This window comes from Citreicoccus inhibens, from assembly GCF_019039035.1.
GTDB classification, from domain to species: Bacteria; Myxococcota; Myxococcia; order Myxococcales; family Myxococcaceae; genus Citreicoccus; species Citreicoccus inhibens.
In genome coordinates, this window is record NZ_JAHNZT010000017.1 from 113038 (window position 1) to 166385 (window position 53348).

General features: G+C 68.8%; 54 protein-coding genes and 1 pseudogene (1 of these 55 running past the window's edge). 30 read left to right on the plus strand and 25 right to left on the minus strand.

Annotated elements, in window-relative coordinates:
- The 4 genes and pseudogenes from traA to KRR26_RS20585 form a co-directional block, all read right to left on the minus strand.
- Positions 1–425 (minus strand): annotated as a pseudogene (traA, locus tag KRR26_RS37675) (outer membrane exchange protein TraA family protein); its annotated part reaches 346 nt to the left of the window's first position; the annotation flags it as partial.
- 160 nt (positions 426–585) lie between these two features.
- The gene (locus KRR26_RS20575; protein ID WP_199723958.1) at positions 586–1665 is read right to left on the minus strand and encodes a hypothetical protein; all 1080 of its coding nucleotides are present in this window, start codon (positions 1663–1665) and stop codon (positions 586–588) included.
- Between the two features lie 72 nt (positions 1666–1737).
- Positions 1738–2139 (minus strand): helix-turn-helix transcriptional regulator, encoded by a 402-nt coding sequence (locus KRR26_RS20580; RefSeq protein ID WP_120210523.1) that lies wholly within the window; start codon positions 2137–2139, stop codon positions 1738–1740.
- Positions 2140–2260: 121 nt separating this feature from the next.
- A complete protein-coding gene (locus KRR26_RS20585; protein WP_120210522.1) occupies positions 2261–4015 on the minus strand; it encodes a GTPase in 1755 nt (584 codons plus the stop codon).
- A gap of 103 nt (positions 4016–4118) precedes the next feature.
- Here KRR26_RS20585 and KRR26_RS20590 point away from each other — a divergent pair, with 103 nt between their 5' ends.
- Positions 4119–5492, plus strand: a complete 1374-nt coding sequence (locus KRR26_RS20590) for a thioredoxin family protein (RefSeq protein ID WP_217080615.1) — start codon at positions 4119–4121, stop codon at positions 5490–5492.
- Here KRR26_RS20590 and KRR26_RS20595 read toward each other — a convergent pair.
- Entirely contained in the window at positions 5481–6647 is a 1167-nt protein-coding gene (locus tag KRR26_RS20595; RefSeq protein ID WP_120210520.1) for a metallophosphoesterase, read from the minus strand. The two genes, KRR26_RS20590 and KRR26_RS20595, sit on opposite strands and share 12 nt — an antisense overlap.
- A gap of 30 nt (positions 6648–6677) precedes the next feature.
- Positions 6678–7790: a helix-turn-helix transcriptional regulator gene (locus KRR26_RS20600; protein WP_233577506.1), complete on the minus strand. Its 1113-nt coding sequence runs from the start codon at positions 7788–7790 to the stop codon at positions 6678–6680.
- A gap of 353 nt (positions 7791–8143) precedes the next feature.
- On the opposite strand from KRR26_RS20600, the gene KRR26_RS20605 reads away from it, so the two are divergent.
- Together KRR26_RS20605 and KRR26_RS20610 are read left to right on the plus strand one after the other, a co-directional pair.
- The gene (locus tag KRR26_RS20605) at positions 8144–9316 is read left to right on the plus strand and encodes an amino acid deaminase/aldolase (protein WP_120210518.1); all 1173 of its coding nucleotides are present in this window, start codon (positions 8144–8146) and stop codon (positions 9314–9316) included.
- 4 nt (positions 9317–9320) lie between these two features.
- Positions 9321–10643, plus strand: coding sequence for a D-arabinono-1,4-lactone oxidase (locus tag KRR26_RS20610; RefSeq protein ID WP_120210517.1), 1323 nt, complete (start codon positions 9321–9323; stop codon positions 10641–10643).
- Positions 10644–10809: 166 nt separating this feature from the next.
- Here the strand turns inward: KRR26_RS20610 and KRR26_RS20615 are convergent, their stop codons facing one another.
- Positions 10810–11349: a hypothetical protein gene (locus tag KRR26_RS20615; RefSeq protein WP_217080616.1), complete on the minus strand. Its 540-nt coding sequence runs from the start codon at positions 11347–11349 to the stop codon at positions 10810–10812.
- A 258-nt stretch (positions 11350–11607) separates the two neighbouring features.
- Between KRR26_RS20615 and KRR26_RS20620 the strand changes: the two genes are divergently transcribed.
- Complete coding sequence (locus tag KRR26_RS20620; protein WP_120210515.1) at positions 11608–12090, plus strand: transthyretin-like family protein; 483 nt, start codon at positions 11608–11610, stop codon at positions 12088–12090.
- A gap of 73 nt (positions 12091–12163) precedes the next feature.
- Here the strand turns inward: KRR26_RS20620 and KRR26_RS20625 are convergent, their stop codons facing one another.
- Positions 12164–12523 (minus strand): PilZ domain-containing protein, encoded by a 360-nt coding sequence (locus KRR26_RS20625; RefSeq protein WP_158611591.1) that lies wholly within the window; start codon positions 12521–12523, stop codon positions 12164–12166.
- 124 nt (positions 12524–12647) lie between these two features.
- Here KRR26_RS20625 and KRR26_RS20630 point away from each other — a divergent pair, with 124 nt between their 5' ends.
- On the plus strand, positions 12648–13175 hold the full coding sequence (locus KRR26_RS20630) for a GreA/GreB family elongation factor (RefSeq protein WP_120210513.1): 528 nt from the start codon (positions 12648–12650) through the stop codon (positions 13173–13175).
- 19 nt (positions 13176–13194) lie between these two features.
- On the opposite strand, the gene KRR26_RS20635 is transcribed toward KRR26_RS20630, so the two are convergent.
- Positions 13195–13812: a DUF3943 domain-containing protein gene (locus tag KRR26_RS20635; protein WP_233577505.1), complete on the minus strand. Its 618-nt coding sequence runs from the start codon at positions 13810–13812 to the stop codon at positions 13195–13197.
- Positions 13813–13936: 124 nt separating this feature from the next.
- Here KRR26_RS20635 and KRR26_RS20640 point away from each other — a divergent pair, with 124 nt between their 5' ends.
- On the plus strand, positions 13937–14833 hold the full coding sequence (locus KRR26_RS20640; RefSeq protein ID WP_233577504.1) for an MBL fold metallo-hydrolase: 897 nt from the start codon (positions 13937–13939) through the stop codon (positions 14831–14833).
- 12 nt (positions 14834–14845) lie between these two features.
- On the opposite strand, the gene KRR26_RS20645 is transcribed toward KRR26_RS20640, so the two are convergent.
- Positions 14846–15562 (minus strand): class I SAM-dependent methyltransferase, encoded by a 717-nt coding sequence (locus tag KRR26_RS20645; RefSeq protein ID WP_120210511.1) that lies wholly within the window; start codon positions 15560–15562, stop codon positions 14846–14848.
- Between the two features lie 109 nt (positions 15563–15671).
- Between KRR26_RS20645 and KRR26_RS20650 the strand changes: the two genes are divergently transcribed.
- The 7 genes from KRR26_RS20650 to KRR26_RS20680 all read left to right on the plus strand — a co-directional run bounded on the left by KRR26_RS20650 (position 15672) and on the right by KRR26_RS20680 (position 21687).
- Positions 15672–16172, plus strand: coding sequence for a hypothetical protein (locus KRR26_RS20650; protein ID WP_199723957.1), 501 nt, complete (start codon positions 15672–15674; stop codon positions 16170–16172).
- Between the two features lie 42 nt (positions 16173–16214).
- Complete coding sequence (locus KRR26_RS20655) at positions 16215–16940, plus strand: SDR family oxidoreductase (RefSeq protein ID WP_217080617.1); 726 nt, start codon at positions 16215–16217, stop codon at positions 16938–16940.
- Positions 16937–17770 carry a dihydroneopterin aldolase gene (locus tag KRR26_RS20660; RefSeq protein WP_120210509.1) on the plus strand — a complete coding sequence of 278 codons (834 nt, stop codon included), beginning with the start codon at positions 16937–16939 and terminating at the stop codon, positions 17768–17770. The genes KRR26_RS20655 and KRR26_RS20660 overlap by 4 nt, the downstream gene beginning before the upstream one ends.
- Positions 17767–18549 (plus strand): SDR family NAD(P)-dependent oxidoreductase, encoded by a 783-nt coding sequence (locus KRR26_RS20665; protein ID WP_217080618.1) that lies wholly within the window; start codon positions 17767–17769, stop codon positions 18547–18549. Before KRR26_RS20660 ends, KRR26_RS20665 begins: the two co-directional genes overlap by 4 nt.
- A 43-nt stretch (positions 18550–18592) precedes the next feature.
- The gene (locus KRR26_RS20670; RefSeq protein WP_217080619.1) at positions 18593–19327 is read left to right on the plus strand and encodes a queuosine precursor transporter; all 735 of its coding nucleotides are present in this window, start codon (positions 18593–18595) and stop codon (positions 19325–19327) included.
- Between the two features lie 212 nt (positions 19328–19539).
- Complete coding sequence (locus KRR26_RS20675; RefSeq protein ID WP_158611590.1) at positions 19540–20382, plus strand: glycoside hydrolase family 18 protein; 843 nt, start codon at positions 19540–19542, stop codon at positions 20380–20382.
- Positions 20383–20493: 111 nt separating this feature from the next.
- Complete coding sequence (locus KRR26_RS20680; protein ID WP_120210505.1) at positions 20494–21687, plus strand: heparan-alpha-glucosaminide N-acetyltransferase domain-containing protein; 1194 nt, start codon at positions 20494–20496, stop codon at positions 21685–21687.
- Between the two features lie 31 nt (positions 21688–21718).
- On the opposite strand, the gene queD is transcribed toward KRR26_RS20680, so the two are convergent.
- Complete coding sequence (queD, locus tag KRR26_RS20685) at positions 21719–22078, minus strand: 6-carboxytetrahydropterin synthase QueD (RefSeq protein ID WP_120210504.1); 360 nt, start codon at positions 22076–22078, stop codon at positions 21719–21721.
- Positions 22079–22265: 187 nt separating this feature from the next.
- Between queD and KRR26_RS20690 the strand changes: the two genes are divergently transcribed.
- Entirely contained in the window at positions 22266–24245 is a 1980-nt protein-coding gene (locus tag KRR26_RS20690) for a PAS domain S-box protein (protein WP_120210503.1), read from the plus strand.
- A 10-nt stretch (positions 24246–24255) separates the two neighbouring features.
- Entirely contained in the window at positions 24256–26154 is a 1899-nt protein-coding gene (locus KRR26_RS20695) for an ATP-binding protein (RefSeq protein WP_120210502.1), read from the plus strand.
- 15 nt (positions 26155–26169) lie between these two features.
- Here the strand turns inward: KRR26_RS20695 and KRR26_RS20700 are convergent, their stop codons facing one another.
- A complete protein-coding gene (locus KRR26_RS20700) occupies positions 26170–27036 on the minus strand; it encodes a GspE/PulE/PilB domain-containing protein (protein WP_217080620.1) in 867 nt (288 codons plus the stop codon).
- Between the two features lie 311 nt (positions 27037–27347).
- On the opposite strand from KRR26_RS20700, the gene KRR26_RS20705 reads away from it, so the two are divergent.
- The 4 genes from KRR26_RS20705 to KRR26_RS20720 all read left to right on the plus strand — a co-directional run bounded on the left by KRR26_RS20705 (position 27348) and on the right by KRR26_RS20720 (position 30050).
- On the plus strand, positions 27348–28082 hold the full coding sequence (locus tag KRR26_RS20705; RefSeq protein ID WP_120210501.1) for a MotA/TolQ/ExbB proton channel family protein: 735 nt from the start codon (positions 27348–27350) through the stop codon (positions 28080–28082).
- Positions 28083–28187: 105 nt separating this feature from the next.
- On the plus strand, positions 28188–28676 hold the full coding sequence (locus KRR26_RS20710; protein ID WP_120210500.1) for an ExbD/TolR family protein: 489 nt from the start codon (positions 28188–28190) through the stop codon (positions 28674–28676).
- Positions 28677–28697: 21 nt separating this feature from the next.
- Positions 28698–29282 carry an ExbD/TolR family protein gene (locus KRR26_RS20715; RefSeq protein WP_120210499.1) on the plus strand — a complete coding sequence of 195 codons (585 nt, stop codon included), beginning with the start codon at positions 28698–28700 and terminating at the stop codon, positions 29280–29282.
- Between the two features lie 108 nt (positions 29283–29390).
- Positions 29391–30050, plus strand: a complete 660-nt coding sequence (locus KRR26_RS20720) for an HAD family hydrolase (protein ID WP_217080621.1) — start codon at positions 29391–29393, stop codon at positions 30048–30050.
- 9 nt (positions 30051–30059) lie between these two features.
- Here KRR26_RS20720 and KRR26_RS20725 read toward each other — a convergent pair whose 3' ends face one another.
- The gene (locus KRR26_RS20725) at positions 30060–31124 is read right to left on the minus strand and encodes a fatty acid desaturase family protein (RefSeq protein WP_233577503.1); all 1065 of its coding nucleotides are present in this window, start codon (positions 31122–31124) and stop codon (positions 30060–30062) included.
- A 491-nt stretch (positions 31125–31615) separates the two neighbouring features.
- Between KRR26_RS20725 and KRR26_RS20730 the strand changes: the two genes are divergently transcribed.
- Together KRR26_RS20730 and KRR26_RS20735 are read left to right on the plus strand one after the other, a co-directional pair.
- Positions 31616–31819: a cold-shock protein gene (locus KRR26_RS20730; RefSeq protein WP_120210496.1), complete on the plus strand. Its 204-nt coding sequence runs from the start codon at positions 31616–31618 to the stop codon at positions 31817–31819.
- Between the two features lie 94 nt (positions 31820–31913).
- Positions 31914–32096, plus strand: coding sequence for a hypothetical protein (locus KRR26_RS20735; protein WP_120210579.1), 183 nt, complete (start codon positions 31914–31916; stop codon positions 32094–32096).
- Positions 32097–32186: 90 nt separating this feature from the next.
- Here KRR26_RS20735 and KRR26_RS20740 read toward each other — a convergent pair whose 3' ends face one another.
- Entirely contained in the window at positions 32187–32720 is a 534-nt protein-coding gene (locus KRR26_RS20740; protein ID WP_217080622.1) for a hypothetical protein, read from the minus strand.
- A 126-nt stretch (positions 32721–32846) separates the two neighbouring features.
- The gene (locus KRR26_RS20745) at positions 32847–33068 is read right to left on the minus strand and encodes a hypothetical protein (protein ID WP_120210494.1); all 222 of its coding nucleotides are present in this window, start codon (positions 33066–33068) and stop codon (positions 32847–32849) included.
- A 205-nt stretch (positions 33069–33273) separates the two neighbouring features.
- Between KRR26_RS20745 and KRR26_RS20750 the strand changes: the two genes are divergently transcribed.
- Positions 33274–35712: an MASE1 domain-containing protein gene (locus tag KRR26_RS20750; protein ID WP_120210493.1), complete on the plus strand. Its 2439-nt coding sequence runs from the start codon at positions 33274–33276 to the stop codon at positions 35710–35712.
- A gap of 16 nt (positions 35713–35728) precedes the next feature.
- Here KRR26_RS20750 and KRR26_RS20755 read toward each other — a convergent pair whose 3' ends face one another.
- From KRR26_RS20755 to KRR26_RS20780, 6 genes are all read right to left on the minus strand, one after another.
- Positions 35729–36310 carry a YqaA family protein gene (locus KRR26_RS20755; protein ID WP_120210492.1) on the minus strand — a complete coding sequence of 194 codons (582 nt, stop codon included), beginning with the start codon at positions 36308–36310 and terminating at the stop codon, positions 35729–35731.
- 145 nt (positions 36311–36455) lie between these two features.
- Positions 36456–37292 carry an alpha/beta fold hydrolase gene (locus tag KRR26_RS20760; protein ID WP_158611588.1) on the minus strand — a complete coding sequence of 279 codons (837 nt, stop codon included), beginning with the start codon at positions 37290–37292 and terminating at the stop codon, positions 36456–36458.
- A gap of 162 nt (positions 37293–37454) precedes the next feature.
- Entirely contained in the window at positions 37455–38624 is a 1170-nt protein-coding gene (locus KRR26_RS20765; protein ID WP_120210490.1) for a porin family protein, read from the minus strand.
- Positions 38625–39512, minus strand: a complete 888-nt coding sequence (locus KRR26_RS20770; RefSeq protein WP_120210489.1) for an SMP-30/gluconolactonase/LRE family protein — start codon at positions 39510–39512, stop codon at positions 38625–38627.
- A gap of 214 nt (positions 39513–39726) precedes the next feature.
- The gene (locus tag KRR26_RS20775; RefSeq protein ID WP_217080623.1) at positions 39727–40422 is read right to left on the minus strand and encodes a pirin family protein; all 696 of its coding nucleotides are present in this window, start codon (positions 40420–40422) and stop codon (positions 39727–39729) included.
- 110 nt (positions 40423–40532) lie between these two features.
- A complete protein-coding gene (locus tag KRR26_RS20780; RefSeq protein ID WP_217080624.1) occupies positions 40533–41438 on the minus strand; it encodes a LysR family transcriptional regulator in 906 nt (301 codons plus the stop codon).
- A 136-nt stretch (positions 41439–41574) separates the two neighbouring features.
- Between KRR26_RS20780 and KRR26_RS20785 the strand changes: the two genes are divergently transcribed.
- On the plus strand, positions 41575–42126 hold the full coding sequence (locus KRR26_RS20785) for a YceI family protein (protein WP_120210487.1): 552 nt from the start codon (positions 41575–41577) through the stop codon (positions 42124–42126).
- 25 nt (positions 42127–42151) lie between these two features.
- Positions 42152–42574 (plus strand): OsmC family protein, encoded by a 423-nt coding sequence (locus tag KRR26_RS20790; protein ID WP_120210486.1) that lies wholly within the window; start codon positions 42152–42154, stop codon positions 42572–42574.
- 6 nt (positions 42575–42580) lie between these two features.
- Here the strand turns inward: KRR26_RS20790 and KRR26_RS20795 are convergent, their stop codons facing one another.
- From KRR26_RS20795 to KRR26_RS20805, 3 genes are read right to left on the minus strand one after another with little or no spacing between them, the layout of a single operon-like run.
- On the minus strand, positions 42581–43324 hold the full coding sequence (locus tag KRR26_RS20795) for a LytR/AlgR family response regulator transcription factor (RefSeq protein WP_217080625.1): 744 nt from the start codon (positions 43322–43324) through the stop codon (positions 42581–42583).
- Positions 43290–44411: a sensor histidine kinase gene (locus tag KRR26_RS20800; RefSeq protein WP_217080626.1), complete on the minus strand. Its 1122-nt coding sequence runs from the start codon at positions 44409–44411 to the stop codon at positions 43290–43292. Before KRR26_RS20800 ends, KRR26_RS20795 begins: the two co-directional genes overlap by 35 nt.
- Positions 44412–44420: 9 nt before the next feature.
- On the minus strand, positions 44421–44702 hold the full coding sequence (locus tag KRR26_RS20805) for a RidA family protein (RefSeq protein WP_217080627.1): 282 nt from the start codon (positions 44700–44702) through the stop codon (positions 44421–44423).
- A gap of 113 nt (positions 44703–44815) precedes the next feature.
- Between KRR26_RS20805 and KRR26_RS20810 the strand changes: the two genes are divergently transcribed.
- The 5 genes from KRR26_RS20810 to KRR26_RS20830 all read left to right on the plus strand — a co-directional run bounded on the left by KRR26_RS20810 (position 44816) and on the right by KRR26_RS20830 (position 51521).
- Positions 44816–47281, plus strand: a complete 2466-nt coding sequence (locus KRR26_RS20810) for an AAA family ATPase (protein WP_217080628.1) — start codon at positions 44816–44818, stop codon at positions 47279–47281.
- Between the two features lie 558 nt (positions 47282–47839).
- On the plus strand, positions 47840–49282 hold the full coding sequence (locus KRR26_RS20815) for a hypothetical protein (protein ID WP_217080629.1): 1443 nt from the start codon (positions 47840–47842) through the stop codon (positions 49280–49282).
- A 28-nt stretch (positions 49283–49310) separates the two neighbouring features.
- Positions 49311–50765: a hypothetical protein gene (locus KRR26_RS20820; protein WP_236068884.1), complete on the plus strand. Its 1455-nt coding sequence runs from the start codon at positions 49311–49313 to the stop codon at positions 50763–50765.
- Positions 50756–51040, plus strand: a complete 285-nt coding sequence (locus KRR26_RS20825) for a hypothetical protein (RefSeq protein ID WP_217080635.1) — start codon at positions 50756–50758, stop codon at positions 51038–51040. Before KRR26_RS20820 ends, KRR26_RS20825 begins: the two co-directional genes overlap by 10 nt.
- A gap of 1 nt (position 51041) precedes the next feature.
- Positions 51042–51521, plus strand: a complete 480-nt coding sequence (locus tag KRR26_RS20830; RefSeq protein ID WP_217080630.1) for a hypothetical protein — start codon at positions 51042–51044, stop codon at positions 51519–51521.
- Positions 51522–51696: 175 nt separating this feature from the next.
- Here KRR26_RS20830 and KRR26_RS20835 read toward each other — a convergent pair whose 3' ends face one another.
- On the minus strand, positions 51697–52395 hold the full coding sequence (locus KRR26_RS20835; RefSeq protein WP_217080631.1) for a helix-turn-helix transcriptional regulator: 699 nt from the start codon (positions 52393–52395) through the stop codon (positions 51697–51699).
- A 43-nt stretch (positions 52396–52438) separates the two neighbouring features.
- Between KRR26_RS20835 and KRR26_RS20840 the strand changes: the two genes are divergently transcribed.
- A complete protein-coding gene (locus KRR26_RS20840) occupies positions 52439–52840 on the plus strand; it encodes a VOC family protein (RefSeq protein WP_217080632.1) in 402 nt (133 codons plus the stop codon).
- Positions 52841–53348 lie beyond the last annotated feature (508 nt).

Here is a 53348-nt window from a genome sequence, read left to right on the forward strand (position 1 = left end):
AATGGCGTATTGGAGGCATTGTAATGAAAGCCGCATCCGCCAGGAGGACAGTCAGCCACCATGCTGACAAAGTCGCCGTAGCTCAGCACTCGACCATCATTGAGATTGTTGGATAGGTCGAACGCAGTACGGAGGACGGAGGACACACGCGCTGGCTTGGTCTCCTCCATGTATGTATTGAGGTCAGAGGTGTACGTCGCCGTACTTTGTGGGAGCTGCGAAGTCGGCTTCGTCCACTTGCTCGACGCCATGCAGAGCCCAGTCCCTACCTCACTTGGCGAAGGGGCGACGGGGTCTCCCGTGACGATGACGTCCGGGAGTTTCTGGGCCATCGCGGGGAACGCGGAGAGGCACGCCAGCAGCAGGGGGAGCGCGGCATGCGCGCGGAACGGGTGGGGGCTTGGTCGCACGGCGCGTGACAGCATAACGCCCCCTCTGACGATCTCAATCTTCCTCCCACGCAGAGCGTCGCTGTCGCCGCGTCGAACCTACAGGGTTCTGTGCCGCTCGCGTGACACACCCGGAGGGCCGCTCCCGATTCAAATCAGGAGAGCACTGCAAATCCGTCCGAATGCCACGAGCGGCTCAATCCTCCAGCCGCTGCGCGCGACGACACGCCACGTCACCGTCCTGCGAGCGGATGAACGCGGCCGCCAGTTCGGAGCCGAGCGCCGCGCCCAGCACCTCGAACGTGCGCCGCCGCGCGCCACCGACGAACGCGGGCTGCCGCGCCAGCGTCTCCGGATGCCGCACGAAGACGTTGTACCCGAGGATGCACCCATCCGCGCGCAGCACGGTGATGCCGTCGGTGGCCAGCATCCCGCGCAACAGCTGCGCCGTGGCGCGCACCGCCGAGGCCGCCGCGTCATCCGGCGCCGCCTGATAGCGGTCCAGCAGCGACACCACGTCCAGCGGACGCGGCAGCAGGATGCCATCCACGAACAGCGCCGAGCCCGCGCGCTCCCGAGGCAGCACCGCCACCAGCGTCCCGTGCGAGCCCTGCATCACCTCGAAGAAGACGCGCTGGAAGAAGCCCCGCGCGGCGTCTCGGCTCGAGGGCAACACCTGCTCCGTGACGGCATGTGCCAGCTCACGCAGCACCACCGAAGGGGGGTCCACGTCAACCCGTGCGCCTGACAGGTACACGTGTCGGCAGAGGTCGCCTCCTGCGCGCAGCTCGATGATGTTGTCGGCGAGTTGCAGCACTCCGACGACATGCGACGCCGGCGTCCCCGCGCGGCGCAGGCGCTCCAGGGGCGTCTCGGTCAGGGGGAACGGGTCGGTGCGGAAGATGCCGTAGGTGAGCCCCTCTGGCACGCGCAGCAGGTAGAGCGCCCACCAGCGGCCCTGACCCAAGGGCGCGCACTGTTTGAGGGCGCGCTGGATGGTGGCGCGGCTGCGCGGCCCCGAGCCGATGGGGATGGGGTCATGCCCACCGAGCAGCTCCAGCATGTCCCCCAGGTCATCGCCCACGAAGGCCATCGGGAAGAGGGGCGCGCCCTCCTCCCGGTAGCGAGACAGCGTGACGAGCAACTCGCTCAGCGCGTCCGCCGTCTGGGCGCAGGGCATCTCCGCTGAGTCGAGGAAGCTGCCCACGGCCTCGGTCAACAGGTGGCGGAACGACAGGATGAGAGGGGAACCCGCCTCCGGGTCCGGACCATTCATGGCCCGGCCAGCATGGCGCATCCTCGCGAACCACGCACGGACGAAGGCTCCCGCTCGCTCGTGGGGCTCCGCTCAGCGGATGGGCTTCTTCATCGCCGCCAGGAGCCGCCGCAGGGCCCTCAGCTCCCCCGGGTCGCAGCCTTGCAACGTCCGGAGGAGGCGCCGGAGCTCTGGCGGGTGCTCGCCCGCCGCGGGCGCTGTCGGCTCGGTGACCAGCGCCAGCTCGATGTCGGCGAGCCCGCCCGCGTCCTCCAGGCCAAGCATCCGGTCCGACGGCTCATGCAGGGCATGGCATAGCCGGAGAAAAGTGGGAATGCTGGGAAACGAGCGACCGCGCTCGATCCGACCATAGACCTCGGTGGCCAGGTTGATGCGCTCCGCCACGTCCGCCTGGGTCAGCTTCTGGCGTTCGCGAGCCGCACGCGCGTTCCTGCCGAGCGTCTTCCTCAGTGCCTTCTCACGCTCCCCGTACATGACGCTTGACCTTCCCGTGAAGTCCTGACTGTTGATACGACTGCCTGGATGGGGAGCCCAGGACACACGGAGTGGGTTGGCCGATACGACCCGGCGGGTAGAGAAGTCCGTTCTGTGCTTTTCAAGAGGAGTGCCCTTCAGTCGCAGAGGCACTTGCGACCCTGAGACGGGAGGACACTTGCGTCCAGGCCTCGGTTTGGTCATCGAGGTGTCCCAACAGGTCGGTGAAGATGTGTTGCTCCATCTCACGGGCCAAAGTGGCTCCATGCGCATCGGCCCACTTGCGTGTCACCGTTGCTCGCACCTGTGCCCCGAGCAGATCCACGAAGCGCTCCAGCAGCGGCGTGGACAATAGCGTGCCAGCCCAGACTACCGCGTCATGTCCGATTCCTCCGGTGGCCACGGTGACGACAGCCGCCGCACCCGAGGGCACGGAGTAGACGAGGGTGGTGAAGGCCTGGAGCAGCTCCTCGCGCATCCCGCCTTGGAGTTCGGCACCCACGAGCTGGCGGCAGAAGTCATACAGCGTGATGCGATCCGCCGCGTGCGCGTGGAGTGCCTCCATTCCCAGCGGTTCATCCAGTCGCGCGAGTGTCGCCGGTCCGAAGGCCTCCGCCAGACGTGCCCGGGTCGCCTCGTCGCCGCGCCACGCGGCCACCTCGGGCGCGAACGCGTCCACCAACCGTCGAAGGCCATCCCGCAGGGTGGCGTCCACGGACTGCGTGGGGAGCGCGGCGTGTGGCTCGGGGCCGGTGAAGGACTCGCGCACCTTGCGGCTCACGAAGGTGAGCGCTGTGGCGAGTCCTCGGAAGGGCAGCCGCACCCAGCGGTGGAACGTGCTGCGCGCATCCAACTCGTCGCGGAACGCGTCGATGAGCACGTCCGCGGGGACGGCCTTGAGCGCGGCTTGCGCGCCCACGCCTTGGAGTTCATGACGCAGCCGTTGCCTCAATCGATCCGGCTCGCGCGCGGCCCGCTCGGCGGCGGTCGCGACGGCGTCCATCTCCAGGCGCGCGTCCGCGAGCGATGCCGCCAGGGCTCGGGCCTTCAGCTCGCGCGCGTGCTCGGCCTGGCCCAGTCGCGCGGCCAACGAGGTCGCTCCATCCAGTGGCTGCGTGGCCAGGGGCGCGAGGCCGGCTTCCACGTCCGGCTGATGCGGCGCGAGGTAGCGCGCCAGGGGCGGATGGCCGACATCCGCCGCGAGCTTCTCCAGATGTCCGCGCGCCACTTCCTCGCGGGTGGCCTCGTTGTAGACGAGCAAGTAGGGACGCCCATGGCCCACGGCCGCGCGCAGGAAGTCCACCAGCGCCGCGTTCTGGTACGTCTGCCGACTGACCACGAACACCAACACGTCCACGGTGACGAGCAGCGCTTCGGCGCGCTCGCGGTTGTCGCGGTACACGCTGTCGAAGTCCGGCGTGTCCATCACCAGCAGGCCGCGCGGCACCGCATCCGACAGGACCAGGTACAGGCGCCCGGCGGGACCGGGCTGGTCCACGGGCGCCACGTCTCCCGAGGCCACCGGGATGATGTCGTAGCGGCGGGTGAGGAAGTCCTTCAGCTCGCCCGTCCAGGTCTCCGGGTGCGAGGCCGCGAGGCATTGTTTGGTGAGGCCCCCCTCGGGGCGCGCCGGGGAGAGGGACGCGCCTGCCAGCGCATTGAAGAGCGTGGACTTGCCCACGTTGTTGGGGCCCGCGATGGCCACCAGGAGCAGCGGCGCGTCTCCCGCGCCGAGTCGAGGCAACAGGTCGCGGCGCAAGCGCTCCACGAGTCTGCGCGCGACGTCAGCGTCCGCGCCATCGGGGAAGCGCTCGGGAGCGGGCAGGGCATCCAGGGCGGATGCGAGGGCATGGCGCAGGGCGTTGGGGTCCTTCATCGGGCGTGCGCAGGACACCACGGGTGCGAGCGCCTGCCCAGTCGCTCGTCGGCGTCAGCGTCCGCCAGGGACAGCGGTGGTCGGGCGCGGTAGGGTGCTCCGCATGCGTACGCTCGTTGCCTGCCTGCTCCTGTCCTCGTCGGGGCTCGTCGCCTGCACTGCCTCGCACGCGAACGTGTCTTCGGACGCGTCCCATGCCGAGAGCCCTCTTCCTTTCATCGCGGATGACTACGGCCGCGCGCTCGCCGAGGCGAAGGCCAAGGGCGTGCCGCTGTTCGTCGACACGTGGGCGCCTTGGTGCCACACCTGTCGCTCGATGCGCGCCTATGTCTTCACGGACGCGGCGCTCGCCAGGCACGCGGGCCGCTTCGTCTGGGTGGAGCTGAACACCGACCTGGCGCAGAACGCGGCGTTCCAGGAGAAGTACCCGGTGGAGTTCTGGCCCACCTTCTTCATCATCGACCCGCGCGAGGAGAAGGCCCTGCTGCGCTTCGCCGGCAGCGCCACCGTGCCGCAGCTCGAGAAGCTCTTCGAGGACGGTGAGCGCGCGTACAAGGGCGGCGCCACGGGGGCCGAGGCCCTGCTGGCGCGCGGCGACGCGCTGTATGGAGAGGGCAAGCCGACCGAGGCCGCCGAGGCGCTCACGCTGGCGCTCTCCGAGGCGCCCGCCGACTGGTCTCGCCGGGGCCGCGCGCTGGAGTCGCTGACGATGGCCATGTACGGCGCCAAGCAGCATGAGGCCTGCGCGCGCAAGGCCATCGAGGAGCTGCCGCGCGTCCCGCGTTCGCTGTCGTGGGCGAACAGCGTGCTCAACGGCCTGACGTGCGCGATGTCCTTGCCCGAGGACAACGCGGCGGGTGCGGAGCTGCGGCATGCGTTGGAGGCGAAGGCGCGCGAGGCGCTCGGTCCTCCCGCCATCACCATGACGGCGGATGACCGCTCCGGCCTCTATGAGATCCTCACCGAGACGCGCGAGGCGGATGGCGACAAGGCCGGCAGCCGCGCCGTGGCGGAGCAGTGGCTGGCGTACCTGGAGGGCGAGGCAGCCAAGGCGCCGAACCCCGACGCGCGCTCCGTGTTCGACTCGCACCGCATGCTCGCCGCGATGAAGCTGGAGCAGCCCCAGCGCGTCATCCCCGCCATCGAGCAGAGTGAGCGCGACCTGCCCCAGGACTACAACCCGCCCGCGCGCCTGGCCACGCTGTATCGCGTGTCGGGGCGACTGGATGACGCGCTCGCCGCGAGCGACCGCGCGCTGACGAAGGTGCAGGGGGCTCGCCGGCTGGGTGTGCTCACGGGCCGGGCCGACATCTACCTGGCTCGCAAGGACCCCGCGTCGGCGGTGAAGACGGTGGAGGATGCGCTCGCCTACGCGAAGACGCTGCCCGCCGCGCAAGTGTCTCCGCGTCAGGTCGAAGGGCTGCAGAAGAAGCTCGCCACCGTGAAGGCGGCGACCGCGTCCACTTCAGCGCCGTAGCGCGGCGCGGCGGGTGTCCAGGTCGAGCAGCTCGAAGTCCTCGACCGGACACTCGCGCATGGCGCCGTCGGTGAAGAGGAGCACGGCCTCGCGGGGCCCCGGGTTGCTCGGGGTCCCGTGCGCGTACTCCACCCGGGTTCCGTCCGTCACCAGATGGCGGAGCACGCCGTCTCGCACGGGCCCGGGACTTTGCAGCAGCTCCCGGCTTCGCTTGTCGCGGGTGTGTCCCACCACCTGCACCAGTCCCGCTGGCAACCGGCGGGGATCGAACCTCCGGCGCGGTGTTCCTCTCACGCGCTGAGCGTCCTCGGGCAGCAGGCTGGGGCGCTGGTAGAAGATGCCGCGCCCCTCTCCCTCCGCCGCGTTCCCGGGCGCGTGCAGTCCCGGGAGGATGAGCGGCCCCGAGGTCCACGCCTCCACGGCCGCGTCCAGCGCCGCGTTGAGCGCGCTCGCCACCACGTTCGCATCCGCGCGGCGAGGGCCCGGCACGCCGAGCACGTCCAGGTCCTCGTGTGTCACTCCCGCGTGGAGCACGAGGAGGTTCGGGCCCGCGGCGTGGGCCGCGCGGAAACGCCTGGCGCGCAAGAGGTGCGTCACCCAGTCGCGCTGGGCCTCGTTCCACGTGCTGAAGTCGCGCGCCACCAGCTCGGCGTTGGGGACTTGAGGCCAGCGCGCGAGGAAGGCCCGCTCCTCGGATTCGGGCGTCGCGTCGCCGGCGTAGATGCGGTCCGCTTCGGCCTGCGCGGTGGCGAACGTCGCGTCGGTGAAGTCCGCCAGCTCGCCCACGCGCCCCAGGTCATGGTTGCCGAGCAGCATCACCACCGCGTCGTCGGGGTGTGACGCGGACCAGGCGAGGAGCCGCAAGGCGCTCGCCGCGACGGCGCGGCGCTCGTCGCGTGGACCCCAGTCGAAGCAGTCGCCCACGATGACGAGCTGGCTGTCGGGCCTGAGCGCGCCGTCATCGCCCAGCAGGCCGCGTGCCTCCAGGATGGCGAGGATGTGCTCGAAGTTCGCCTGCGGGTCACCCATCACGACGCGGAGCGCGCGCGGGGTGCCCTCGGCGGGCATGGAGGCAGGCCCGCGCGCGACGGCGGCGTCGGCGCGGGCGAGTGCGGCGTGGAGGCGCGAGGCGCGAGAGGTGCTCACGCGCGGCATCCTAGGCACGGGCGCGCGCGGATGCCCGGCTCACGCCGCCTGGAAGAACCGGGAGATGAGCGCGGAGCGGCTCTCGACCTGCGCCTTGTTCAGCAGGTGGGTGACGTGCACCTCCACCGTGCGCTCGGCGCAGCCCAGGTGCGCGGCGATGGCCTTGTTCGTCTCGCCCTGCACCACGTGCTCCAGGACTTGAATCTCGCGGGCGGTGAGCGCCCAGCGGAGGGCCAGGCGCCGCACGCGCGCGGTGTGGTCGGGCGGAGGTCCTGGATCCAACACCAGGAAGTGGTCCGGCAGACCGGGGCTGCGCAGGGAGCTGGAGAACAATGGCCCCGCGCCCGGAACGCTGCGGAGACAGTCCCGGACCTGGGCGGCGAGCCCGCGTGCGTCATCGTCCAATCGCTGACGGCCCGCCTTGTTGGTGTGCACCACCCGGCCCGTCGCGGTGACGACCCACGCGGGGCGACCCAGTGCCTCCAGCGCCGCCTCGAGCGCCGAGCCCAACAGGCCCGCCTCTCGCAACCGGGTGTCCATGGCCAGCCTGCGCTGGAGCGCGGGCGTCAGGGACTGGAGCAGCAGCTCATCGCGCTCGGTGAAGGGCTCGGTCCGGAAGGCTCCCACCCAGCCCAGCAGCGTCGCGCCCTCGCAGACGAGCGTGCGCAGCTGCGCCATGTGGTCCAATCCCAGTCGGCGATACAGCGTTCCGGTGCGCGCGGTGACTCGCTCCAAGGTGCGCGCCCACTGCTCCGCGGGAATGCCGAGCAACTCCCAAGGCTCCGAACCCGCCGCGTACAGTGGAGGTTCGCTCTGCGTGGTCTCCGCCAGAGGGCGGAAGCGCAGGGCGTGATTGCGCTGGGGTGGCGCCGGATGCGCGGGATCGAAGTAACCCCATGGGTCACCCACTCCCGGGAGGAACTCGTCCAGGACTTCCGCCAGGACATTCGGAGATTGAGGAAATCCCGCGCAGTGAGAATAGGTCGCGTGGTAGCGCTCGGGTCCTACTTCCACGCCATAAGCCACGGCACGCTCAGCGCGCAGGGCGTCTTTGAGGGCGGCCACCACCGCGGGCATGGCCTCCGAGCCCGGCTCCATGTTCGCCAGAAGCGCCTCGAGGTCTCGCAGCAGTTGCTGATCCTCGGAAGTCATTTGAATCAAGATTTACTGATTATAGACGGCACAGGATGCAGGAGGTGGGGTATCCGCGACGAATCCGCTGCTGGCTGCCGCCCAGTTGATACTCTCGGTACGAGCGCGTTTGGCGGGTAAGGTTGGACCTACGGGTTTTCACCGATTGAATCGCATTTCCGAGGGCGAGACACTTTGAGCCGTGCCCGCGGGGGGGTGGGCCATTCGGAAGTTGCTGGATCGCGTGAGCGCGCGTCGGGTGTCCGGCTGGGGCGCCCGACGCGCTGCCCCTTCCGACCGATTCACAGCGGACCGCCCTGCCGAGTCATGATTCCGCCGGCTGCGCTCCGGCGCGCCGGAAGGAGCGGAGCTTCATGCCTCGCGACCATGCCTACTACGCGAAGGCGCTGGAGGGACGGCGACTCCCGCTGGCGTTCGTGGACCTGGACCTGCTGAAGGACAACGCCACGGCCTTGGTGCGCCGCGCGGGAGGCAAGCCCATCCGGCTGGCCACCAAGTCCGTGCGCTGCGTGTCGCTCATCCGGCGCGTGCTCGAGACCGTCCCAGGCTTCCAGGGGCTCATGTGCTACCGCCCCGATGAAGCCGTGCGGCTGCGCGAGCGAGGCCTGACGAACCTGCTGATGGGCTACCCGGTGGTGGATCCGGAGGCGCTCGCGGAGCTGTGCCGTCCGCCATCGCCCGTCACGCTCATGGTGGATTGCGCCGAGCATGTCGAACTCGCGGCGCGAGCGGCCCAGCGCCATGGCGCGCGCGTGCCCTTGTGCTTGGACGTGGACCTGTCGTTGGACCTGCCCGGCCTGTGGTTCGGTGTGTATCGCTCGCCCGTGCGCACGCCCGAGGACGCGCTGAAGGTGGCGCGCGCCATCGCGGCTTCAGAGGGCGTGTTCCTCGCGGGGGTGATGGGCTACGAGGCGCAGCTCGCGGGCGTTCCCGACGCTTCACCCTTCGCGGGCATGAAGAACCTGGCGGTGCGCGCGCTCCAGCGCGGCGCGGTGAGGGCGGTGCATGCGCGACGCGCGGCGATTGTCCGAGCGCTGGCGGACGCGGGCGTCTCGCTGTCGTTCGTGAACGGTGGGGGCACGGGCAGCCTGGAGTCCACTCGCGCGGACGCGAGCGTCACCGAGCTCGCCGCGGGCAGTGGCCTGTTCTCCCCCGCGCTCTTCGATGGCTATCGCATGTTCCGCCATCAGCCCGCGGCGGCCTTCGCGATCCCCGTCACGCGTCGGCCCGCGCCCGGCATCTTCACGCTGCAGGGCGGCGGCTTCGTCGCCTCGGGGGCGGCGGGACCGGACAAGCTGCCCCGGCCCTATCTGCCCGAGGGCGTGCGGCTGTTCCCGCTGGAAGGCGTGGGCGAGGTGCAGACGCCCATCGCGTATGAAGGGCCCGTGCCGCTGCCGTTGGGCGCGCCTGTCTTCTTCCGTCACGCGAAGGCCGGGGAGCTGTGCGAGCACTTCCGGACGCTTCTGCTGCTCTCCGAGGGGCGGGTGGTCGAGGAGGTGCCAACCTACCGGGGCGAGTGGGGGTGAACGGATGCGGGACGCGAAGGCGGTCGGCAGGACGACGTGGCGCAACTGGTCCGGCGCGGTGGAGGCGCACCCGCGCGCGTTCCTGCGCCCCGCGGACCTGGACGCATTGAAGACCGCGTTGAGGGATGCCACCGCCCAAGGTGCCACCGTGCGCGTGGTGGGCAGCGGGCACTCGTTCCCGCCGCTGTGCGCGACCGATGAGACGATGCTGTCGGTCGATGCGCTCAGGGGCGTGGAGGCGGTGGACGCGGACGCGCGCGAGGCCACCGTCTGGGCCGGCACGCCGCTGCGGGAGTTGGGACGGCAGCTCGCGGAGCGCGGCCTGGGGATGGAGAACCTGGGCGACATCGACAAACAGTCGCTCGGGGGGGCGCTCGGTACGGGGACACATGGCACGGGCGCGCGCTTCGGTGTGCTGGCCACGCAAGCGCGTGCGCTGACGCTCGTCACGGCGCGAGGCGAGGTCGTGGAGTGCTCCGAGGAAACGGAGCCTTCGCTGTTCCGCGCGGCGCAGGTGTCGCTCGGCGCCTTGGGGGTCATGGCGCGCGTGAGGCTGCGACTGCTGCCCGCGTACCGGTTGTCGCTCGCGCGGCGCACGATGTCGCTGGAGGAGTGCCTGGCGGGACTCGATACGGCGCGGACCACGCATCGCCACTTCGAGTTCTTCTGGTTCCCTCACACGGACCGGGTGATGACCAAGGCGATGGACCTCACCGAGGACTCGCCCCGAGGCATGGGCGTGGGGCGCTGGTTCAACGAGCTGGTCCTGGAGAACGCCATCTTCGGAGCAGTGAGCCGCGCGTGCCGACTGAAGCCCTCGCTGTGCGCGCCGGTGAGCCGGCTGTCCGCGCGACTCGCATCGGAGGGGGGGATGGCGGGCGCGAGCCACGCGATGTTCGCCACGCCTCGGTGGGTGCGCTTCCAGGAGATGGAGTACGCGGTGCCCGTGGAGCGCGGCCCCGATTGCCTGCGCGAGCTGCAAGCCTTCATCGCGCGAGAGCAGTTGGGGGTGCACTTCCCCGTGGAGTACCGCTTCGTGCGCGGTGACGACATCTTCCTCAGTCCCGCGCACGGCGGAGACCGCGCCTTCATCGCGGTGCACCAGTACCAGGGCATGCCCTTGGAGCCGTACTTCTCCCGGGCGGAGGCCATCTTCCGCAACCACGGTGGACGTCCGCATTGGGGCAAGCTGCACACGCAGACCGCGGCGACGTTGAAGGACTTGTACCCGCGCTGGGCGGACTTCCAACGCGAGCGCGCGCGCCTGGACCCCGAAGGTCGCTTCCTCAATCCCTATCTGCGGCGCCTCTTCCTGGAGTCGCCCTGACCCGGTAGGCGCGCGGGGCCGGGGACACTCCGGGCGCGCGCGTAGGCCGTGACGTCCCATCGTCGCGCGGGCTTCGCGCCCTGCGGTGACACGTCACTCGCAACGCCCCGAAGACGCCTTGCCCAGGCGCGGCGTGTTGCTCACGCCGCGCCCGGGGCGTCGGTCGTCACGGACGCGGGGCTCGCCGAGCGTCGTCTGTTCTTGAGACAGGAGGTCCGCTGACGGTGGCGAACTCCGGGCCCACGAACTCCTCGGCGACGAGGCCTTGACTGGCCGCGCCCGCGAACGCACCGATGAACGTGGCGATGATGTGCAGCAGGGTCCAGTTCCAGAGCCCCAGGCCGGAGAAGAACCGGACGAAGCCCATCGCGAAGACGTTGAAGAAGACGTAGAGGGTGGCGGGCACCACGATGGATGAAACGGCGGCGGCGTACATCGCGCGCGGCAGCTTCTTCGCGAGGAAGCCTCCGAAGGTGCTGGCGATCAAACTGCCGAAGAACGGCACCCAGAAGATGCTGAGGCTGATGAGGACCATCGTCAGCGCGCTGACCTTGAACTGGCCGTGCAGGAACGCCACGCCGTCCTCCTTCACGGCGACGCCGGGGGGGATGGGCACGTGGTCCACGTAGCGCGGCGGATCAAAGTCGAGCGACGTCGATATCGGGGCCCCGTCTCCGGGGCGGGGTGGGGTGATGGCTTCAGCCATGGCGCTGCCTCCCTCCGGGGTGTGCACGCCCGGTGGGCATGAGATGGGGATGGCTCCCCCCGCTGCGGAAGCGCTGTCGCCCCTGTCGCCGCGCTTCCAGGGGAGCGGCGCCCTGTCGTGTCTCCCGGTGGGAGCCGGGACTCCGGGTGGAGGGCGGCCTGCACGGCGGGGCCGCCAGCGGCGCTCGGTGCTTGGAGTCTGGTGGTGGGCGGCTATGCTGCCGCGCCCGGCTGCACCCTTTCTTGCCTGGATGACCCCATGAGCCTTCTCCGTACGTCGCTGATTGCCGCCCTCGCTTCCATCACCCTGCTGTCCGGCTGCGCGCTGCGCCCCCGCTACCGGGACATCGTGGCCCAGCCGGGAGCCGCGAAGGCCGCCGAGGGGCAGCTCGTGGTGCTGCGCGTGGTGGACGCGGAGACGGGCAAGCCCGTGCAGGGCGCCAAGGTCTTCGGCGGTGAGCTGCGCGAGCGGCTGTCCGCCACGACCGACGCCGATGGCCGCCTGAGCCTCCAGGTGTCCAAGGTCCTCCTGGAGGAGAACCCGCTGGTCGAGGTGGTGCTGCCCAAGGGCGTGCACGGCTATCAGTTCCAGGCGCTCCCCGTGGGCCAGTCGCCCCAGCCCGAGCCGGTGCCGAGCACGGACAGCCAGCCCACGCCCGCCGCTCCGGCGCCCGAGGCCCCCACGACGCCTGCCGCTCCGACGCCTGCCGCGCCCACCGCGACGCCTTCCACCGGGACCTGAGCCCCGCATGGTGCCCGGGGGCGCTCGCTCCCGGGTGCGCGGGAGGCGCGAGTCCACGCGCCTCCCCTCGCGTTCAAGGCGAGCCGGAAGCGCGCTCCGCGGTGTGCCAGCGCACCAGCCGCCGACCTTGCAGGCGCCGGTACTCCTGGAGCCTGCGACCGAAGTCCTCTGGGATGGTGGTGAAGCGCACGCCGTAGCGGCCGCGCACGCGCTCGCCCGCGGCCTGCCGCGTCCACACGACTTCGCCCTGGAAGGGAACCTCCTCCGCGCCCAGCACGATGGCGCCTTCCAACAGGCCGCCTCGCTTCACGGGCTGGAGCATGTCCGCGCAGAACCCTCCCTCGGACACGTCGTGGGTGTAGACGGGAAGCATGCCGCGCAGGCGGATGGCCAGGCGGTGCGCATAGCGAGGCAGACCACGAGGCTGGAGCATGCCCCTGATTCTGCCAGAGTCCACAAGGGGCGGAAAATTGCGCCGGCCCAGTGGATGAGAGGGCAGGCAGCGAGGGATGCAAATCCCGGGAACCGTTGAGAAATCTCCGGGGGAGGGAGCCGCCATGTCGAAGGCATTCACGAAGGAGGATGGTGGGGACCCGGGCGTGGTTCCCTCGCGACCTCGGTCGCTCTCCGGCGAGCCGCGCTACATCACGCCCGAGGGATACCGCGCGCTCCAAGCGGAGCTGGCCACGGTGCAGGGGCCGGACGATGGCCGCGCGAGCGTTCCAGAGCTGGAGGTGGGGCTGCGCCAGCGTGAGCGAGAACGACGCGCGAGGGAGCTGCTCGCGACGCTGGACGCGGTGCGCGTGGTGGAGCCGGATCCGTCGCAGGCGGGGCGCGTGTTCTTTGGCGCGTGGGTGGAGCTGGAGGACGAGGACGGCGCGCGCACGCGCTATCGCGTGGTGGGGCCGGATGAGGCGGACGTGAAGTCCGGACGGCTGAGCGTGGAGTCGCCGCTGGCCAAGGCGCTGCTGGGGAAGGAGGAGGGAGACTCGGTGCGCGTGGAGCGACCGAGAGGCCCGGTGGAGTACACGGTGGCTCGGGTGGAGTACGCGTCCGAATCAGAGGACGCGGTCCACGCGCCCTGAGGGGCGCTGGCGTCGCGGCTCAGCAGTCGGTGTCGAGCGCGCGGCGCTCCGCCTCGCCAAGCGGATCCACCACGAACATCAGCACGGTGCGCGCTCCGCCGGGAGGTTCGCCTCCCGAGGTGGCCAGCCAGTGATGGAGCCGGAAGCGCCCCTCGCCGAGCAGCGCGCCCGCCAGCGGCGTCCAGACCAGGTCCTGCGCCGAGGGCCGCTTGTGCCACGCCTCCACGCCGTACTCCCAGAGGGTGGAGGCGATCGCCGCGGTGAGCAGCGAGGGAAGCACGCCGTGGCCGCACTGCCGCGTGCGCAGGTAGACCTCGGAGCCGAACAGACCGTGGCCCACGGTGTTGAGGACCCACGGGTCGCCATCCCACTCGAACGCGGGCGCGTGGGCGCGGAACTCGGGCGGGTGCGAGTAGCTGTCGCGCAAGTGCCGCAGGTTCTCCTTCACGCGGGTGGGATCGAAGTCGCGCGGATACAGCACGGACAATGAGCCGCGCATCACGAGCATGAGCCCCGTGGTGTGGAGCACCGGCACGCGCCAGTTGCGAACCGGTGCGTCCGGGGGCAAGGGCGCGTCCGTCTCGGGAGCGCGAGCGCTCAGGAGCAGCAGCACGGTGACCAGCGCGGTGGACGTCACCCGGTGAACTCCCACATGCACGCGCATGTTCAAGACTGAGCGAACGCGAACCAGGAGTTTATGCTGCTCCCCCTTCGCATCCGAGAGGGGCACGTGCATGAGAGTCGGCTGGGCAGTCTGTCTGATGGTTCCCGCACTGGCGCTGGCGGCCGATCCCGAAGTGGATCCGGACAAGGTTCCAGTGAGGAGCACGCCGGTGGCCGGCAACATCCACTTCATCGAGGGCGCGGGTGGGAACATCGCCGCGTCGGCGGGCCCCGATGGCTTGCTCATCGTCGATGATCAATTCGCCCCCATGGCGAAGAAGATCCACGCCACGCTCGACAAGTTGAGCAAGAAGCCCATCGTCTACGTGCTGAACACCCACTGGCACGGTGACCACACGGGCGGAAACGCCATCTTCGGTCGGGAGGGCCGCATCGTCGCGCAGCGCGAGGTGCGGGTGCGCCTGGCCAGCGTGCAGAAGTCGCCGAAGGGCGAGACCCCCGCCGCGCCGAAGGAGGCGCTGCCCGTCATCACCTACGACACGGGCATGTCGCTCTACTTCAACGGCGAGGAGGTTCGCCTGACGCACCTGCCTGCCGGCCACACGGACGGCGACACGTTGGTGTACTTCGTCGGCTCCAACGTGCTGCACATGGGCGACCAGTTCTTCGCGGGCACGTTCCCCTTCATCGACGTGGGCACGGGGGGCTCGGTGGAAGGCTATGTGCGCAACGCGGAGCAGGTGCTCAAGACGCTGCCTGCCGGCGCGAAGATCATCCCCGGGCACGGCAAGCTGTGCGAGCGCGCGGACCTGGAGCGCTTCGTGACGATGCTCCGTGAGACGACCTCCCTCGTGCGCACGCAGCTCGCCGCGGGCAAGACGCTGGAGCAGGTGAAGGCCGCGGGCCTGCCTCCGCAGTTCAAGAGCTGGGGGGAGGGCTACGTCTCGCAGGACGTGTGGCTGGAGACCCTGTACCACGGCCTCCAGGCCAAGCCCGAGGCCGCCAGGCCCGAGGTGGCGAAGGACGCGAAGTAGCCGGAGCGCGGCTCAGCGCTTCGTCGCGATGACGACGCTGAGCGGAGTGAAGGGGGCGGGGAGGACACCGTCGTGCACCTCGACGGTGAGTCCCTCCGTCTCCAGCAGCGCCCGGGCCCGAGGCACCAGGAACGTCAGGTAGTACATGACGAACGGCGGCTTCCACAGCGCGTTGCGCACGCGCATGGCCGCGTTGAAGCCCTGGGCCAGCCAGTAGCCGAGGCGCAGCCGCGATGGTGGATGGCCGGTGACGAAGACGAACCGGCCGCCGGGCCGCAGCGCGCGAGCGATGCCCTGCACCAGTCGCGGCTCGTCTTCCTCCTGGATGTGCCCGAAGGCGCCGAAGCTCGTGACGAGGTCGAACTCCGCGTCGAAAGTCAGCGTCAGCGCATCCGCGCGCTGGAACTCCAGCGCCGCGTCGCCGGGAGCATCCGCGAGGCGCCGCTGGGCCTCGTCGAGCATGCCCTGGCTGAGGTCCACGCCCACCACGCGTTCGCGGCACAACGGGCGCAGCGCGCGCATGGCGGCGCCGGTGCCGCAGCACACGTCCAGCGCGCGGTCCACGGAGCCAGGTGGGCCCACGAGGTCGAACGTGGCCTTCAGGAGTGCGTCGGGAGTCCGGAACGGCGTGTGGTCGAACTTGGGAGCCAGGAGGTCATAGCCCCGCTCGACGGAGGTGAGCGCCTGCTCGGCGAGCTCCCGGAGGGTGGGTCCGTTGCGGTGGAACATGGCGGTGGGGATGTACTCCGCTCTGCCCGTCCCCGTCGCGTCCCTGGGCGTTGAATGTCCTGGGGCCCCCCCCGTCTGAGGCTGCAACCTGTAACGGAGGACGGAAGACATGGCGTTCAAGCTCGGACTCTCGACCCTGGCCCTCGGTGCGCTGCTGCTCGGTTCCACTGCCGCGAGCGCGCAGGACGACGGCCTGAATCGCTGGAACACCAACGCGCGGGATGGCTGGAGCCACGAGTGGAGCGGCCCTCGCGATGGGCAGGAGGCGTTCCGCTACGACGATGACGACGAGCGGACGCGGCGCTACATGCGGCCCCACGAGCACTCGGGCGACTGCCACCACGGCCCCGCGCCCCGCCCGGTGGACTCGCGCGGCCGCTACGAGCTGCAGACGGTGCAGCGCTGGGTGCCGGCGCGCTACGAGCAGGTCTGGGTCCCCGAGCAGTGCCGGGACCATGGCCACGGGTGGCGCCGCCGGGAGCGGTGCCGGGGTGGCTACTACGATCAGCAGTGGGTGCCCGGCCGCTACGAGACGGTCCAGGAGTGGGTCTGGGTTCCGTACGGCGGGCGTCACTGGCAGCAGGCCCGGCCGGCGAACTATTGGCGGTAGCGCAGTGCCTTTCCCCGTGCGCCCTGTTAGTGAAGGCGCCGCATGGGGACAGCCTTCATCACCGGAGCGGGCATCCGCGTTGGAAGCGCGGTAGCCCGCGCCCTCGGTCGCGCCGGATATGACCTGGCGCTGCACGCCCACCGCTCGGTGGCGTCGCTGGAGTCCCTGGCCACCGAGCTGCGGTCGCTCGGTCGCCAGGTGACCCTGTACTCCGCCGACCTCGCGGACCCGGATGCGGTGGATGCCCTGGGCGCGCGGGTGCGCCAGGAGCATCCCGCCCTGGACGTGCTGGTCCACAACGCGGGCCTCTTCGAGCGCATCGACTTCGCGTCCATCTCCCGAGCCGCCTACCGCCGGATGCTCGGGGTGAACCTGGACGCGCCCTTCTTCCTCACCCAGGCGCTGCTGCCGTCGCTGCTCGCGGGCAAGGACCCGCTGGTGGTGCACCTGACGGACATTGGCGGCGAGCGGCCGGTGAGTCAGTACGCGCACTATTCCGTGAGCAAGGCCGGCCTCATCATGCTGACCCGCGCGCTGGCGGTGGAGCTGGCCCCGCGCGTGCGCGTCAACGGCATCTCGCCCGGCACGGTGGCCTTCCCCGAGGACTTCGACGAGGCGGCGCGCCACGCCATCCTCCAGCGCATCCCATTGGGGCGCGAGGGCAGCGTGGAGGACATCGCGCGCACGGTGGTGTTCCTCGCGCGCGAGGCCCCGTACATCACGGGGCAGATCATCGCCGTGGATGGCGGCAGGAGCGCGCAGCTATGAGTGACACCCCCTTCGTCCTCCCCTCGGTCACCGACGCGCAGGGCCGTCCGCTGGATGTCATCGAGGTGCGCGGCCTCACGGTGGACTGCATCGTCGGCATCTACAACCGCGAGCGCGTGGCACCGCAGCCGCTGCGATTGGACGTGGCGCTCTTCCTCGACACCCGCAGCGCGGCGGTGGGCGGGAAACTCGCGAGCACGGTGCACTACGGTCGGCTTCTGGGAGAGCTGCGCTTCCTCCTGGAAGCGTGCCGCTTCGAGCTGCTGGAGTCCGCGGGCGAGGCCATCTGTCGCTACATCCTCGCGCCGCCCACGCAGGACGCGCCGCGGGCCCAGGTGCACGCCGTCACGGTGCGCATCACCAAGCCAGAGGCGCTGCGGCGCCTCGCGGTGCCCTCGCTCCAGGTGCACCGCTCCGCGCGCGAGATGAACTATGTGGTGGAGGAGAAGCACTTCGGCCGGGTGGACATCATCCACGAGGGCGCCAACTACGGCGTCTATCGGCTGCGCGTGAAGCCCGGCGGCTTCATCCCCACGCATCGGCATGAGCGGATGGAGGAGAGCGAGCTGATGATCGGCCCGGGCCTCCTGCTCCAGGGCCGTCCCGTCGCGCGAGGCATGGCCTTCCTCTGGGCGCCGGGCTTCGTGCACCGCTACGACAACCCCACCTCCATCGAGCAGACCGTCCTCTGCGTGGACCGGCCTCGCTTCATCCCCTCGGATGAGGTGGAGACCGAGCCGCCCGCGGGAGGGCTGGTGCCCGCGGTGGGGACGTCCTTCTATCCGCACGAAGAGCCCGCCACGCCGCCCAGCTCGGACGGCCACGCGTGAGCGGGCCGGTGGGCACGCGCAAGGTGCTCGTCACGGGCGGCGGCACGGGCATTGGCCGCGCGGTGGCGGAGCGGCTCTTGCGCGAGGGCGCCCAGGTGGTGCTCACGGGGCGGCGCGCGCACGTGCTGGAGGATGTCGCGCGCGAGTATCCGGGGCGAGCCTTCGCCTTGCCGTGTGACCTGTCCTCGCCCGAGGCGCGCGAGGGACTGCTCGGCCGCGCCGCGACGCTCCTGTGCGGACTGGATGGGTGGGTGCACAGCGCGGGGCAGGCGGTGCATCAGTCGCCGGGCCACATCGACGAGGCAGCGCTTCGCTCGCAGCTCGAAGTGAACCTGGTGGCGCCGCTGCGGTTGGGTGAACAGGCGTTGGAGGTGCTGGAGCGTGGAGGCGCCATGGTGTTCGTGGCCTCCACGTTGGCGGTTCGCCCCATCGTCACCAGCGCGGTGTACAGCGCGGCGAAGGCGGGGCTGCTTCAGGTGATGCGCGTGCTGGCGTTGGCGGGAGCCCCGCGACAGGTGCGCGCCAACGCGGTGCTGCCCGGCGTGGTGGACACGGAGATGGTGCGAGCGCCGCGCCTGGAGCCGGGGGAGGCTCCGCTGTCCGCGACGGAGCGGGCGGCGCGGGTGGCGGCGCAGCTCGATGGGCTGCGCGCGTTGCATCCGCTGGGACGGCTCGGGTCGCCGGGGGACGTGGCGGCCGCGGTGCATCAACTGCTCGGCGCGTCCTGGGCCACCGGCACCGAGCTGGTATTGGACGGCGGGCTGCTCCTGCGCGAGTAGTCCGCGGCATGAAGCGAGCCTCGGCTCGCGTGAAGGAAGCGGGATGAATCTGGACAGGAGGACACAACTCTTCGTCGTGCTCGCGGGATTCTTCGTCACCGCGCTGACGCTGGGCGACATCATCGGCCCGAAGCTCTTCGAGGTGCACCTGGGCTCCATCACCGCGGTGATGTCGGCGGGCATCCTGGCGTTCCCGGTGACGTTCGTCCTCACCGACATCCTCAACGAGTTCTACGGGAAGAAGGCCGCGCGCTTCATCACCTGGGTGGGCTTCTCGATGGGCGTCTTCGCCATCGTGGTCATCGCCGCGTCCGTGCGGGTTCCCTGGGCGCCCTTCACCACGAAGCCGGGCTACCCGGGCGCGGTCGAGGCCGCCTACAACAACGTCTTCGGCGGCTCGCAGCGCATCCTCTTCGCGTCCATGGCGGCGTACCTGGTGGGCCAGTACACCGACATCGCCGTGTTCAATCTCCTGAAGCGTGTCACGCGCAACCGATTCCTCTGGCTGCGCGCCACGGGCTCCACCGCGGTGTCTCAGCTCATCGACACCGTGGTCATCCAGTTCTTCGCGTGGTGGGGCGTGCTCGAGGTGCCGGTCATCCTCGACATCATCTTCAGCTCGTATGTCGTGAAGCTGCTGGTGGCCATTGGACTGACGCCGCTCATCTACGCGGGCCATGTGCTCGTGGAGCGCAAGCTCGGGATGGCGCCCGTGGTGTTGGGCTCGGACGGGGAGCCCGTTCCGGACGCGGGGGCGGTGACAGCGTCCACCATTTGAGCCAACTGCTTGGGTTGAGAGAATTTCAGACGACGAGAGGCGCGTCCGACGTCAACGCGTGCGCGTTGAGTGGGGACGCAGTTTTCGTGGACCCAACGGATGAGCCCATGGAGGGAGCGTCCGCGCGGGGCCGGCACGTGCGTTGCTGGGGCCGGGCACGCGGTCCAGTGCGCGATGCCAGGGGGCAGGCGCGAGCCGCGAGGGGCTGCGTCATGTCGCGCAACGTGCTGTGGGCATACGGTCACTTCTCCGACAACGCGCCCAGGTCCATCATGGCCGACGTCCAGAACATCGGGACCACGGCCTTTGACGTGGTGGTGCTGCCCTTCCTCCACGTCCAGCCCGACGGCGTGCTCCACCTCAACGACACGCCGGTGTCGCAGCTCTGGTCGGGCCTGCCAGACGCGCTCCGCCAGCTCAAGACGGGCTTCCCCATCCGGCGCAAGCTGCTCGTGTCACTGGGGCCTTTCCAGGCGGACTTCACCGCCGCCACGCGGGACCTGAAAGGCTTCGCGGAGCGGCTCGCCGACTTCCTCGCCACCTATCACCTGGACGGGCTGGACCTGGACTTCGAGGGGGACTTCTCGGACCCCGCCAACGTGGACCGCATCGCGGGCATCGTCAATGCGTGCCATGAAATGGCGGCGCGCCCGCTCATCACCTTATCTCCCTTCAAGGACACCGCGTTCTGGGCGGGGCGGCGCGGCGTGTTGTCTCGGACCACCACGCGGACGGGCAACAAGGTGAGCTGGCTTCACGTGCAGCTCTACGCGGGTGAATACAACACCGCGCCCTCGGGCTGGGCCACGCGCTTCCACGCCTGGGCGCGCGCCGTCACCGAGGGGCCCAACCGCATCACCGAGGCCGACGCTCCCGCCTTCCTCGTCCCAGGCTGCAACGCGGAGACGTACTCGCCGCAGCAACTCACCACCGCCATCGCGGCGGTCCGCGAGCAGCACCCTGCGATGGGGGGCGCGTTCGTCTGGAACTACGACGCGTTCGTCGCCCGAGCCAGCGTCTGGGCGACCACCATCCGTGGCGCGCTGAGCCCCTAGTCACCACCCGCTCCATGGCGTGAGGGAATGGCCGCGGCCTCGCGCGGAGTGTCAAAGACTCGCGGTCTCTATGTGATGAGGCTATAGAAATCCCGTCAGGGGGAAATTGCCATGTCCTCGCGTCCGCATCGCGAAGCAGTGACTGCCTTGGTTTCACCTGAGCCGGGAGAGGCTCCGCCGCGCGTGCCGGGGAAGCGGGGGCGGCTCGAAGCCGTGGATGCCGCACGAGGCACGGTCATGATGTTCGTGTTCCTGGCGCACTTCGCGGATGCGTATCTGTATCCGCTGGGGGGCGCGGCGGAGCACCTGCGAGAGCGGTTGTATCTGCTCACGATGATGGCCTCGCCGGGTTTCATGCTCATCAGCGGGCTGATGCTGGGGTTGTTGTATGCGCGGCGGCGAGGACGCTTCGCGCCGCTGCGTCGTCAGCTCCAGCGGCGCGCGCTCTTCCTGCTCACGGTGGGGCACCTGGTCATCGTCCCGACGTATCGCCTCTGGGCGGAGCATCCCTGGTGGGCCGTGCGGGTGATGCCGGTGACAGACACCATCGGGTTGGCGTTGTTGTTGGGGCCGTTCGTCATCTCGCGGTTGAGTGCTCGGGCGCGCGCGGTGCTGGGGTTGCTCCTGTTCGCGGGGAGCTGGGCGCTCAGCCTGGGCTGGTGGCCCGAGGCGATGCCGCTGCGACTGCTCAAGGAAGTGCTCTTCGGCCAGCGCGAGCTGAGCGTGCTGCTGACGTGCTTCCCGGTGGTGCCGTGGTTTGGCGTCTACCTGGGCGGCACCGTGCTGGGCGAGTGGTTGGGCACCTCGCCTCGGACGGAGGAGGTGGCGGGGCGCTTCCAGCGGGTGGGGCTGCTGGCCGGGACGCTGGGCGTGCTGCTCGTGGGGCTGCACATGGTGATGAAGCGGGTGGGCGGCGGTCTGCTGGGGCAGGACCTCTTCGGGGCCCTGTACTCGCTCACGTCCCACTCGCAGAAGTATCCGCCGGGGCCCGCGTATGTCGCGCTGTACGGCGGGGCTTCGCTGTCCACGCTCGGCTTGCTGATGCGCGCGGAGCAGACCGGTGTGCTCACGCGCTATCTGCGGTGGGCGGCCGTGGTGGGGCGCCACTCGCTGATGGCGTTCATGCTCCAGTACTACGTGTACTACGTGGGCATCCACGCGCTGCGCCTGCCGTACTTCCGGCTGTGGCCGCTGCTGTTCGTGGCCACGGTGGCGGTGTTGTGGGCAGTGCTCTGGACGTGGGATGCCCGCGAGGCGGGGGCGCGGCAGCCGGAGCCGCTGCCCACCACGGGCGGGCGCGCCTGAGCGAGGCTCCTCGCCGCCCCATCAGGCGAGGCTACTCGCCGCCCTCATAGATGCAGCCGCTGGTGCAGGTCTCGCGAACCATGATGCGCGAGAGCTGGGGCAGGGTGGGGCGCAAGCGCTGCCAGATCCACCGGGCGAGGTTCTCGCTCGTGGGGTTCTCCAGGCCCTCCACCTCGTTGAGGTAGTAGTGGTCCAGCCGGGCATGCAGGGGGGCGAAGGCCTCCTTGATGTCAGAGAAGTCCATGACCCAGCCGGACTGCTCGCCCACGGGACCGCGGACGTGCACCTCCACGCGATAGCTGTGCCCATGGAGCCGACTGCACTTGTGGCCGGGGGGCACGTGGGGAAGCCGGTGGGCGGCCTCGAAGGTGAATTCCTTGAAGATGTCCAAGGTGTCTCCTGACAGCGGGCGCGCGAGTAATCACGGCGCTGCACCTTGCGTCAAGGCACGCGCGCCGAGCCGGTCCGCCGTCCACCGCTCCAGGGCGCCGGGTTGGGTGCCAGTGGGGCGGGCTGCCCCTGGCTCGCCGAGACGTGTAGAGTGGGGCACCCTCACCCTCTCCCCCCCACGTCCCCACGTGCCGTCCTCGTCGGAATCCGCCTTCGGCATCGTCCTGGTCCCGCCGTCCTCGGCTGCCCGTGAGCCACTGAGCGAGGCCGCCGGGAGGGCCGGGCTGCACGTGGTGGACAGTCCGGATGACGCCGCGCTCGCCCTGGTGGACCTCACCGCGCCCGGCTGCGGTCCGGCGGTGGTGGAGCTGCTCACGTCCTTCAACGGGCCCCACCTCACCTTGCTGGCCCTGGTGGACCCCGGAGAGCGCGGCTTCGCGGCGGTGGAGACGCTGCGCCCCGCGGACATCCTCACCCCCCAGGGGCTTTCCAGCGAGCTGACGTGGCGCCTGCAGCGCGCCGCCGAGCGCCACCGCGAGCGCGAGGAGCAGGCGCGGAGCCAGACGGACCTGGCGCTCCTGCTGGAGCTCACGGCCGACTACGCGGAGAGCTCCGACGTGGAGGCGCTCCTCCACGGCGTCACGCGGCGTCTGGCGGAGAAGCTGGACATCGCGCGCGCCACGCTGGTGATGCTGGGCGGCTCGCCGGGCGAGGGCGTCATCGTCGCGGCCAGCGACGACCCGGCCCTCAAGGACCTGCGCATCGAGCTGGCGCGCTACCCCGAGATTCGCGAGGTGGTGCGCACGGGCAAGCCGGTGGTGATGCAGGAGGCGGCCACGCATCCGCTGCTCGGGGACGTGGAGCGCCGCGCCGTGGCCGCGCGAGGCATCCACGCCATCGCCGCGCTGCCGCTGCCCATCCGGGGCGAGGTGCGCGGTGTGTTGCTCCTGCGCGCCGCGGGACGGCGCCGGGCGTTCAGCCCCCGGGAGATCGACTTCCTCACCACCGTGGCCCACGCCACCGCCGTGGCGCTGCGCAACGCCTCGGTGCTCCAGAAGGTGCGAGGCCAGACGGAGGCGGAGAAGACCGCGCGCCTCGCGGCCGAGGAGAAGGCCGCCTCCTTCAAGCCGTACCAGCTCTTCTTCGCCCACGTCAGCGAGGGCGTGGCCATCCTCGACGACAAGGCCTGCGTGTTGTCGCTCAACCCCTCGGGCGCGGCGATGCTGGACCTGCCCGCCGCCGAGGCGCGAGGGCGTCACCTGCACCAGGTGACTCAGCCGGTGGATGACGGCGTGTTGATGGAGTTGGTGACGTCCGCCGCGCGGGGCGAAGCGCGCTCGGGGGTGGACGTGGTGGTGCGCACGGCGGCGGGGCGTTGCCTCACGCTGTCCATGTCCGCCGCGCCGCTGCGCGACGAGGACGCGGCCACCATCCTCTCGTTCCGGGACGTGACGCACGCGCGCAAGCTGGAGGACGAGCTGCGCCAGACGAAGGACTTCCTGGAGCGGCTCATCGACTCGTCGGTGGACGCCATCATCGCCGCCGACCTCAAGGGCCGCATCATCCTGTACAACAAGGGCGCCGAGGCCATGTGTGGCTTCAGCGCGCAGGAGGCCCTGGCCCACCTCACCGTGGAGCAGCTGTATCCGCCCGGGGTGGCCCGTCGCATCATGGCGCAGCTGCGCAGCCAGGAGCATGGCGGCCGCGGCCGGCTGTCGCTCGTCCGCCAGGAGCTGGTCCACCGCACCGGCGAGCGCGTGCCGGTCAACATGACGGCGTCCATTGTCTACGAGGGCGGGCGCGAGTCCTTCAGCGTGGGCATCTTCACGGACCTGCGAGACCGCGTGCAGTTGGAGCGCAAGCTGTCGGACGTGGAGACGCGGCTGGAGGAGAGCGAGAAGAGCGCGGTCATCGTCGCGCTGGCGGGCACCGCCGCGCACGAGCTGAACCAGCCGTTGACGTCGGTGATGGGGTACGCGGAGTTGCTGAAGCGCAAGCTGAAGGAGGAGGACTTCGCCTACCGCCCCGTGGACATCATCTACCGGGAGGCGGAGCGCATGGCGGAGATCGTCCGCAAGATTGGGAAGATCACCCGCTACGAGACGAAGTCCTACGTGGGGGCGCAGCAGATCCTCGACCTGGACAAGGCGACCTCCCATGAAGAGTGAGACCCTCGCCATGCGTCGGACGGGAGGCATTCCGCCCGAGTCCTTCGAGGCCTTCTTCGATGCGTTGGACGAGCCCGCCGCCATCTGCGACGCGGCCCTGCGCCTGACGGTCATCAACGAGTCGTTCCGCCGCTTCTGCGCGGACCGGGACCTCACCCTGGAGCAGCTCACCCAGGCGCTCGCCACCGTGGATCCGCCCGTGGACGGCGCGACGTGCGACGTGGAGTTGCCGCTGCCCGGTCCGCACGCGGTGGTGATGACGCTGTCGCGCCGCGCGGAGACGGTGGCGGTGCGCGCGCGCACGGAGCCGGAGCTGGCGCGCGGCCGGCTGGTGATGGCCGAGCGTGCGCTGCTGGAGCAGGCGCGCACCGAGGGCGTGCTGCTGGACCTGGGCCGCAGCGTGGCGGAGGCGGGCGGCGAAGAGGAGCTCGTGGCCGCCGTGGCGCGCGGCGTGAAAGAGCTGTTCCCCGGTCGCGCGTTCTGCATCCGCATCGTGGATGCGCGCACGGGTGGGCTCACGTCGCTCTACGCCGAGGGCCGGTTGAAGGAGGGGGCCCACGAGCCCCTGGTCCTCTTCCAGCGCGCGGTGGAGAAGACGAACCTGTCCACCTCGGCGCTGCCCGTGGGCCGGGTGTCGGTGGCGCAGGAAGTGCCGCTGCTGTTCCACGGGAGCACGCGCGCGGTCAGCGCGCCCCTGGTGGCCAGCGGTCAGCTCTTCGGGGCCATCAACATGGAGTACCCCGAGGGCTTCGACGCCGACGACGCGCATGACGAGCGCGTGCTGCTGCAACTCGCCAATCAGGTGGCCGTGGCGGTGAAGAACGCGAAGCTCATCGACGAGCTCACGTTCGTGCGCAAGTACCTGGAGGAGCTGCTGGAGAAGGCCAACGCCCTCATCCTGGTGGTGAATCGGGACCGGCGCGTGGTGGTCTTCAACCAGGCGCTCAGCGCGCTCACCGGGCTGCGCAAGGAAGAGGTGCTCGGCAAGGACATCTTCTCGCTCGTGCCCGAGGCCGAGCACATGCGCGTGGCGCCCATCATCGCCTCGGCGATGCGCGGCGAGTCGGTGAACAGCTTCGAGACGCGGCTCCTGGCGAACGACGGCGGCGAGGTGCGCGTGTCCTTCGCCACGTCGTCCATGCTCACGCAGCACGCGGAGGTGGAGGGCGTCATCGCCATCGGGCAGGACATCACGGTGGTGAAGGAGCTGGAGAAGCGCATCATCCACGCGGAGAAGCTGGCCTCCATCGGGCAGCTCGCGGCCAGCGTGGTGCACGAAATCAACAACCCCATGACGGCCGTGGCCACGTACGCGGACGCGCTGCTCCAGCGCTCGCGCACCACGCCGGGCGCCAACCCCGCGGACCAGGAGAAGCTGAAGAAAATCCTGGAGAGCAGCCACCGCATCCTGCGCTTCACGCGCGACCTGGTGAGCTACGCGCGGCCCGCGCAGGACCGGCCGGAGCGGGTGGCCCTCAACGCGGTGGTCGACATGGCGGTGGGCTTCTGCGAGCACGTGGTGACGCAGGCGCGCGTCAACGTGCACCGCGACTTCGCCGAGCTGCCGCTGCTGTCCGCCGTGCGCGCCAACCTGGTGCAGGTCTTCGTCAACCTCATCACCAATGCCTGCCACGCGATGGCGCCCGGCGGCTCCGTCTTCCTCAGCACGCGCCGCGAGGAGCAGGAGGCCGTGGTGACGGTCCGGGACACCGGCACCGGCATCGAGGCGCGTCACCTCACGCGCATCTTCGAGCCCTTCTTCACCACCAAGCCGGAGGGGAAGGGCACTGGCCTGGGGCTCTCCATCTGCCAGGGCATCGTGGAGAACCACGGCGGTCGGCTCACCGTGCAGAGCACGATGGGCGAGGGCACCACGTTCATCGTGAGACTGCCCCTGCCCGTGGACTGAGCGGGGCGGCGGGGCTCAGTCCTCGCCCGCCTCGTCATCCAACTCGCGGGTGAACTCCTCCTTCGACAGCAGGCCCTTGCGCGCCATGATGCGCATGAGCGCCCAGAAGCGGCGCTCCAGCTCCTCCAGCCGCTCGGGCTCCTCGCGCGCCTGTCCGAAGAGGTAGTCCAGGTCATCCAACACGCCGCCGGAGCTTCGCGGGCGCGCGGCGGGGGCCTGCTCCCGGCGCTGCTTGCGCTGTGCCTCGCGCTCCCGGATGAGGTCCGCCAGCGAGGTGCGCTGGGTCTTCTCTCCGGCGGGCAGCTCCTCGCCGACGATGACCTCCTCGTCATCCTCCTCCTCCAGCACCGTCACGGGGCGCGCGGCGGGTCGAGCCACCGCGGGCCGCGCCGCCACGGCGGTGCGCTCCGGTGCGCCGGGCCGGGGCGCGGAGGTCACCGGCACCCTGTGGTAGTAGCGGAGGATGGCGCTGCGCACCGCCGACAGCGCCGCCACGCGCGCACTCACCTTGAGTCCGGTGGTGAACTCCATCTCCTCCACGGCCGTCACGTTGAGCGGGTCGCTCAGCGCCACCACGAGCTGTCGGCGCCCGCCCACGCTCTCCAGCGCGAAAGGGAACAGGTCGTGCTGCTCACAGAAGCGGGCACGCAGCATGTGCACCGCGGCCCAGTCCGGGGAGATCGCCGCCAGGTCCACCTGCGGGATGCCCAAGGCTTCGCTCAGGGCTTGCGCCAGGGTCGCCTCGGTGATGGCGCCCTGTGCGATGAGCGTCACCCCCAGTCGTTGCCGGGTCTGCCGCTGGGCGGCGAGTCCCGCCTCGAGCTGCGCGGGGCTGATCGCCCCTCGCTCCACCAGGAGTTCTCCAATGCGCTTCCGGGCCATGGTCCGCGCGCATACCATGCCCCGGCGCTCCTCCCCAGTCGTCCGCCCCCCGGCTGTCCGACGGTTGGGAATGCGCCAGCGCAGGTGTCCGATGGTTCAAGGACAAGAGGCACTTCAGCGCAAAATTCCTGTGAGATTTCAGGGTGTAACGCGAGCCGCGCTGCCTTGACACACCCAGGGGTGGTTCCTAGACTCGCGAGCACCGTGATTCTTTATTCCTGCCGTGGGCCCGAGTGGACGTCCACTGGGTTGGCGGCAGGCCGGAGCGGCCCGGGAGTCCGGGGCGCACCGCCCATCGGAGGCCATCAGTGATGAACCTGGGGTTCGTGACCAATCTGCCCGTTCTGGCGAACGCGGGCGGCGCCAACGAGACTTTCATCGAGGAACTGGGTCGTCGTTGGGAAGCCGGCCAGGCCGGTATGTACCCCATCGCCATCTGCCTCGTCATCGCGGTGGCGATCATCATTGAGCGCAGCCTGGTGCTCTTCATGAAGTCCTCCATCAACAAGGAGGGCTTCCTGCGTGGCCTGAAGAAGCACATCTACGCAGGTGACCTGGACAAGGCCATCAACTACGTGGCCGGCCAGAAGGCCACGCCGCTGACCAACGTCATCAAGGCCGGCTTGATGAACGTCCCGAAGGGGGAGGACGAGGTCCAGGCCGCCCTCGACGAGGCGAGCCTCCGCGAGACGCCGAAGCTCGAGGCGCGCACGGGCTACCTGGCCATGCTCGGCAACGCGGCCATGCTCTCTGGCCTCCTGGGAACGGTGAACGGTCTCATCACCTGTTTCGAGGCTGTGGCGAACGTGAACCCGGCCGACAAGGCGACCATTCTCGCCAACGGTATTTCTGAAGCCATGAACTGCACGGGTTTCGGTCTGGTGACGGCCATCCCGGCGCTCATCGCCTTCTCCGTGCTGATGGGCCGCACCCAGGCCCTCATCAACGACGTCAACGAGACCAGTGTCGCGGTGCTCAACCTCATCGTGGCCAACCGGGACAAGTTCAAGAACCTGAGCGTGCCGGTCTCCAAGGACGAGGAGTAGTCCGAGGAACCTGGAGCGTGGGCGCGCTGTCTGGAGTCCCAGTGGGTCTCTGATCGCGCGCCCTGAGTCGTTCAATCACCAGCACGGTCTCAGGAGGATGTCGCCATGGCCGGCGGAATGGACCTCGGCAACTCGGGCAAGGGTGGCAAGAAGCCGCTCGACGTTGCCATCAACCTGGTCCCCTTCATTGATTTGATGGCAGTGACCATCAGCTTCCTCATCATGACGGCCGTCTGGACCCAGATTGGGCGGCTCCAGGTGTCCCAGGCGGGCGGCGCCTCCACGGAGGAGCAGCAGGAGGAGGAGAAGACCAAGACGGTCCAGCTCACCCTGCTCGTCACCCCCACGGAGCTGCGCCTCACCGCGGATCAGAGCGCGTTCGACCCCATCCCCATTACGCGGGATGACAAGGGCCGTCCGGACCTGGTCAAGCTGGTGGCGCGCTTCAAGGAACTCAAGGCGCAGTTGCCGGATCAGACGGCCATCACGCTGCAGACCGAGGACAAGGTCCGTTACGAGGACCTGGTCCGCATCATCGACGAGTGCATCGGGTCCGGACTCCCTCAGGTGTCCGTCTCCGCGGCGATGGGCTAGGAAACGGAGCCCTCACACACCATGGCCATCAAGGTTCCTGGCAAGCGGTACGGCAAGCGGCTCGAGCACTCCAAGGTCTTCGGCCACGGCGGTCACGGGAAGAAGAGCGGGTTCGCGGACCTGCTCATCACCCCGCTCGTCGACATGTTCGTCATCATCGTGCTCTTCCTCATCGCGAACTTCTCCGCGACGGGCGAGGTGCTGATGATGACCAAGGACATCCAGCTTCCCGAGGCGGCCAACGTCAAGGAAGTGGAGATGCACCCGGTGGTGATGGTGTCCAACGAGCAGGTCAGCGTCTCGGGCACCATCGTGGGGCGCGTGGATGACCTCACCAAGGACGAGTACCTCAACATCCCCGCGCTGGAGGAGCGGCTCCGTGACATGCGCAAGCAGTTCGAGGACCTCCACTCCATGGCGAACAGCACGGATGGCTTCAAGGGTGACGTGAACATCCAGGCCAACAAGGACGTGGAGTTCCGCATCATCAAGCGCGTGATGTTCAGCTGCGCCACCGCGGGCTACAACAACATCAACTTCGCGGTGCTCCAGCGCGGCGGTGCTTCCGCTGACGGCAAGCCCGGCGCGGCCCCGGCCAAGCCGTAGTCCCGCGACGTCTCGGTCCTTCAGGACGCCCTGGCCCCAGTGGGTCGGGGCGTTCGTGTTTCCACCCCCTGGAGTGCTCCGGGGAATACTTCAGGAGTTCCTCTCGCCATGCACCTGCGCGCCGTCCTCTTCGACCTCGACGGGACCTTGGTGGACTCGCTCGGAGACATCGCTTGGGCGATGAATCGCGCGCTCGCCCACCACGGCCTGCCCATCCACCCCGAGCCGGCCTACCTGCGCTTCGTGGGCGAGGGCGTGAAGCAGCTCGTCCGCCGGGCGGTGCCCGAGGGGCGCGAGGACATGCACGCGCCCGTCCTGGCCACCTACCACGCGGAGTACGACGGCCACCTGTTTGACCGGACGCAGCCGTACCCGGGTGTGCACGCGATGCTCACCGCGCTCGCCGAGGATGGCGTGCGCCTGGGCGTGCTGAGCAACAAGTCGGATGACTTCGTGAAGCGGCTGGTGGCGCGGCTGCTGCCGGGCGTGGGCTTCGCCGCGGTCTACGGCGAGCGGGTGGGGGTGCCGCGCAAGCCGGACCCCACCGCCGCGCTGGCGCTGGCCGAGGAGCTGGGCGCGCGGCCCGAGGACTGCGGCTTCGTGGGGGATACGCCCATCGACATGGACACCGCGAGCGCGGCGGGCATGTTCTCCGTGGGCGTCACGTGGGGCTTCCGCACCGAGGCGGAGCTGCGCGCCCATGGTGCCCGGGCCGTGGTCTCCACCGCGGAAGGGCTCCTGGCGGCGCTGCGCACGGCCAGGAGCTGAGGCGCGGCGTCAGGCCGCCATCGCGATGTTCACGCGCTCAGGGGCCGGCGACGGCCGCTTCCCGAGCTCGCGCAGCGTGCGGTAGTGGGAGCCGACCGCGTCCATGAAGGTCTCGGCCTCGGGGTAGGTGAGCCCGTGCTTCAGCGCGGTCTCCCGCACGATTTCGCTGATGGCCGGGTAGTGCACGCTGCACACCTTGGGGAACAGGTGGTGCTCGATCTGGAAGTTGAGCCCGCCCACGTACCAGCTCAGCAGCTTGTTCTTCCGGGCGAAGTTCGACGTCGTCTGGAGCTGGTGCACCATCCAGGTGTTCTCCACCTTGCCGCTCGCGTCAGGCAGCGGGTGCTGCGTCTCCTCCACCACGTGCGCGAGCTGGAAGACGATGCCCAGGATGCCGCCCGCCGTCAGGTGCATGGTCAAAAGGCCAATGAGGAACTGCCACCACGTGACGTGCAGCACCAGCACCGGCACCACCAGGGACCACGTGTAGTACACGGCCTTCATCGCGAAGAGGATGGCCCACTCGGAAGCCGGGTGCTTCTTGCCCTTGTAGGGGCCCAGGTCCTTGGCGAGGAAGTACTTATAGTCCTTCACGAAGACCCAGAAGATGGTCGACAGGCCGTAGGCGAAGAACGCATACAGGTGCTGCACGCGGTGGTACGGCTTCCACTCCGCATGCGGTGACAGTCGAAGCTGCGGGCTGACCGTCAGGTCCTCGTCCACACCGATCAGATTTGTATAGGTATGGTGGATGACATTGTGGGTCAGCTTCCACATGTAGCCATTGGCGCCGAGCAAGTCGAACACGAGCCCCGCGGCCAGATTCACGCGAGGGTTGTCGCTGTAGGCCCCATGCAGGCCGTCATGCGCCACGGAGAAGCCCAATCCCGCGATGCCCACGCCCATCACCACGGCCATGCCAAGCATTGCCCAGGGGCCAAAGGCGTTCGTGAGCAGCAGGCCGTAGGTTCCGAAGGTCAGCCCCAGCAGCAGGAAGGACTTCACCACCATGGCGGTGTTGGCCTTCTGCGACAGATTCCGGCTCTCGAAGTACTCCGCGACGCGGCGCTTCACCTCCTCTCCGAAGTGAGTGGCGTCGCCGTGGGCAAAGGTCACGCGGGCAGGGGTGGTCACTGGTAGAGACGCCTCACTGGAGAGGGACTGCGGGACGAGGGGGTGGGCGCGTCGGTTCGCGCCCGTGGCGGAGGATACGGCACTTCGCGCCAAAGTGTTTACCAGCAGGAACATTTCTAATTCTTTCCATCGGGCTCGCTCGGCTGTCCGGTGGTAGACGCAGGGCGCAAAAGGGCGGGCAAGCAGGCGCTAGTTCCAGGGGCGTGACGCAGGCGCGTCAGGCGTGCGCGGAATGCCCGAAATGAACGGTTCGCGAAGCGTGTTTCCCGAATCGACCACGGCTTGACATCCACGCGGGGAAATCGAGTTCGGGGCGGGTTCCTGCCTCGACTTCACACCCGTTCGGGGTTAGAGCCTCGGTCGACGCTTCGTCACGGGAGCGGGCAGACTGGCGATGAACGCCCTAAGAGCACTGGCAAGGAAGCAAGATTATGGCGAGTGGTACCGTGAAGTGGTTCAACGATGCGAAGGGGTTCGGCTTCATCACGCAGGACAGCGGTGGCCCGGACGTGTTCTGCCACCACACTGCGATCCAGGCTGACGGATTCCGCACCCTGGCCGAGGGCCAGAAGGTGGAGTTCGACGTGAAGAAGGGCCCCAAGGGCCTGCAGGCGGAGAACGTCCGCCCGGTCTGAGCCCCAGGGCTCGGCTGCACGTCATGCATCCGCGAGGCCCGGCTTCCCTCGAGGCCGGGCTTCTTTTTTGCTCCTCATCCTCCGGGAGGGTCCCATGCAGGGAAGGTCCACGAAGCGTCAGAAAGAGTTGGCGCGCCAGCAGCACCAGCGAGAGAAAGAAGCGAAGAAGAACGAGCGCGCGAAGGAGAAGTCGGAGCGCCCCACGCGAGGAGTGGGGGAAGAGGATCCGGATATCGCCGGAATCATCCCCGGGCCGCAGCCGCCGCTTGAGTACTGAGCGAGCCGTGCTGGCCCATGAGCGAGTGCCGGCCGTCAGCCCCCGAGGGAGCTGACGCCGGCCCACGCCGCGCGACTCACCGACGCACGGTCACTGCTTGTCGATGGAGGTGGCGACGTTCTCCACCTTGCCGTCCTTGTGGTGCTTCACTTCGAAGCTCGTGCGGACCTCCTCGCCCATCTGGAAGTCCTTCTTCAAGTGGGACTCGATGCGCTCATCCTTCTTGAGCTTCTTGCCCGCCAGCTGAGTCTCGTGCGTCACCTTCACCGGAATGGCGACGCCGTTGTCGCCCTCCAGGAAGAGGCTGTCGGACGACATCCCGAGCACCTTGGCGGTCATCTCCTTCTTCTCGCCCTGCATGGAGGAGCCGCTCGGCGCGGTCGCGCTGGCGCCCCCCGTGCCCATGCTGGAGTCCGAGGGCGTCTGGCTGCTGCCTGAGCCGCCCATGCCGTTGGACATGTCCTTGGCCTTGTCCTTGGCCTGGTTGGCGCTGTCCTGCGCCTGGCTGGCGCTGTCCTGCGCCTGATTGGCGGCGTCCTGCGCCTTGTCCGTCATGTCCTGCGCCAGCGCCGTGCCGCCGAGCATCAGCCCCGTCAGCAGTCCCACCGTCGTCAGCTTCCGCAAGGTCGTCCCTCCTGATGCGGCGACAGGTGTCGCCAGTCAGCAGGATGGGCACCGGCATTCCGACGCGCCGCTCGAGCCTGCCCGGCCTCCCCCGACTCCAGGGAGGCCGGCGGCCCGGCTCATGCGTCAGGCGATGCCGAAGCGCTGCTTCTCCCGGGCCTCGGCCCGGTTGAACGCCGTGGCGGCGGCGATGATGTGGCAGAGCCAGCCCAGCATCCCACCCGTGCCAATCCAGAAGCCCGGCGTGACGATGAGCCAGAAGACTCCGCGAAGAATGTCCCCATTGTAGATCTGGCCCACGCCGGGGATGAGGAACGACAGCAAGGCAGCCATTCCGGGACGCGACATCGTTCGTGATCCTCCTTGCTCTCTTCTACGGACCCGGCCCCCAAGCCATTGCACGCGGGTGGACAGGGCACGCCTGCCCGCCTGCTGACCGGAGGGCAGGTGCAACGTTGATGCACCCCGGCTAGCATGCGGCGCGTTCTACCTGTCGGGTCATACGGCGGGGGGCGCGGGGGGACGCGTCATCAGCGAGCAGCGGCAGGCAGTCATGTCGGCGTGGAGACGGAGCGGCCTCGTGCAGGGGCTCGCGCTGGCGGGGGTGTATTTCGCCTCGGCCCGACTGGGGCTGTCGCTGTCCACGGTGAGCGGCAGCGTGAGTCCGGTGTGGCCACCCACGGGGGTGGCGCTGGCGGGGCTGTTGCTGCTCGGCGTGTCGCGGTGGCCGGCCATCTTCCTGTCGATGTTCGCCGCGTCGTGGCTCAACGACGCACCGCTGCTCACCACGCTGGGCATCGCCACCGGCAACACGCTGGAGGCCGTGCTGGGCGCGCTGGTGTTGCAGCGGGTCGGGTTCTCCCGGGAGCTGGCGCGGGTGCGCGACGTCGTCGCCCTGGGGCTGGGCATGGCGGTGTGCACGTGGGTGAGCACCGCGATGGGCACCGTGAGCTTGTGGCTCGGGGGCGTGTTGCCCCTGGAGGGCTTCGCGCACGCGGCCTGGGTCTGGTGGGTGGGCGACCTGATGGGAGCGTGGGTCGTGGCGCCCTTGCTGCTCCTGTGGCTGGAGGGGCGGTGGACGCGGCCCTCGCGCGAGGCGTGGGTGCTCGCGGGCCTCACCGGGCTGATGTGCGTGGCCGTGTTCCTCACGGGGCGGGTGCACTCCAACACCCACGCGACGGCCTTCCTCTTGTTCCCGTTGTCGGCGTGGGCCGCGCTGCGCTTCGGGCCTCGGGGCGCGGTCACCGCCACGCTGCTCATGTCGTCGGCGGCCATCGTGGGCACGGCGCGGCGGTTGGGTCCGTTCACCTCGGGGGACGTGACGGAGGACCTGCTGGTGCTCCAGCTCTTCGTGGGGGTCACGTCGCTCACGAGCATGCTCCTGGCCGCCAGCACCGCGGAGAAGCGGCGCGCGGCCGAGCAGCTGGAGTTGCTCGCCACCACCGTGCGCGGTGTGCACGAGGGCGTGCTCATCAGCGAGGTCGTCACGCCGGGTGAGCTGCGCGCTGTCTTCGCGAACGAGGCCTTCTGTGAACTGCTGGGGCGCAAGCCGGAGGACTTGCTGGGGCGCTCGCCGCATGCGCTGCACGAGGCGGCGGACGAGGACTCCCAGCGGCACATCATGGAGGCGCTGTGCGAGGGGCGCTCGGTGCGCGCGGAGGTGTCGCTCTCGCGTCCGGATGGTGGGCGCGTGCGCAGCGAGATGCAGCTGTCTCCGGTGCGCGCGACCGGCGCCGAGGTGACGCACTTCGTGGCCACGCATCGGGATGTCACCGCCACGCAGGAGCTGCAGTCGCGGTTGGTGGCCGCCGAGCGTGTCGCCGCGGTGGGCATGCTGGCCGCGGGCGTGGGGCACGAAATCAACAACCCGCTGGCCTATCTGGTGCTCAACCTGGAGGCCGCGGTGCGCAGCCTGGGCGAGGGCAGTCTCCCCGGCATGCGCGATGCGCTGGGCAGCGTCCGAGGGGCGCTGGAGGGCGCCGAGCGCATCCGGCTCATCGTGAAGGACCTGCGGGTGTTCAGCCGCCAGGGGGACCCGGACCGCGCGCTGGTGGACCTCAACGCGCTCGTGCCCCCCGCCGTGCGCATCATCAGCCATGCGCTGCGCCACCGCGCTCGGCTGGTGGAGGAGTTCGGGCCGGTGCCCAAGGTGCTGGGCAGCGAGGCGCGGCTGGGGCAGGTGCTCCTCAACCTGCTGGTGAACGCCATGCAGGCCATCCCGCAGGGCACGCCCGCGCTCAACGAGGTGCGCGTGCGCACGAGCACGGATGCCTCGGGGCGCGCCCGCGTGGACGTATCCGATACGGGCAGCGGCATCCCCGCGCAGGTGCTGTCGCGCATCTTCGACCCGTTCTTCTCCACCAAGGCCAGCGGCGAGGGGCAGGGACTGGGGCTCGCCATCTGTCAGCAGATTGTCCGAGCCCATGGGGGCGAGCTGCAGGTGAGCAGTGAGCCCGGGGCGGGCTCGGTCTTCACCATGCTGCTACCCGCGGCGCCCGCGCAGACCTCGATGGTGTCCCGGCCTGGGGCGCGGAGCCATGGCGCCCTGGAGTCGTCACGGCTCACGAGCGGCGGGCGGCGCGGGCGCGTGCTCATCGTGGATGACGAGCCGCGGCTGGCGCAGTCCATGCGCTTGTTGTTGGAGCCCTACCACGACGTCGTCACCACCACGCGCGGCAGCGAGGCCATGGCGCTGGTGTCGGCGGGCCACCGCTTCGACATGGTGCTGTGTGACCTGCAGATGCCGGAGACGGATGGCATCGGCGTGTACCGGCACCTGGCCTCGATGGCGCCCGCGTTGGCGGCGCGCCTCGTGTTCATCTCGGGCGGGGCCTACACGCCCGCGGCGCGCGACTTCCTGACCGAGGTTCCCAATCGGGTGCTGGAGAAGCCTGTGCGGCCAGAGGTCTTGCTGGCCGCGGTGGAGGCCGCGCTCACGGGCGAGCCCACCGCGCATGATTCGACGGGCGTGGCGGTGGGCGCTCGGCACTGAGCGCGGTGGGAGAGGCTCAGACGCGCAGCCAGCGGCGCGCGGTGGGGCCAGCGAAGCGAATCAGGCCACCAATGAGGAAGAAGCGCATCGTGCGGCCGATGATGGCCGCGAGCAGGAAGCGCTCCATCGGGACGGACACCAGCCCGCTGCCGATGGCGACGACCTTGAACGGCGTGGGCAGCACGGTGCACAGCAGGGAAAGAATCCAGAAGTTGCGGCCGAGCAGCTCTCCCACGGTGCCGGAGATGCCGAAGCGGTCCACGTGCATGTTCAGGTCGATGTGCAGCAACTGGGCGATGCCCTGACCCACGAGCGAGCCCAGCCCGTAACCAATCAGCCCGCCCACCAGGCTGGCCACGGTTCCGAGCAGGCAGTAACGCACCCACTTCTTGGGCTGGGCCAGCACCATGGGCACCAGCACCGCGAAGGGCGGGATGGGGAAGACGGAGCCATCCACCACCGCGACAACCATCATCGCTGCCAGGGCATGGGGCGTGGCGGACATGGCCTCCACGCGCAGATAGAGGCGGCGGTACCAGGACAGCTTTTCAGGGCTGGCTGTCGTGGCGGAAGGGGTCGAGGTCGTGGGCTGCGACATGCGGGGGCGCACCCTAGCGGAACCGGGACCGGTTGCCACCGTCCGTGCGTCACAACCCGTCCGCCCGGTCGGCCTGCCTGCCCGCTTCCCTTGTCAGCGGGACGACACGAAGGGCACACGGCCGACCGAGCCTTCCATGCAAGGTCTAGTGCGCCTGGGTGGCGCTCCGCTCCGCGGGGTCGCGCAGCCACTGCGCGCACTCCTCCGGGTGGGTGAGGGGGTACAGGTGGTCCGCGCTCGGTACGCGCTCCCGCGTGGCGTGGGGGAGCAGGGCCTGGAGCCGCTCGCTGCATCGGTGGGCGGAGGCCGTGCTGGCGGTGCCGACGAGCAGGCGCACGCGCACCTCCGCGCCCAGCGCGCGCAGGGCTTCCGATGTCCCGGTGCCGGCCAATGCCTCGGCGACGAGCGGCCCTGGCTCATCGAGCAGCTCGGATTGACGTGTGGGCGGCAGGTGCTCGAAGCCCGTGGGGCCCTGGGCGCGGCGCGACACCATGTTCCAGAAGGCTCGGCGTGCCCTGCGCGGCTGACGCAGTCCGTTCCACGCGAGCATGGCGAGGAAGTCCGCGCGCGCACCCGGGGTGCTGTCTCGACTGGCGCCGAAGGGCGCTTCGTAGAGCACGAGCGCTCGCGGGGTGGTGCCACGCTGGGCCGCGGCCTCGAGGGAAATCAGTCCCCCGCTGCTCCAGCCGAACACGGTCGCGGGCGCGTCGAGCGTCGACAAGACGCATTGCAGGTCGCGTGCATGGCGGGCCAGGGAGAGGTCGCGGCTCTTGCCGAGCGTGCTCGTGCCCCAGCCCCGTCGGTCGTACAGGAGGACGCGGTGGGTTCGCGCCAGGGCCTGGGCGAGTGGCCACAGCGCGCGTGCGCCCATCCCCGTGCCGTGGACGAGCACCACGGGAGCGCCCTGGCCCAGGACGAGGAGGGACAGGTTCGCGCCGTCATCGGTGGTGAGCCGTGAGCCCGTGGGCAGTGCCGCGTTCATGCGCGACATGCTGCATGAGCGCGTACGTGTACACAGGGCCTTTCGCGAGGCCGGCGTGCTTTCTCCATGAAGCGCCCGGATGAAATCCGGATCCGTGCGGAGTGCGCCGCCGTGGGCCGCGCTCCGACGATGACGCGTGGGTCATGCCGGAGCGCGCGGACTTCAGTGGAAGCTCACCGTGGCGCGTGCGAGCGCGAGCCAGGAGTTGCGTTGGGCCGGCTCCTCCAAGGGCGCGACGTCATGGTGTTGCAGGTAGCCCGCGAGCCCCACGCCGAGGAAGGACGTGGTCCACCAGCGCACCGCGACCGCGCCTCCCGTCGTGCCGCCTCGCGTGACGTCCGCCGCGCCACGTCCGAGCCACAGCCGCTCGACGCGCGCCGCGACCTCCACCGCGCCCTCTGGGACGGAGTCGAGCGAGAGACTCGGCGCGCCCTCTCGCGCGAGGGGCCAGCCTTGTCCGTCTCCGCGCGGCTGGCCGAGGACGACCCAGGACACCTCCAACGAAGCGCCCTGGCTGCGCAGCGTGGGGAGCGCCTCGCGCGGTGTCGCGGGGTTTCCGTCCGTGTCGCGCGCGCGCCGTTCCCACGCCGCCGCGCCCTCCGCGAGGACCCGGACCGCGCCCACGTCGACCCGCGCGTGGGCCTCGACCACGGAGCGCGGACCTGACACGGGCGGCGGACGGTAGAAGGTGAAGCCTTGCGGTCCGGTGCCTCCAATGCCGGGGCGGTCGAAGGCCCGCTCGACGTGCACGCCCGCGCCGGCGCGCAGCCCCCAGGACGCGGCGGCGTCTCCTCGCGAGCGGCCCCATCGCCCATCCACGCGCGCGTCCAGCGCGGGCTGGTTGTTGTCATTGCCCAGCGGGCTGCGAGAGCCATTGCCCACTCGAACCCAGGTCTCCAGCGGGAGTCCCTCAGGTGTCCACTGCGCCTCCAGCCCGAGGTCGCGGCGAGGCCAGAAGGACTGGGCCACCAGCGACAGCTCCGGGATGGGCAGCGCCTCGATGCTCTCGTCATGGGCGCTGATGAACAGCGGCGTCTTGGCGTAGCCCATCGAGAGGCGCAGCCCCTTGCCGGGGCGCACCGCGAGGTAGGCATCCACCAGCGCGGGCTTCTCCTGCGCCCACTCCGCCGCACCGATGGCGGTCATCCAGGGCACTGGCTGCGCGATGACGCCCAAACGGAGTCTCGCCAGCGCGACGTTGTCGAAGCCCTCGACGGCGGAGCCGTGCTGCCGCCAGTCCACCTCTCCGACGAAGAGGGGGCGCAGCCCCAGGTCCGCCGCCAGCGCGGGCGCGCTGACGAGTCCGAGCACCACCAGCCATGATGCGCGCATTCAGTCCACCGGGATGATCTGCAGGAAGTGCGTGCTGCCGTTGGTGGAGTCGCCGTCGTGGTCGGCCACGAACAGGCGCCGGTTCTTGGCGTCGTAGGCGGTGCCGCGAACCTGCTGGAAGCCGCCTGCGAGCACATGGGCCTCGCCCGTGAGGGGCGAGATGCTCAGCACCGTGCCCTGCTTCGTGCCCGTGAGCAGCTCGCCTTGTGGCCCGAGCGCCAGGAGGTCGGGCTCGGTGAGGGTGGCCAAGGTCTTCAGCTCGGAGGGATTCGAGAGGGGCGCCTGGAGGATGCGGCCCGCCGCTTGATCCGAAATGTAGAGGGTGTCCTCCACGGCGAGGATGCCCACGGGCTTCTGGAGCGCGCCGATGATCTCCTTCTCCGAGCCGTTCAAGTCCAGCAGGGCGACAGAGCCCACGTTCACGTTGCTGTTGCGCACGAAGTACGAGTCGAACAGGCGCCCGTCCTTGGCGACGGTGAGTCCGATGCGGCGGTGGTTGGTGGCCAGCTCCGGCACGACGCCGGTGGTGCCGTCGGGCCTGGCGAAGAGGACCGCGCCCGCGGTGCCGAAGCCGAAGCGGACCGTGACCAGCGTGCCGTCCGCGAGGCGGACAATCTCACCCAGGTTGGGGCTGTTGGGCGGCGCGTCGGGCAGAGCCACCGCGAGCGAGACATCCTCGCCATCGCGATACTTGAGGATGCGGTGGTTCTTGTCGTCGGCGATGTAGAGCGTCTGGTGGGTGTCGTCCCAGAACAGGCCGTTGGGGTCTCCGTCCAGCGCGATGGCGCGCGGGCCGCGCTCGATGGGGACGGGGGGCGGAGTCTTCGTTGACTCGCCGCAGCCCGCGAGAAGCAACAGCATCCAGGACAGTGGGCGAAGGATTCGCATCCTGAGCCTCTACCACGAGGCGCGAAGCGCTCCGAGCCTCCATGCGACGCAGCTCGTGTCTCGCACGCCCCCCGAGGGAGATGCTCAGACATGGCTCGCCGACGTGAAGACAGGCTGTCGGGTGATGGCCTGGGTCATCACGCGCACTTCGATGCGTTGCGCCGCGGTCGCCCGCCGGAGGTTGCGTCCGGCGGGCGGTGCGCTCGCGGCGGGCTCACGCGAGGTCGAACAGCAGGGCCTCCAGGGGCTCGGTGGCGACCAGCTCCAGCCGAGACTCGTCCGAGACGGCGACGCCGTCACCGGCCTTGAGCGCCACGCCGTTCAGCGTGCCAGCTCCGCGCGCAATCTGAACCCAGGCGTGACGGCTCGGGGCCAGGGCGTACTCGGCCTTCTCTCCCTTGCTCAGCAGCGTGCTGGACAACACCACGTCCTGGTGCACGGTGAGGCTGTTGTCGCGCGCGTCGGGGCTGACCACCACGCGCCAGTGGCCCTGGCGCTCCTGCTCCGTGAAGTGCTTCTGCTCGTAGGACGGCTTGAGGCCCTTCTGGTTCGGGAGGATCCAGATCTGGAGGAAGTGGACGTCCTCGTCCGAGCCGTTCATCTCGCTGTGCATGACTCCCGTGCCGGCGGTCATCCGCTGAACCTCGCCGGCGCGCAGCAGGCCCTGGCCTCCCGTGCTGTCGCGGTGCGCGATGGCGCCGCTCAGCGGGTAGGTGATGATCTCCATGTCCCGGTGCGGGTGCGTGTCGAAGCCCTCGCCCGAGGTGACCCGGTCCTCGTTGATGACGCGCAGGGTGCGGAATCCCATGAACTGCGGATCGAAGTACCCCGCGAACGAGAAGGTGTGGTGGGAATCGAGCCAACCGTGGTTGGCGTGACCGCGTGCTTCGGAGGGGCGAACGTTCAACATGGTGGGGTGCTCCTTTTCTGACCACCACAATGGGGGTTCGAACCCCATCTCGCCAGACGCGGAAACCGGGACGCTCCGTTCCACCCATGGAACGAAACGCGGACGCGCAATCAGCGGGGCGCGCGCTTGAGCGACTCTTGTCGCTCGGGCCACTGCTCGCGCAGGAACTCCACGAAGGCCATCACCTTGGGCACGTGGTGGCGCGTGGGCGGATAGACCGCATGCACCGGCGCGCCCGCGGAGCTCCAATCTGCCAAGACGCGCTGCAGGCGCCCGCTGGTCAGGTCCTCGGCGCGGTGCAGGCTGGGCAACAGCGCGATGCCCGCCCCCGCCATGGTCACCGCGCGCAGCATGTCCGGCTCGTTCACCACCAGCCGCCCGCTCACCTTGACGTCGACGGAGCGCCCCCCCGCGTGCAGGGTCCAGACGTTCCCCTCCAGCGTGGTGCCGAAGATGAGGCAGTCGTGCTTCGTCAGGTCGGCCGGCGTGCGAGGCGTGCCGCGTGCCTTCAGGTACTCGGGCGAGGCCACGGCCACCCGCTCGATGTCACCCAGCCGGCGAGCCATCAACGACGAGTCCGCCAGCTTCCCCGCGCGCACCGCGAGGTCGAAGCCCTCTTCCATCAGGTCCACCGCGCGGTCCGTGCACAACAGCTCCAATTGCACGTCCGGGTATCGCTTCAGGAAGGTCTGGACCAACGGGGCGATGAAGCTGAACGTCAGCGGCGTGGTGACGCGCAGCAGCCCTTGCGGGCCCGCTTGCATGCGGGTGACGGCCAGCTCGGCGGCCTCGGCCTCGGCGACCACTCGCTCGCAGTGCTCGTAGTAGGCGCGGCCCACTTCCGTCAGGTGCAGCTTGCGCGTCGTGCGCTGGAGGAGCTGCGCGCCGATGCGCTCCTCCAGCTCGGACAGCTTGCGACTCACCGTGGACTTGGGCATGCGCAGGCCGCGCGCCGCCGCCGTGAAGCTGCCGGTCTGCACCACCCGCGCGAAGATGAGGAGCTCGTTCAGGTCCATGGCCTCAGAGGGGGATTCGGTGACTGTCCCGTGGGTGGAACAGTCCATCCTGTTCGTCCCGTCTAATCCGGAGCGCCCCCCACCGCTACCTTCCTCTTCGTCAACGCAACACACCTCACGAAAAAGGAAGACAGTCATGGCTCTTCAGACCTGGAACATCGACACGACGCACACGGGCATCCACTTCAGCGTGCGGCACATGGTGGTGGCGAAGGTGCGCGGCAGCTTCCAGCAGTTCAGCGGGACGTTGAACCTGGACGAGTCGAACCCCACCGCGTCGTCGGTGGCCGTGGACATCCAGACGTCCAGCATCAACACGGGCGTCGCGCAGCGCGACAACCACCTGCGCTCGGCGGACTTCTTTGACGCGGAGAAGTTCCCCACGATGCGCTTCGTGAGCACGAAGGTGGAGAAGGCCGGCGGGCACGGGCTGCGCGTGACGGGCAACCTCACCATCCGCGACATCACCCGCGAGGTGGTGCTGGAGACCGAGCAACTCGGCGTGGCGAAGGACCCGTGGGGCAACCTCAAGGCCGCGTTCGAGGCGAAGACGTCCATTGACCGCCGCGAGTTCGGGCTGACCTGGAACCAGGCGCTGGAGGCGGGTGGCGTGCTGGTGGGCGAGCGCATCGACATCACGCTGGAGGTGCAGGCGGCCCCGGCGCAGGCCAACGGGCAGGCGGCCTGAGGCTTCTGGTACCTTCAGGACCCTCATGTCCATCGACAGTCAGACGGAGCAGCCTCGCGCGTTTCGGCAGGTCCTCCAGGTGGAGGGGCACACCCTCCACTCGGACATCTCGGTCGCGCAGGGCGGCGCCGGCTCCGCGCCGACGCCACATGATTTCTTCGATGCGTCCCTGGCGGCCTGCAAGGCGCTCACGGCGTCCTGGTATGCGAAGCAGCATGGCCTGGCGCTGGAGCGGGTGGAGACGCACGTCGAGCGCGACGACAGCCGCGAGCGGCAGGGCGTCTACGTGCTGAAGGTGCGGCACGCCTTCCACGGCAACCTCACGCCCGAGGAGAAGGCGCGCCTGCACGCGGCGGTGGCTCGCTGCCCCATTCACAAGCTGATGACCACCACGGAGGTGGAGATCATCACCGAGCCCCTGGAGAGCGCGGTCGCCGCGACGGGGTGAGCGCTTTCAGCCGAAGCGCTCGCGCAGTCCCGAGGCGTGACTTCGGCTCAGCGGCAGGGGCTCGGGCAGGCCGCGCAGGTGGACGTCACCGCCGCCGCTCAGGCTCCGGTCCACCCGCTCGACGAAGGCGAGGTTGACCAGCGCCGAGCGGTGGATGCGCGCGAACATCCGCTCGGGCAGGCGCGCCTCCCATTCCTTCAAGGGACGTGGAGACAGCGTGCGGGTGCCGTCCGCGGTGACGACCTCCGCGTAGTCTCCGGCGCCGCAAAGACAGACAATCTGGTCCACGCGCACGAAGCGCGAGCGGGCGCCGTTCTCGAGGAACAGCATGTCGTCCTCGGCGAGCTTCTGTCGCACGGGCCCCAGGGGCGGGGCGGGCTTGGGTCGCTCGCCGGTCTCCAGTCGCGCCAGCGTTCGCGCGAGGCGCTCCGGGTGCACGGGCTTGAGCAGGTAGTCGAGTGCGTTGACCTCGAAGGCGCGCAGCGCGTGCGCGTCATAGGCCGTCACGAAGATGACCTCGAAGGGGCACTCGGGCAGGCGCGCGAGCAGGTCGAAGCCGCTCTCTCCCGGCATCTGCACGTCGAGGAAGAGCAGGTCGGGCTGTAGTGCCTGGATGCGCTCCAGTGCGGAGGCGACGCCGTCGGCCTCGCCCACCACCTTTACGAGCGGGTGAGGGGCCAAGAGCTCGCGCAGCTCGACCCTCGCGAGCCGCTCGTCATCCACCAGCAACGCGCGCAGCGGCGACGTCATGGGCATCCTCGGTGATGGGGGCGGTCCACTCCCGCGCGGGCAGCTCGACGACGACGTGGACCCAACCGTCCGTCTCCGAGTGCTCCAGCGTGGCGCGGTCCGCGAAGAGTTGGGCCAGACGCTCGCGCACGTTGCGCAGCCCCGTGCCGGTGCCGTGGGCTCCGGGCCCTCGGCTGGGCGGTGCCCACTGGCCCGTGTTGTCCACCTGGATGCGCAGCAGCGAGCCCTCGCGAGTCACGCGGAGGCGCACTCGCACGGGCAACACGCCCGAGGCCATCCCGTGTTTCACCGCGTTGTCCACCAGGGGCTGGATGAGGAACGCGGGGACGGTGAGCTGCTCCAAGCCCTTCGCGACAGAGATGGTCGCGTCCAGCTTCTCTTCGAAGCGCACGGACTCGATGTTCAGGTAGCTGCGCACCATGGCCAGCTCTTCTTCCAGCGGCACGTTGGGCGCGTCGCCTTTCTGGAGGGAGAAGCGCAGGAAGTCCGCCATCTCCGTCACCATGCGCCGAGCTCTCGAGGGGTCTTCTCCTATGAGTGCCCGGACGGAGGTGAGCGCATTAAAGAGGAAGTGCGGATGCATCTGGTGCCGCAGGGACGTGAGCCTCGCCTCTTGTGCGAGCGCGTCCGCGCGAAGGGCTCGCTCTCGCTCGGTCTGCCAGGCGCGCGCGTGCTTGATGCCGAAGTAGAGCGCGCTCCAACCCAGCAGCGTGATGGCGTAGTCGTAGGCGAAGCGGGGTAGGCGGACGCTGTTGCCCGGCCAGTCGTAGGGCTGGGGATAGAACCACGCGGCCCAGGCTTCGCCCAAGGCCATCCAGACGGTGCCGAGCAGCGCGCTGCCGACCATGGACGCCAGGGCCTGGCGCTTGAAAGTGCCAGGGAAGAGTCGGCGGTAGCCCAGGCGCAACACGCTGCTGAGGACCAGCCCGAACAGCGCGCGCACGGCCTTTACCACCACGAGGTTCAGTGCCCCGCCCTCGGCGGAGAGGATGGGCAGGAAGGTGATGATGAGCAGGCCCGCATACAGCCCCCATCCCCCGAACTGGAGGGTCCAGAATGATGGCGCGGGGGCTGGACGCTGAGACATGCGTGCAAGCTACCAGATGCACGGAGTCAGGCCTTCCGTGCCGCACGCAGGAGGGGCGCGAGCGTGCTCATCCACCGTGCCGAGAGTCAGTCGCAGCGCCGCGACGTCCGCGGGCATGCCGTCCGCGCCCAGTGCTGCCTGCACGATGAGCGCACCCCGCAGCGTGTGCGAAAGCGGGCCGGAGACGTAGATGGTGTCGTTCACGCGTACGGCCTGCACGTAGTCATATGCCTTCTCCCAAGGAACCCCGACGACAGCCCCTCCATTCGAGTGCGCCGAGGGAACCACCACGTGCCGCCTTGCTACGTTGTCAGCCTCCCAGAAGGGCATACCCCTTGGCAGGTATGTTCGTGACGAAACGCGGCTCGTAACCTCCTCCATCCAAGCCACGGAGGAGTATTCAAATGAGGCTGGATCGCGTCGCCATTCGGAACTACAAGTCGATCAAGTCGATTGAGCTGCGAATTCCCCAGAAGGAAGCGCTACGCCAGGGCTCCGCGGACTTTCTCTCCATCGTCGGGGAAAACAACGCGGGAAAATCCTCGATCATGGAGGCCATCCGGCTCGCATGCACCGCCACCATGAAGGTCGCTTCGGAGCAGTTTCCCGGCAATGACGCCACCCGGGGGCCGATCGAAATCGAGCTGGAATTTGATCAGCTGACCGAGAGGGACAAGGAGCTCACCGCCCTCAGTGAAAACACCTATTCCGAAGGTGAACAGTTGCGCTACCGGCTGAAGCGCATCTGGAGAGCCCCCGGAGTTGCTTCGGAGAACTGGGCATACATTCCAGGGCGTCCTCCGGAGGTCGAGCTCATCGGCTGGCCATCCGCCAAGCAAGGGCTCCCGCTCAAGTCTCTTCGAGCGATGACAGATGCGCGGTGGGTGCAGCTCATCGAGCGGTTCTCGACAGAGCCCGGCACCACGAAGATTCCCCTGGACCAGCTCATTGGAGTCGCTCGCGAACTCGAGTCAACGTTGCTGGTCACCCGCCAACCAGACGCGTGGGTCCCCTATGAAAGCGGGAGCACGGCTGCTCTCGATGCGGCGCTTCCCAATGTCGTCTATGTCCCAGCGCTTCGCGAAACGACCGAAGAGACGGATGTGGAAGCGAAATCATCATCGATCCGCAAGATCGTGAACTCGTTGTTCGAGCAGCATTTGTCGAACCACGACCGGGTCGTTCAGTTCAAAAAGGCCGCGTCGGAACTCCAGGACCTCTTCGCCACCGAGGGCAAGCACCGGATCGTCGCCAGTATGGAGGAGAAGCTCACGGAGAAATTCAAGGAGCTCATCAATATCAGCGCTGAGCTCACGTTCGACGCACCCGATGTGACCGCGGACCTCGCGAGCAGCACCAGATTCCGGGTGGTCGATGCGGGCCTGTCCACGCGTCCGGACCACCAGGGCCATGGCGCCCAGCGGTCCATCGTCCTGGCCTTGCTCCAACTTTACGTGGAGCACTCGAGGCAGCATGCGTCGCATGAGCAGCAGCACATGCTCTTCCTGATTGAGGAGCCGGAGATCTATCTGCACCCCGGGATGTGCCGACGGATGCGCGACACCCTCCTGAAGATTGCGCGGAGCGGTATCGGCCAGGTCATCTGCACGACGCATTCGCCCGTCTTTCTGGATCTCGCGGATCGCCACGATGGCATCGTCATCCTGCGCAAGAGGGATGGTCATCCCGTTGCCACGCAGCGCACCCAGGATGTGTTTGCGCAGTCCGATGAGGACCGCGAACAGCGCTCGAGGCTCCGGATGTTGCTCAACTTCGACCCGGCCGTGAACGAAGCGTTCTTCTCCGAGCAGGTCTGTCTCGTCGAGGGGGACTGCGAGATCGCGGCGGTTGAGGCCACTGCGAGGAAGCTCCAGGACCTCGGTGAACTGGACATGCCCCGGTACCTCCTGGCGAGGCGTGCCACCACATTCATCAACTGCCGGGGGAAATGGACGATTCCGGCGTTCCAGAAGGTCCTCAACGCCTTCGGTATCGAGTATCGCGTCATCTACGACCGGGATCAGGGCGTAAGAGCGGATCTTGCGAACGCGAAGATCGATGAACTCCTGATGGACGAGGGGCGTAAGCTCGCCCACGAACCAAACTTCGAGAAGTACATCTTCAACGAGACATGGGTGAAGGACAAGCCGTGGACTGTCACCCAGAGAATCGGTGAGGTCTCGTCGCTCAACGAGCAACTATTGGCTTTCTTTGCCTTCGCAGTGGGGCGGCCGCTTGCTCAATTGAAACCGCAGCCTGTGGTTGCCGCCAGCGTGCAGGCTCTTCCGCATCGAATCCAGGGACCTGCTCGGCGCAATCTCCGGAACAGGCTCAAGGAGTACACGGTTCCACAAGAGGTGCTTCAATCCGCACGCAACTTGAACCAGATTTTTCGTATCGCTGCTGGTCCAAACCGCGACCCAAGCCCGGATTCGCACCTCCCTCTTCCCAGCATCGACGGAACGAAGGTCGATGCGTTCGCCATTGTCACGGGTACTTCAATGGCGGACACGTTGCAGGAACAGGACATCGTGGCACTCAGGTTCCTGGACGGGGTCTATCTGGATCCGGTCGACAACTCGGAGCCACCATCCAACTCCTCGTTGCCGGGCATCATCGAGAACGATGGCATCTATGTGCTGGCGACCAATGACTACATCGACCAGCGGGCATACACCATGAAGCGCGTGCGAATCGCCACGAAGCCCGACGGAACTTGGAACTGCGAAATCCATGCGGACAATCCAGAGACGCTCTGGGGCCACAGGGGCCGTTTCAACATCGTGAAGACGGACCGGGTTCACTTCGCCGCGCAGGTGATTGGGCTGGTCCGCAGTGCGGCCCCGGAGCCCGAACCTTCGGTGCGTTGAGCTTCCGGTGCCAGGCCCACGCGACCGGTAAGATTTCCCTGCTCGCTGTTCGTCGTTCCCCCAAGCAGGTCGAGGTGTCGGCGGCCTGGGGCTGGGGCGTCCACTACACCGAGGACAAGGAGCCCTGGGCCACCGGCGAGGGACGGTGGTGTGCCCGCAGAACGCCCGCCGTCGGTCGGTTACGGCCGTCGCGCTCTGGCGAGTCGTCCTCCTTCGCAACGTGCTCCCAGGCGTCCTGGGGGCAATGTGCGGCCTCGTCTGGCTCGTTGACGAGTTGCTCGTCTCCAGTGGGGGCAGCGCGAGAAGTCGTCGTGCACAGGATGACTGGCTGAGCGTCATCGTGCGGAAGGAATGGGGACTGCTGGGGCGCGCCGCGACGCACATGCCCAATCGCAGGGGACGCCGGAACGTGGCGAGCCACGTCTGTTTATATCTCCGACGGGCCGGGTCGCCTCTGACTCTTGCAATGCAATGCCTCACCCAACCCGTGGCCCTGTCGGACTGAACAGCGAACCTCCGTGCTGAGCGCCCCTGCAGGGGCCTTCCACGGAGGCGTCCATGGGCACGCATTGGAGTTGGGCCGTCGTCCTACTGCTGTGGGTGCCCAGTGCAGTCGGGGCGCAGGACCCCGTCACGCCAGAGGACTTCGACGCCACCGTGCGGCGGCTGGAGGATGCGCTTTCCGACGACTCTCCTGGTGAGGAGGACGAAGGGGAGGCTCCGCCAGAGGAGGCGTCGTCTGAGGCCGTGACGTCCGACTCAACGCCCCCGATGACGAGCCTGCTGCGCGTGGACACGACGACGTGGACGTTGCTGCCTCGGCGGGGCCAGGGCACCGAAGAAGGCTTCGTGCAGTTGGAGCCGATGGTGGCCGCGGGGAGGGGGGAATCGTTCCGCCTCATTCTCGGGGCGCCGGTGCGGCTGCGGCTGTGGGGCGGAGATGGTGCGGGCTTCGTGCGCCAGGAGGACTGGGACGAACTCTCCGACTGGGGCCAGGTGGTGCGCCTCTTCATGGTGGGCGGAGACACGCCCAACTCGGTGTGGCTGGGGATGATGGAGGGCTACTCCCTCCTGTCCGGGCACCTGGTGCGCCGCTACGGCAACCGCGTCAACCCCGACTACCACCCGGCAGGCGTCATCGCGACGGGAGCACTGGGGCCGGTGTACGCGGAGGCCTTCGCTTCGGACGTGTTGAGCGCTCGCCTGACGGGAGCCGAAGTCGCCCTGGACGTACAACATGTCCTCTTCGGCCGGCCTCCTGTCTCGGGGCGGTACACGCTGGCGGTGTCGGCGGTGCATGACTGGGGACGGGTGGGCGGCGCATCGAGGCCAATGACGTTGGCGCACCTGGACGCCACGGCCGTGGTGCTTCGGCGCGGACGCAAGGACAAGAGGGTGGAGGCACACCTGCTGGGTGGGTGGGGCGGACGCCTGGGCGAGGGGAATGCCTGGGGTGCGGTGGCGGGCTTCGGCGTTGATGTGCTGACGGCGACGGTGGACCTGCGCGCTCGCCTGGAGGCTCGCCTCCAACGAGGGGGCTTTCGGCAGGGGGCTTTCGGCCCGGACTATGAACTGGCGCGCTTCCTGGTGGCGGGCCCGACCGCCGTGCCACTGGCTGAGGCGTCCTTCCCGGAGGGCACTTCTGCCTTTGGGGAGGTGATTCTCAGTTGGGACGCAGTGCGGCTGAGTGGCATGCGCCAGCGACACCTCTTCCTCTCCCTGGGAGTGGAGGCCTTCTCCTGGGGCCGGCTGGACGTGGATGGGCGAGCGGAGGTGCAGCTCTTCCACCGAAACCTCACGGTGGGCGTGGGCGGACTGGCGACGGCCATGGGCCAGCCCGGAGCGCGCTACGTCGTCTCTGGGGAGGCCCGGTGGCGTTTCCTAGGAGGCAACCTCTACGCGCTGGGGCAGGGCGGCACGCTGCTGTTCCCGACAGGGACTGGGACGCTGCGGCCAGGCGCCTTCGCGGCGGTGGGGTTGGGGGTGGACAATGCACGCTGAGCGGCCGTGTCGCAGCGGAGCGGGCCTGGTGCTGGCTCTGGTCCTCCTCTTGTCGGGTTGTGCCTTGGGGCCCTCACGGGTGGGCCCTCGCGGCGCCCTGGCTGCCGTCGCGGGCGCGACGCCCATGGTGGCCCTGGGGCGCGGTGTCGTCGCGAGTCTCCCCGAGGACGGCGCGCTCGAGGACTTCGCCGACGAACAGGACGCAGCGGGCCCGCTCCTGCACCGCCGCCGGGCCGCGACGTCCCCACCGAATCCCGGCGGAGGAGAGATGGCTCCCCTGCGTGTGGTTGGCGCCCTGGCGGGGGTGTGCGGGGAAGTTCCGTCGGGTTGGCCACATCTGGACTCGGACGAGGCGGTAATCGCGCCCTTCTTCCGGTGCCCCACGCCAGCGTCTTTCCTGGCCTTGCAGCGCCATGCGGACATGCCCCGGCTGGTGGAGGCCCTCTCGGACTGGAACGCCGTCCGACTTGGTGCCCTGGGGCCCCTGGAGGCCGAAGCCGCCCGGGTCCTCCTCAAGAAGCGCGCGGCCTTCCTGGCCACTGCGGTGGAGAAGCACGGCCTGGCCAAGGCGGAAGTCCTCGCGCTCTTCGTGCTGCACACCTCCTACGACGACGAGGTGCAGCAGCTCTTGCGTTTGCTGGCCATGGACAAGCTGCTGAAGCGCGCCCTGGGAGCCATGGCGTTGGTTCGCGAGGAACTGAACCAGCGGGGCATGGCTCTCGCTGACTTCCCGGAGCGGGACTTCCGTGCGGGCGACATCGCGCGTGGGTTGGGGCGGGCCGCGGATGACGTGGCAGCCTCCATTCCTCTCGTTGGGGGAAGCCGGAGCGTCGACGCGTCCGCCCTGTCCGCGCAGCTGCCACCGCCTTACCAGGACGCGTACCGGGAGGTTGAGAGGGCTCAGTACCTGGGGGCCTTTGCGCCCGGCAGCGTCGCCCTGGCGTCTTTCGACCACCTCTCCTTCGGTGTCCCGCTGGGCTTCTACCACCTGGTGGCGGGGACTGCGCAGGGCGGAGTCTCTCTCGCCAAGGGGGAGTACGAGGAGGCTACACGCCAGTTGGCGCCTGCGGCTCTCATGGTGGGCCTGTACGCGGGAGGAAAGGGCGCACGCGCATTCCGTGAAGCTGGCCTCTCCGGGTCGGGGAGGGCACGGCCCCAGGCGGTGGTGCCTCGAATGGATGCGCTGAAGGTCGTGCTGGAGCGGTTCGAGGCACGACTGGGGCGAGCGCAGTGGGAGAGTTGGCCCGCTACTTACAGCAGAGCCGTGAGGCCGCACTTCTGGCTGCGGAGTGGGGTGACGCCGCAGCCCTTGCTCTGCACGAGTCGCGGGGCAACGTGCCGAAGGCGCGGCAGGCGATTCTGTCTGTTGCCAATTCTGAGCGCCCAGGGGGCCACTCGACGTCGCCCCGCAGCTCAATGGGCGGAACGACTCCGAGCTCTGCGGTGCTCTTCCCGAGGAGTAATCTTCGCGGAGTGGCGCTGAAGTGGCTTCAGCGCAACAAGCCGAGTGGTTGGCGTCAGGTGGCCACTCGAAACAGCGAAGGATGGATTTGGTTGGACTCGAATGGTGTCGAACGCCTGCGATTCATGCGCCCCAATGGTAAGAATCCATCAGCGAGTCAGTGGAGTAGGCAGAGTAATGGGTATTTTCGCTGGAAGGATGCTGCTGATAACTTCTTGGATGTTGATGGGGCGGTTGTGAGTCCAGAACATCCTGGTTTTCAGGAGCTGACGCATATTCCATACGAGGGTTTGTGAGATGGGAACAAAGGAGTTGGTGCTTGGAGGTGGTGAGTTAGAGGGGCTTAGGGAGTGCTTGTTGATTGAGTACGCTCTTGAACGGGGGGGGCGTAAGTTTTTTCTTGTGAGTGAATATGGGGAGGGGCGCGCCTCTGGGCGGCGGTCGTTTATTCGGCTGGTGTTTGAGGGGGTTGAAGATTTCAAGAGGGAGCCAGGAGTGAACTCTGGGTCGCGAGCATACTGGGGGGAGTATCGGCTGCGGGGGGCGCCTGGAGCGGTCGTGATTCAATCATTCGAGACCCTGTCTGAAGAGAGGGGGATGCGCGCGAGTATCTGGTTTGGCCCGTCGTTTGGTGGGTGTTCATTCTTGTATGGAGGCGTTCGTGCGTTTGTGAGAAGTGCTCGTGTTGAGATGCGCGGAATCGATTGGGAGTACAGAGATGTTGAGGATAATGCGGTGCTGGACTTCTATTCGCCTTTCGGCAAGGTTCTCGCGTGAGTCCACTTGGGTGTTGATAAGTAACCGTTCGGATTTGGCTGTCTTGGGAAAGGACGAGTCCCGCCCCAGACGAGGGTCAGTGGACGGGTACCATTCTCGGATGGGTAGCAGCAGGTCCGCAGCGTGACTCAGGCGGTGTGTGCGGCGAGGCGACAACCCCAGTCGCGCCGATGCCTCACGGTAGGTGCACGCCGCGGTTGTCCATGTGAGCCCTCCATCGTGCGAGCAAGCTCGCTTGGCGGACGTCGCTCTGGTCATCGAGGAACTCGGCGTCGAGGATGCGGTCGGTCCGGAAATGGCGAAAGCTCTTGCGCTGCTCGCACCACGCCGCGATCAGACGCACTGCATCCGTGTAGCCGATCATTACCGGCCAAATCGTGCGGCGCGTTTGCTTCTCTGCCTCGTCCTCGTATCGGATGCGGAGCTTACGTCCGGCGCGGATCCAACGCCGGACCTGCGCGACGTCGAGCCCGTCAGGACGCTGGGCGAGCGGGACCGGCGCACCTACGGTTGGCTCGGTGACGAAGACGCGGAGGTGCGAGGGAACGGACGCCGAAATCTTCGCCAGCAGGTCGCGCGCAGCCGCGGCCAGCGCTCGATCCCCCCGCTCGGCGACCCATTGCGCGCCGAGGACGGCCGCCTCGAGCTCGTCGGGGGTGAGCATGAGCGGCGGCATGTCGAACTCGCGGTCGATGATGTAGCCGACCCCAGCTTCGCCCCGGATCGGTACGTGCTGCGCCACCAATGCGGCGATGTCGCGGTAGATCGACCGCTTGCTGACCGCGAACTCGTCGGCGAGCTTCGTGGCGGTGACGGGTCCCCGAGAGCGCCGCAGCGTCTGGATGATCCGGAACAGTCGGTCGGCGCGTCGCATGCTGACATCATGCTGTCAGCAGCCCTTGTGTACAACGCTCGGCATGAACCTCTGCTCCGTTCGACTCATCGTTCGCGACATCAAGACGCTCGTTGCCTTCTACGAGGCCGTCACGACGTTGCCGGCGAGGTGGCTCAGCGACGACTTCGCCGAGATACGCACCCCCGCGTGCACGCTCGCCATCGGCAGCGAGCGTACCGTGAAGCTGTTCGCCGAAGGCGCCGCGAGGGCGGCCGACAACCATACGGCGATCATCGAGTTCCTCGTCGAAGACGTCGACGCAGCGTTCGTTAGGCTCGGCGGAGCCGTCACCGAACTCGTGCAGTCGCCGACGACCATGCCGTGGGGCAATCGCTCACTGCTTATTCGCGATCCCGAAGGGAACCTCATCAACCTCTTCGCTCCGGTCACCGAAGCGGCGAAGCAGCGATTCCTCCGACCCTGAAGCCGCCGCCTTCCCGGCGGCTCCAGTCCCTCGCGCTTGCCGTTCGGCGGAGAGTGTCTTCACTGGTCGTGCTGATTCGGAGAGGCCTCTTCTGGTATCGGGTTGCCCCGTCGGGACCAGCGAAGCAGGTAAGAAACGAAACCAAAAGCGGAGAGAAATTCCTTCTCAGAAGTATAAGAGCGCGAATGTCAGGACTCTTGGATAGTGTTGTTAAGCGCCGACCGGAAATTCAACAGGACCTGTTAAACGCTCTCGATCCCTCTCTCCCCAGATTGGGCAAGCGAGAGCGTTCAAGCAGTCATTGGGCGGCAGAGAAGGGCGGATGACTTGCTCTGAGCGGAGGAGAGCAGAGAGTGCTCTCTACATCGCTGCGAGGAAGAAGGTCGTGTCCCTATAAGTGTGTAGTCGGCGAACAGAGGTGAGCGGGAAAGAGGGAAGCTCCTCGGAGAAACCAACCGAGACGGTCTCCCCCTGGCAGGGGAGCCGAGGAGTTCCCGTCGTGGACGAT

Coding starts and splice junctions, on each gene's coding strand:
- KRR26_RS20575 (WP_199723958.1), bottom strand. CDS start 1,665: ATGAATGGTCCGGACCCGGAGGCGGGTTCCCCTCTCATCCTGTCGTTC.
- KRR26_RS20580 (WP_120210523.1), bottom strand. CDS start 2,139: ATGTACGGGGAGCGTGAGAAGGCACTGAGGAAGACGCTCGGCAGGAAC.
- KRR26_RS20585 (WP_120210522.1), bottom strand. CDS start 4,015: ATGAAGGACCCCAACGCCCTGCGCCATGCCCTCGCATCCGCCCTGGAT.
- KRR26_RS20590 (WP_217080615.1), top strand. CDS start 4,119: ATGCGTACGCTCGTTGCCTGCCTGCTCCTGTCCTCGTCGGGGCTCGTC.
- KRR26_RS20595 (WP_120210520.1), bottom strand. CDS start 6,647: ATGCCGCGCGTGAGCACCTCTCGCGCCTCGCGCCTCCACGCCGCACTC.
- KRR26_RS20600 (WP_233577506.1), bottom strand. CDS start 7,790: ATGACTTCCGAGGATCAGCAACTGCTGCGAGACCTCGAGGCGCTTCTG.
- KRR26_RS20605 (WP_120210518.1), top strand. CDS start 8,144: ATGCCTCGCGACCATGCCTACTACGCGAAGGCGCTGGAGGGACGGCGA.
- KRR26_RS20610 (WP_120210517.1), top strand. CDS start 9,321: ATGCGGGACGCGAAGGCGGTCGGCAGGACGACGTGGCGCAACTGGTCC.
- KRR26_RS20615 (WP_217080616.1), bottom strand. CDS start 11,349: ATGGCTGAAGCCATCACCCCACCCCGCCCCGGAGACGGGGCCCCGATA.
- KRR26_RS20620 (WP_120210515.1), top strand. CDS start 11,608: ATGAGCCTTCTCCGTACGTCGCTGATTGCCGCCCTCGCTTCCATCACC.
- KRR26_RS20625 (WP_158611591.1), bottom strand. CDS start 12,523: ATGCTCCAGCCTCGTGGTCTGCCTCGCTATGCGCACCGCCTGGCCATC.
- KRR26_RS20630 (WP_120210513.1), top strand. CDS start 12,648: ATGTCGAAGGCATTCACGAAGGAGGATGGTGGGGACCCGGGCGTGGTT.
- KRR26_RS20640 (WP_233577504.1), top strand. CDS start 13,937: ATGGTTCCCGCACTGGCGCTGGCGGCCGATCCCGAAGTGGATCCGGAC.
- KRR26_RS20645 (WP_120210511.1), bottom strand. CDS start 15,562: ATGTTCCACCGCAACGGACCCACCCTCCGGGAGCTCGCCGAGCAGGCG.
- KRR26_RS20650 (WP_199723957.1), top strand. CDS start 15,672: ATGGCGTTCAAGCTCGGACTCTCGACCCTGGCCCTCGGTGCGCTGCTG.
- KRR26_RS20655 (WP_217080617.1), top strand. CDS start 16,215: ATGGGGACAGCCTTCATCACCGGAGCGGGCATCCGCGTTGGAAGCGCG.
- KRR26_RS20660 (WP_120210509.1), top strand. CDS start 16,937: ATGAGTGACACCCCCTTCGTCCTCCCCTCGGTCACCGACGCGCAGGGC.
- KRR26_RS20670 (WP_217080619.1), top strand. CDS start 18,593: ATGAATCTGGACAGGAGGACACAACTCTTCGTCGTGCTCGCGGGATTC.
- KRR26_RS20675 (WP_158611590.1), top strand. CDS start 19,540: ATGTCGCGCAACGTGCTGTGGGCATACGGTCACTTCTCCGACAACGCG.
- KRR26_RS20680 (WP_120210505.1), top strand. CDS start 20,494: ATGTCCTCGCGTCCGCATCGCGAAGCAGTGACTGCCTTGGTTTCACCT.
- KRR26_RS20695 (WP_120210502.1), top strand. CDS start 24,256: ATGCGTCGGACGGGAGGCATTCCGCCCGAGTCCTTCGAGGCCTTCTTC.
- KRR26_RS20700 (WP_217080620.1), bottom strand. CDS start 27,036: ATGGCCCGGAAGCGCATTGGAGAACTCCTGGTGGAGCGAGGGGCGATC.
- KRR26_RS20705 (WP_120210501.1), top strand. CDS start 27,348: ATGAACCTGGGGTTCGTGACCAATCTGCCCGTTCTGGCGAACGCGGGC.
- KRR26_RS20710 (WP_120210500.1), top strand. CDS start 28,188: ATGGCCGGCGGAATGGACCTCGGCAACTCGGGCAAGGGTGGCAAGAAG.
- KRR26_RS20715 (WP_120210499.1), top strand. CDS start 28,698: ATGGCCATCAAGGTTCCTGGCAAGCGGTACGGCAAGCGGCTCGAGCAC.
- KRR26_RS20720 (WP_217080621.1), top strand. CDS start 29,391: ATGCACCTGCGCGCCGTCCTCTTCGACCTCGACGGGACCTTGGTGGAC.
- KRR26_RS20730 (WP_120210496.1), top strand. CDS start 31,616: ATGGCGAGTGGTACCGTGAAGTGGTTCAACGATGCGAAGGGGTTCGGC.
- KRR26_RS20735 (WP_120210579.1), top strand. CDS start 31,914: ATGCAGGGAAGGTCCACGAAGCGTCAGAAAGAGTTGGCGCGCCAGCAG.
- KRR26_RS20745 (WP_120210494.1), bottom strand. CDS start 33,068: ATGTCGCGTCCCGGAATGGCTGCCTTGCTGTCGTTCCTCATCCCCGGC.
- KRR26_RS20750 (WP_120210493.1), top strand. CDS start 33,274: ATGTCGGCGTGGAGACGGAGCGGCCTCGTGCAGGGGCTCGCGCTGGCG.
- KRR26_RS20755 (WP_120210492.1), bottom strand. CDS start 36,310: ATGTCGCAGCCCACGACCTCGACCCCTTCCGCCACGACAGCCAGCCCT.
- KRR26_RS20760 (WP_158611588.1), bottom strand. CDS start 37,292: ATGAACGCGGCACTGCCCACGGGCTCACGGCTCACCACCGATGACGGC.
- KRR26_RS20765 (WP_120210490.1), bottom strand. CDS start 38,624: ATGCGCGCATCATGGCTGGTGGTGCTCGGACTCGTCAGCGCGCCCGCG.
- KRR26_RS20770 (WP_120210489.1), bottom strand. CDS start 39,512: ATGCGAATCCTTCGCCCACTGTCCTGGATGCTGTTGCTTCTCGCGGGC.
- KRR26_RS20775 (WP_217080623.1), bottom strand. CDS start 40,422: ATGTTGAACGTTCGCCCCTCCGAAGCACGCGGTCACGCCAACCACGGT.
- KRR26_RS20780 (WP_217080624.1), bottom strand. CDS start 41,438: ATGGACCTGAACGAGCTCCTCATCTTCGCGCGGGTGGTGCAGACCGGC.
- KRR26_RS20785 (WP_120210487.1), top strand. CDS start 41,575: ATGGCTCTTCAGACCTGGAACATCGACACGACGCACACGGGCATCCAC.
- KRR26_RS20790 (WP_120210486.1), top strand. CDS start 42,152: ATGTCCATCGACAGTCAGACGGAGCAGCCTCGCGCGTTTCGGCAGGTC.
- KRR26_RS20795 (WP_217080625.1), bottom strand. CDS start 43,324: ATGACGTCGCCGCTGCGCGCGTTGCTGGTGGATGACGAGCGGCTCGCG.
- KRR26_RS20800 (WP_217080626.1), bottom strand. CDS start 44,411: ATGTCTCAGCGTCCAGCCCCCGCGCCATCATTCTGGACCCTCCAGTTC.
- KRR26_RS20810 (WP_217080628.1), top strand. CDS start 44,816: ATGAGGCTGGATCGCGTCGCCATTCGGAACTACAAGTCGATCAAGTCG.
- KRR26_RS20815 (WP_217080629.1), top strand. CDS start 47,840: ATGGGCACGCATTGGAGTTGGGCCGTCGTCCTACTGCTGTGGGTGCCC.
- KRR26_RS20830 (WP_217080630.1), top strand. CDS start 51,042: ATGGGAACAAAGGAGTTGGTGCTTGGAGGTGGTGAGTTAGAGGGGCTT.
- KRR26_RS20835 (WP_217080631.1), bottom strand. CDS start 52,395: ATGCGACGCGCCGACCGACTGTTCCGGATCATCCAGACGCTGCGGCGC.
- KRR26_RS20840 (WP_217080632.1), top strand. CDS start 52,439: ATGAACCTCTGCTCCGTTCGACTCATCGTTCGCGACATCAAGACGCTC.